The organism is Verrucomicrobiaceae bacterium (genome assembly GCA_016713035.1).
Taxonomy (GTDB): Bacteria; Verrucomicrobiota; Verrucomicrobiia; order Verrucomicrobiales; family Verrucomicrobiaceae; genus Prosthecobacter.
This window is the reverse complement of the sequence record JADJPW010000003.1, coordinates 574,974-632,644: the sequence shown is the minus strand read 5'-3', so window position 1 is coordinate 632,644 and position 57,671 is coordinate 574,974. Positions and strand designations below refer to the sequence as shown.

Annotated in this window: 27 protein-coding genes and 1 pseudogene (2 of these 28 cut by a window edge); 14 read left to right on the top strand and 14 right to left on the bottom strand. The window is 60.1% G+C overall.

Annotated features, from left to right (window positions below; all coding sequences use genetic code 11):
- The 3 genes and pseudogenes from IPK32_13485 to uvrB all read left to right on the top strand — a co-directional run.
- Positions 1-1,668 (top strand): annotated as a pseudogene (locus tag IPK32_13485) (DUF4011 domain-containing protein) (it extends 3,761 nt beyond the left edge of the window).
- Positions 1,669-1,715: 47 nt separating this feature from the next.
- Entirely contained in the window at positions 1,716-2,696 is a 981-nt protein-coding gene (locus IPK32_13480; protein MBK8092960.1) for a hypothetical protein, read from the top strand.
- Positions 2,697-2,721: 25 nt separating this feature from the next.
- Positions 2,722-4,893: an excinuclease ABC subunit UvrB gene (gene uvrB, locus IPK32_13475; protein MBK8092959.1), complete on the top strand. Its 2,172-nt coding sequence runs from the start codon at positions 2,722-2,724 to the stop codon at positions 4,891-4,893.
- 50 nt (positions 4,894-4,943) lie between these two features.
- On the opposite strand, the gene IPK32_13470 is transcribed toward uvrB, so the two are convergent.
- Positions 4,944-6,200 (bottom strand): DUF1343 domain-containing protein, encoded by a 1,257-nt coding sequence (locus tag IPK32_13470; protein MBK8092958.1) that lies wholly within the window; start codon positions 6,198-6,200, stop codon positions 4,944-4,946.
- A 115-nt stretch (positions 6,201-6,315) separates the two neighbouring features.
- On the opposite strand from IPK32_13470, the gene IPK32_13465 reads away from it, so the two are divergent.
- Positions 6,316-6,990 (top strand): spermine synthase, encoded by a 675-nt coding sequence (locus tag IPK32_13465; protein ID MBK8092957.1) that lies wholly within the window; start codon positions 6,316-6,318, stop codon positions 6,988-6,990.
- Between the two features lie 9 nt (positions 6,991-6,999).
- On the opposite strand, the gene IPK32_13460 is transcribed toward IPK32_13465, so the two are convergent.
- A complete protein-coding gene (locus IPK32_13460; protein MBK8092956.1) occupies positions 7,000-7,257 on the bottom strand; it encodes a DUF2132 domain-containing protein in 258 nt (85 codons plus the stop codon).
- 40 nt (positions 7,258-7,297) lie between these two features.
- Entirely contained in the window at positions 7,298-8,263 is a 966-nt protein-coding gene (locus IPK32_13455; protein ID MBK8092955.1) for a hypothetical protein, read from the bottom strand.
- Between the two features lie 178 nt (positions 8,264-8,441).
- On the opposite strand from IPK32_13455, the gene IPK32_13450 reads away from it, so the two are divergent.
- The 3 genes from IPK32_13450 (at position 8,442) to IPK32_13440 (ending at position 22,170) form a co-directional block, all read left to right on the top strand.
- The gene (locus IPK32_13450) at positions 8,442-12,158 is read left to right on the top strand and encodes a DUF1553 domain-containing protein (GenBank protein MBK8092954.1); all 3,717 of its coding nucleotides are present in this window, start codon (positions 8,442-8,444) and stop codon (positions 12,156-12,158) included.
- Positions 12,159-12,529: 371 nt separating this feature from the next.
- Positions 12,530-13,786 (top strand): tryptophan 7-halogenase, encoded by a 1,257-nt coding sequence (locus IPK32_13445; protein ID MBK8092953.1) that lies wholly within the window; start codon positions 12,530-12,532, stop codon positions 13,784-13,786.
- A 65-nt stretch (positions 13,787-13,851) separates the two neighbouring features.
- On the top strand, positions 13,852-22,170 hold the full coding sequence (locus IPK32_13440; GenBank protein MBK8092952.1) for a choice-of-anchor D domain-containing protein: 8,319 nt from the start codon (positions 13,852-13,854) through the stop codon (positions 22,168-22,170).
- Between the two features lie 3 nt (positions 22,171-22,173).
- On the opposite strand, the gene IPK32_13435 is transcribed toward IPK32_13440, so the two are convergent.
- The 5 genes from IPK32_13435 to IPK32_13415 form a co-directional block, all read right to left on the bottom strand.
- Positions 22,174-23,331 (bottom strand): exo-alpha-sialidase, encoded by a 1,158-nt coding sequence (locus IPK32_13435; protein ID MBK8092951.1) that lies wholly within the window; start codon positions 23,329-23,331, stop codon positions 22,174-22,176.
- 17 nt (positions 23,332-23,348) lie between these two features.
- The gene (locus IPK32_13430) at positions 23,349-24,761 is read right to left on the bottom strand and encodes a DUF1501 domain-containing protein (protein ID MBK8092950.1); all 1,413 of its coding nucleotides are present in this window, start codon (positions 24,759-24,761) and stop codon (positions 23,349-23,351) included.
- A gap of 110 nt (positions 24,762-24,871) precedes the next feature.
- Complete coding sequence (locus IPK32_13425) at positions 24,872-25,270, bottom strand: four helix bundle protein (protein ID MBK8092949.1); 399 nt, start codon at positions 25,268-25,270, stop codon at positions 24,872-24,874.
- 68 nt (positions 25,271-25,338) lie between these two features.
- Positions 25,339-26,382, bottom strand: a complete 1,044-nt coding sequence (locus tag IPK32_13420; GenBank protein ID MBK8092948.1) for a 6-bladed beta-propeller — start codon at positions 26,380-26,382, stop codon at positions 25,339-25,341.
- Positions 26,375-29,314, bottom strand: coding sequence for a PSD1 domain-containing protein (locus IPK32_13415; GenBank protein MBK8092947.1), 2,940 nt, complete (start codon positions 29,312-29,314; stop codon positions 26,375-26,377). The genes IPK32_13420 and IPK32_13415 overlap by 8 nt, the downstream gene beginning before the upstream one ends.
- Before the next feature lie 96 nt (positions 29,315-29,410).
- Between IPK32_13415 and IPK32_13410 the strand changes: the two genes are divergently transcribed.
- Genes IPK32_13410 through IPK32_13395 form a run of 4 tightly spaced genes read left to right on the top strand, consistent with a single transcriptional unit; the run spans position 29,411 to position 37,208 of the window.
- Positions 29,411-31,336, top strand: coding sequence for a hypothetical protein (locus IPK32_13410; GenBank protein MBK8092946.1), 1,926 nt, complete (start codon positions 29,411-29,413; stop codon positions 31,334-31,336).
- Positions 31,333-33,240 (top strand): sulfatase, encoded by a 1,908-nt coding sequence (locus IPK32_13405; protein MBK8092945.1) that lies wholly within the window; start codon positions 31,333-31,335, stop codon positions 33,238-33,240. Before IPK32_13410 ends, IPK32_13405 begins: the two co-directional genes overlap by 4 nt.
- A gap of 56 nt (positions 33,241-33,296) precedes the next feature.
- A complete protein-coding gene (locus IPK32_13400) occupies positions 33,297-34,745 on the top strand; it encodes a DUF1501 domain-containing protein (protein MBK8092944.1) in 1,449 nt (482 codons plus the stop codon).
- A gap of 42 nt (positions 34,746-34,787) precedes the next feature.
- Positions 34,788-37,208: a c-type cytochrome gene (locus tag IPK32_13395; protein MBK8092943.1), complete on the top strand. Its 2,421-nt coding sequence runs from the start codon at positions 34,788-34,790 to the stop codon at positions 37,206-37,208.
- 57 nt (positions 37,209-37,265) lie between these two features.
- Here IPK32_13395 and IPK32_13390 read toward each other — a convergent pair whose 3' ends face one another.
- Positions 37,266-37,787 (bottom strand): hypothetical protein, encoded by a 522-nt coding sequence (locus IPK32_13390; GenBank protein MBK8092942.1) that lies wholly within the window; start codon positions 37,785-37,787, stop codon positions 37,266-37,268.
- Between the two features lie 43 nt (positions 37,788-37,830).
- Here IPK32_13390 and IPK32_13385 point away from each other — a divergent pair, with 43 nt between their 5' ends.
- Positions 37,831-38,367, top strand: coding sequence for a hypothetical protein (locus IPK32_13385; protein MBK8092941.1), 537 nt, complete (start codon positions 37,831-37,833; stop codon positions 38,365-38,367).
- A gap of 238 nt (positions 38,368-38,605) precedes the next feature.
- Here IPK32_13385 and IPK32_13380 read toward each other — a convergent pair whose 3' ends face one another.
- Entirely contained in the window at positions 38,606-38,869 is a 264-nt protein-coding gene (locus IPK32_13380) for a hypothetical protein (GenBank protein ID MBK8092940.1), read from the bottom strand.
- A gap of 239 nt (positions 38,870-39,108) precedes the next feature.
- Between IPK32_13380 and IPK32_13375 the strand changes: the two genes are divergently transcribed.
- Positions 39,109-41,391: an aminotransferase class III-fold pyridoxal phosphate-dependent enzyme gene (locus tag IPK32_13375; GenBank protein ID MBK8092939.1), complete on the top strand. Its 2,283-nt coding sequence runs from the start codon at positions 39,109-39,111 to the stop codon at positions 41,389-41,391.
- 83 nt (positions 41,392-41,474) lie between these two features.
- Here IPK32_13375 and IPK32_13370 read toward each other — a convergent pair whose 3' ends face one another.
- The 4 genes from IPK32_13370 to IPK32_13355 all read right to left on the bottom strand — a co-directional run bounded on the left by IPK32_13370 (position 41,475) and on the right by IPK32_13355 (position 54,476).
- Positions 41,475-41,669, bottom strand: coding sequence for a hypothetical protein (locus tag IPK32_13370; protein ID MBK8092938.1), 195 nt, complete (start codon positions 41,667-41,669; stop codon positions 41,475-41,477).
- Between the two features lie 88 nt (positions 41,670-41,757).
- Positions 41,758-49,674, bottom strand: coding sequence for a hypothetical protein (locus IPK32_13365; protein MBK8092937.1), 7,917 nt, complete (start codon positions 49,672-49,674; stop codon positions 41,758-41,760).
- Positions 49,675-49,803: 129 nt separating this feature from the next.
- A complete protein-coding gene (locus IPK32_13360; protein MBK8092936.1) occupies positions 49,804-51,285 on the bottom strand; it encodes a sodium/solute symporter in 1,482 nt (493 codons plus the stop codon).
- Positions 51,286-51,347: 62 nt separating this feature from the next.
- Entirely contained in the window at positions 51,348-54,476 is a 3,129-nt protein-coding gene (locus tag IPK32_13355) for a c-type cytochrome (GenBank protein MBK8092935.1), read from the bottom strand.
- A gap of 120 nt (positions 54,477-54,596) precedes the next feature.
- Between IPK32_13355 and IPK32_13350 the strand changes: the two genes are divergently transcribed.
- Positions 54,597-57,671, top strand: the 5' portion of a protein-coding gene (locus IPK32_13350) for a c-type cytochrome (GenBank protein MBK8092934.1). It continues 2,523 nt past the right edge of the window; the window shows 3,075 of its 5,598 coding nt (coding positions 1-3,075); its start codon is at positions 54,597-54,599; its stop codon lies off the right edge, out of view.

The window sequence follows — 57,671 nt, the reverse complement described above, 5'->3', positions numbered from 1 at the left end:
TCGTTTGATGTCGTTATCTTTGACGAAGCCAGCCAGATCCCCGTCGAGGAAGCCGTGCCCGCCGCGTATCGCGCCCAGCAGGTCATCGTCGTGGGCGATGAAATGCAGCTCCCGCCCACCAGCTTCTTCAGCACCAGCAGCGATGACGAGGAGGAGATCACGCTTGAAGACGAAGGCGAAAAAATCAGCGTCCTCATGGATGCCGAAAGCTTCCTCGCTCAAAGCGCCCGCAATCTGCCCAGCACCTTGCTCGCCTGGCACTACCGCAGCCGCTACGAGGCCCTCATCAGCTTCAGCAACGCCGCCTTCTACGGCGGCGAGCTTTACACCATCCCGGACCGCCAGCTCGCTCTCCGAGACAGCGGCGAAACGATCATCAAATCGCCTGAAGAGGCCGCAGCGCTCGTTCCGCAGCTTTTGAGCCGACCGATCAGCTTCATCCGCTGCGAGGCCATGCCGTATGAAAACCGACGAAACGTTGGAGAAGCCGCCGCCATCGCTCAAATCGTGCGCCGCCTGCTTTCCAGCGAATCAAAGCTCAGCATCGGCATCGCCGCCTTCAGCGAGGCACAGCAGAGTGAAATCGAAAGTGCTCTCGATTCCCTCGCCGAGGCCGACTCCGCCTTTGCCTCGCTTTTGGAGGCCGAATACGTCCGCGAGGAAGACGACCAGTTCTGCGGCCTCTTCGTGAAGAATCTCGAAAACATCCAAGGCGACGAGCGCGACATCATCCTCATGTCCGTCTGCTACGGGCGCGATGCCAACGGCCGCATCTTGATGAACTTCGGCCCAATTAACCAACGCGGCGGCGAAAAGCGCCTCAACGTCATTTTCAGCCGCGCCCGCCAGCACATGGTCCTGCTCAGCAGCCTGCGCCACAGCGACATCACCAACGACTACAACGACGGTGCTAATGCGCTGAAAAATTTCCTCCACTACGCCGAAAGCCTCTCACGCGGCGATGCAGCACTCGCTCGGCAAGTGCTCGACGGCCTCAATCCGCTGAAACGGCAGGCTTTGAGCCTCGAGCAAACCTCCGCCGCCATCGCCAAGCAAATCGCCACAGCTTTGCGTGAGCGCGGTTGGGATGCTGACACCCAAATCGGCCAAAGCCGCTTCCGCTGCGATGTTGCCGTGCGTGCGAAAGGAGCCGTGCAGCATCAGGTGGGCCTGCTTTTGGATGTGACAGGCCGCACCGGCGTGCTGGAGCGGTTTCACACCCAGCCCAGCATCCTCAAAGCCTTCGGCTGGCAGGTGCTCGTCATCCTCGCCAAAGACTGGTGGCATGATCCAGCGTCCGTCATCGAGCGCATCGAGCGCCTGTTGAGAAATGAGAGCGAGGAAGCGGAGTCAGAGGAAGAAGTCATCGAATACCCCGCCTCCGAGCCCGAGATCAAACCTGCACCCGCCTACGAACCTCCTCCACAACCACCGGCATCAAAACCAGCCACACCTTCCGGCCTGAAGCGCTTCGAATTCATCGAAGGCGGCTCCAAAAAATTCTGGGAGATCGGCCAAACCGGCTGCGACATGACCGTCCGCTACGGCCGCCTCGGGACCAACGGCCAAACCCAAACCAAAACCTTCCCCGACGAGGCCCGCACCACCCGCGAAGTGCAAAAGCTGATCTTGGATAAAGTGAAGAAAGGTTATGTTGAAGTGAGTTGATGAAGCCACAAGCTTTGACATTCGTTTGACGCATCACAGATTCACCAATGCTTATCCCTTTCTTCTGGGCGGAATCCCGCTTGCAAAACAAGCTCCCAACAAAACAGATCACGGTGAAGCGCTGGGGCTGGTCAGACATCAGCCAGGAAGATGCACAGGCGCTTGCGGACCGCCGTGCAAATGAAGCGATGAAGCGAATCCTCAATGGCGAGGAAATACGTCGTCGCGAGTTCAAGGATGCATACGGCACCGAGGATGGTGTGCCGATCCGTGAAGAAGTCGTCTCGCGGCACGAGAACGTGGTCATCACGCGCAACAGCTACGGCTCGCTCTGCCTTAACACGCCAAATGTTTTGTTTGCGGATGTGGATGCAGCGTGGAGTGGCGGTTTCAAATTTTCTTATTCTGGCTGTCTGCTGGTTGTAGTGGCTGGTATTGCAGCAGGGGTTTTGCAAAGATCATTTCTGATTGGTGCCTGTATTGCGATTGGAATCCCTTGGCTATGTTCGGTCATTATCAATGGGATCAATCAGAAACGCCGCCCGTTGGCTGAAGCCCAGGTTAAACAGGAAAATCTGAGTGCCATTCGATCCGCTGTGGCCGCGCATCCAGATTGGCATGTGCGTGTCTATGAAACACCAGCCGGACACCGACTGTTGGCTATGCATGACGTGTTTGACCCGCAAGGTGATGCTGCCGAGTCCGCACTGAACGAGTGCAGCGCAGACATTCGATTCGTCACTCTCTGCAAGCTGCAAGCCTGCTTCCGTGCCCGAGTGAGTCCCAAATACTGGCGCATGGGATACAGGCCCAGGGAGGTGCTCCCCAAGTCAAAATGGCCCTTCCCAGCCGAGCACATTCCTCGCCGGCAAGAGTGGGTGGTAGGCTATGATGCCATAGCTTCAAATTTCGCCTCTTGTCGTTTCCTGGAGCGACTCGGTAGCAGCAATGTTCATCCTGAGGCTGAGGCAGTACGTGCGCTCCATGACCACCTTTGCCAATCTGATTCGAATCTACCGCTGGCTTAACTTTAAAACCACTCTGAATCCCCCCATGTCCGTCTTCCAGCTCAATCCCGAACTCACGCCGCAGGGCGATCAGGCGCAGGCGATTGCGAAGCTGGTGAAGTCGGTGCAGGCGGGGAATCGGCACCAGACGCTGCTCGGCGTCACGGGTTCGGGCAAGACCTTCACGATGGCCAACATCATCGCGGAGGTTGGCAGACCGGCGCTGGTGTTCTCGCACAACAAGACGCTCGCGGCGCAGCTCTACTCGGAGTTTAAAAACTTCTTCCCGGACAACTCGGTGGAGTACTTCGTGAGCTACTTCGACTACTACCAGCCGGAGGCCTACATCCCGCGCACGGACACCTACATTGAGAAAGACAGCGCGGTGAATGATGAGATCGAGCGGCTGCGGCTCTCTAGCATGGGGGCGCTGCTCACGCGGCAGGACACGATCATCGTGGCCAGTGTGTCATGCATCTATGGTCTCGGTTCGCCAGAGGACTATGAAGGCATGATGGTGCCGCTACAGACCGGGCAGCGCATTTCGCGGGAAGAACTGCTGACTCGTCTGGTGGATATGCTTTATGAGCGGAACGACTACCAGCTCCAGCGTGGCAAATTCCGCGCTCGGGGAGATGTGATCGAGATCGTGCCGGCCTATCTGGAAAATGAGGCCATTCGTATCGAGTTTTTTGGAGATGAAATCGAGCGTATCAGCGCGGTGGACGTGCTGACCGGTACGGTGACGCTAAAGCTGCCGAGTTATACGATTTTCCCAGCAAAGCAGTTCGTCACACCGGGGGATAAGCTGCGCAAAGCTATCGTGAAGATCCGTGAGGAGGCGGAGGAGCGAGTGGCATGCTTTGAGAGGGAGGGGAAGCTCCTGGAGGCGCAGCGCATCAAGATGCGCACGCAGTATGACATCGAGATGATGCAGGAGATGGGCTTTTGCCAAGGGATCGAAAACTACAGCCGCCATCTCACTGGGCGTGCACCGGGTGCCACTCCTGGGACGCTGCTGGATTTCTTCCGTGAACCGCCGCTCGTCTTTGTCGATGAAAGCCACGCTACCATTCCGCAGATCGGCGGTATGTATGAGGGCGATAAATCGCGCAAAACCACGCTCGTGGAGCATGGATTTCGCCTTCCCAGTGCTCTCGACAACCGCCCGCTGCGTTTTGAGGAGTTCATGGGCAAAGTGGGCCAGATGGTCTATGTCAGCGCCACGCCTGCGCGGTTCGAGATCGAGAACAGCGTGGTCGGAAACAGCGGCTACATCGCCAAAGACAAAGAAGCACCGCCGATGACGAAAAACGTCCGCATCAGCGGCAGTGCGGAGTCGCCGGAAAAATTCGATGTGACGACCAAAGGCCGAAATTTGGTCGTAGAGCAGATCATCCGCCCCACGGGCTTGCTGGACCCGATCATCACGATCAAGCCACTCAAAGGCCAGATCGACGAAACGATCGAGCTTTGCCGCCAACGCGTCGAAAAAGGCGAGCGTGTGCTCGTCACCACTCTCACAAAACGCACGGCGGAGGATCTCACGGACTATCTGCGCAATCTCGCCTTCAAAGTGCGATACCTTCACAGCGATATCGACGCCATCGAGCGTGTGGAAATCCTCCGCAGCCTACGAAACGGCGACTGCGATGTGCTGGTGGGCATCAATCTGCTCCGCGAGGGCCTCGATTTGCCGGAGGTGAGCCTCGTATGCATCCTGGATGCGGATAAGGAGGGCTTCCTGCGCAGCGAGACCTCGCTGGTGCAGACTGCGGGCCGCGCTGCACGTCATCTCGGTGGTGAAGTCGTGCTCTTTGCCGATGTGCAGACGCAGAGCATCAAGGCGCTGCTCAATATCAGTAAGTATCGACGTCAGGTGCAGTTGGAGCACAATGAGAAGCATGGCATCACTCCACAGACAGTACGCCGGGCGGTGCAGGAAAGCCTGCAAATCCTAGGCCGGGCACGTGAAGTCGAAGAAAGCGTCGTGCGTGAAGGTGGTGGCGACTTCGCTGTGACGGAGACCATCCGTGAGCTCGAACAAGAAATGGCCGAGGCAGCGATGAAGCTCGAATACGAGCGTGCCGCTCTTTTGCGTGATCAAATTCGCGAATTGAAGAAGCGGGTCGATGGAGGCACTGCCTCGACCGATCTGCCACCACGCCGGGATGTGAAATATGAGAAAGCCAAGCGCGGCGGAAAAAAGAAAAAGTAATCTAGAAGGATGGCTTTTGGCCGCCACCACCTCACACACTGAAGTCGCTATCACGCATAGAGCAAATACTGCTGCCGCTGAGAGCGGAAGCTCTGGACCCAACCCTGCCAGCGAGCGGCGATCGTGGCACCAGGTGTGCCGTGGAGGAGGTCGCGGTGGAGAGAGTCGCTGCCGTACACTTTGTTGAATAAATTGAGCTTTGATCCGCTCATGCGGCCCGCGACGCGGCCTCCGCTCAGGCGATTAAGCTCAGAGAGCAGCATGACATCGAGAGCAGTGAGGTCGGTGGTATTGCGCGGATGGATATGGAGCTTCACACCACCGAATCCTTTGTTTTGATAGGCTGAGTAGGTGACACCGGGCGTATTCCAGCGGCGACAGGTGGCCAGCATCGCCTGCGCGTTCACGCCATCACCGCCCGCGTAGCCGAAAGGATTGTCTGTGCCGATACCGACATCGACTGCAGCAGCCCCGCCGCAGATACCCGTGGCGACGTAGTAAAAGGGAGAGGTCTGATACGGGATATTCGGCGAGGTGGGGTGCCAGCGTAGGCCGGTATCCTGCCAGATCATGCCGCGATGATAGCCCTGCATCTTGACCACGGTCATGCGCGGCACCCGGCTGACCCAGCCGCGTGCGCAGGCCATCTGCGCGATCTCGCCCGCAGTCATGCCATGCACATAGGGCACGGGCACTTGGCCGACGAAGGATTTCCACTTTGCCTCCAGCGGTGGGCCTTCGACACGGTGGCCACCGATCGGATTCGGCCTATCCAGCACGACAAAGAACTTCCCATTCTCCGCAGCGGCCTCCATCGCGACGATCATGGTGCTGATGTAGGTGTAGCTGCGGCAACCGATGTCCTGGAGGTCAAAAACGAGGATGTCGATGCCCGCGAGCTGCGCCGGAGTGGGCTTGCGAGTGGGGCCGTAGAGTGAGTGAACGGTGAGGCCCGTCACGCTATCACGCCGCGTCGCGACATGCACTCCAGCGAGGATGTGGCCATCGATCCCGTGCTCCGGTGCATAGAGTGCCGTGAGCCCAGCTCCCAGGCCACGCTGGAGGAGCTGCCGCGTGCGCTCACCACGCCCGGTGAGGCTGGTATGATTCGTAATGAGCCCGACTCGCCGCCCACGCAGCAGATCAAAGCCCCGCGCGGCCAGCACATCCACCCCGAGCATGAATGGGCCGCCATATCCCGCAGCAGCCTGCGGCTGCTGATAGGTCTGCGGCCTTGGTCCGCTGCAAGCAGGGAAGAGAGAGGAGAGGGCAAGACCAGAGGCGAATTGGCGGCGAGTGAGATGCATACAAAGGTGCATTTATCGCCGAAAAGGCCAGTTGCCAATGTGAACTCCAAAGACTGAACGCCGGAGTCGATTTTATCGCGTGACTGTCACACTGCCCTGAGTCAAAGCTCCAGCCTTGAAGCCCTTCCTTTTGCTCGCTGAGGCTCGCACGCCTGATGGCGCGGCGCTCTCCCTCCATTCACACGATTCGCATTTTTATCTGCGGGTGAATCGCCAGCCGCTCATGGGCACGAATGCTGCAGAGTCTGAAAAAGTGCTGGCTCAGCTCGCATGTGAACAGCTCAGCATGAGAGCGGATGCACGCGTGCTCATTGGCGGACTCGGATTTGGCTTTTCACTACGCCAGGTGCTCGCCCTCGTCCCTGCGGATGCTCGGATCAGCGTCGCGGAGCTCCTGCCAGAAGTCGTCGCGTGGAATCGCCAGTACCTTCATGCCATCAATGGCCTTTCGCTCGATGACAAACGTGTCGAAGTGCTCATCGAAGACGTTTTTCATGTCATCTCCCGAGCTCCAGCAGCACATTATGATGCCATCTTGCTCGATGTGGACAATGGACCTGTCGCCATGGTGCAGAATGGCAACGAGCGGCTCTATCAGGCACGTGGATTCTCTGCCATTCAGCATGCACTGAAGCCTGGGGGGCGTGTCACCTTCTGGTCTGCTAGCAGCGATCCTGCGTTCGCCCGCCGGCTTGCCAAAGCGGGCTTCAAAGTAAGCGTCGTCCCTGCCAAGGCATGGCCCCAGGCCAAGCGATGCACCCATACCATCTTCGTCGCAGATCGTCGCTGACTCAGGGGTTCAGTCGTTCGGAGGCGCGGGGTCCTTCTCCCGCTGCATATCCGGCAGTGAATCAAGATATAGCGCCTCCACTTTATCGCGTGCCCATTGCGTGCGGCGCAGAAAAATCAGGCTGCTCTTGATGCTCGGGTGCCAGTTGAAGCAATTGATCGGAATCATCCGCCCCAGCATCTCCCAGCCATAGTGAGCGACCAGTTGCTCCAGCATCATCGCCAGTGTGATACCATGAAGAGGGTTTTTGGGGCCTGCGGCGTGCATGTGGTGAGGATTCGAGTCGTGCTTGTGCTTTGGAGCATACTTACTTGTTCCTGCGGGACCACACGAAACCAGCCACCAAGGCTAAAAAAAGCCCCAAAACCCATGGGAAGCCAAAAACTTCTCCAAAGGCTTTTCCGACCGCAATGGGCGTTTTTTGCTCATCTTTGATCGTCACCGTCTGCGGTAGTAAATCGGCCATTTCGCTCAGTTCCGGCAGTTTTTGGCCCGGTAGTGCCTGGTCCTTCACCATCTGCCGCCAATCCACTGCCATCGCAATATCCATGCCCGGATTCTGCTCCTTCACCTGGCATGAACAGGAACCGATCAAAAACTGTGCTGCCTCGTCAATCGTCTCAGCGCGGATACCCTTGCCCACCAGAGCATAAAGAGCCCGTCCCTGGCCGAAGATGGGAAAAACCATCGGCTCCTGGGTGAATCCCGCCAGATCCTCCTCGCTCGCCATCAGCATCGCCACAAAGGCCGCCTCTGCGGGATCATCCCGCTTCACCTTCACCATCGAAAAAGCCAATCGCAAGCCATCCCCAGGGACCGACACAAGGCCGTTCTTGATGTCTTGCTCATCCAGTTTTGGCAAATTCATCACACCTGCCAGATAGTCGAGCCGCTCCTCCAGTGCCTTGATCGCCGCTGCATCCTTCGCAGAATCGCCGCTTGCTAAAAACACCCACACAGCGCTTTCACCATTGCCCAGTCGTTCCGCGACAGCCCTCCTCGCTGGTGAATCGATCATCACGTTCACATTTTCCGGTGTAAATGGGGCGGACCAGATCACCGCGTCATTCCGTGCAGACTTCGGCTGCCGTAGTTCGATGTTTTGCGCCTCACCCGTAGTCACGACGTAGTTCTCAGGCAGCTTCGCCCCAGCGGGTGCCGTCACGCGATAAGCATCCGCTTCCCAGTGCTCCAGCGCATAACGAAACACCGGCACCGAACAAGCAAGGACATGGGTGGTCGCGAGGAGGAAGAATAAGAACAATCGTAACATGCCAGTCACTCAATCACGACCACAGGCCAACTTCTTACACGAATGCTGTCAGCTCTAGAATCTTGTTCAGCACACCCGCCCCACCGTTCGGACCGTGGGCTGGGACAACTCTTGGTGCCCCTCACGAAAGTGGGGGGATGGAATGCTTAAATCAGGTCTTGGAAGACGTTAGTGAGGAATGTTCCGACCGCTTTTTGTTTCCTACCTAGCCTTCACACTCACCTCTGTTGCGCAAAACGACAGTGGGGGCAATGATGCCTCTGACAAGCCAGCCTCCGCGCCGGTGATGCAGTGGCGTTTTGATGATGGCAAGGAGGCCGGGCCACGGGCTCCGACGTATCCGGGCTTTTCGGAGACGAACAAGGCGCGAAAGTTCGATGTAAAGTCGCCGATCAAAGTCGCTGATAGCCCGGAGCTGCGCTTTGGCCTGAATGAAACGATCACGCTGGAGGCCTGGGTGAAGGTGGCGGATGCCTCGGGCACGCCGTACATCATCGGGAAGGGCCGCCTCGGCACGAAGGAGTTCGGTGCGAACAATCAAAACTACGCCTTCCGCCTTCAGCATGGCAAGGCGGGCTCGCAGATCGGTTTTCTCTTCCACAGCGCCGATGTGCCGGGGAAAAAGGGCGACTGGCATCGCTGGTGGTCGAAGGACACGGTGCCCACGGCGGGCTGGCATCATGTGGCGGTGACTTACACATACGGGAAGCCCAAGAGCATCAAAGGCTACATCGACGGCCAAGAAACCGATGGCACCTGGGACATGGGCGGTGCGACGGATCGCGGCCCGGTGATGGATGGAGATGCCGTAGTGATCGGCAATGGCTCGACGATGGCCGAGTCGCACGCGTTTGAGGGCTGGCTCGATGATGTGGCAATCTATCGCGGTCCCATCGACACGGAGGCGCTGAAGGCGAAGTATCAGTTCATCCCGCCACCACCGCCCGTGGCGCAAAAAGACGTGCCCGCAGGTCGCGTGCTCGTGCAGCTCGCCGAGGATGGCATGCCTGAGTCCAATGCATGGCCCAGTGAGCCGCCGAAAGTCGCCGAAAGCTACACCGAGGATGTTTTCGGCTTCTTTGACGTGCCGCAAAAATACGTCGAGACGGGTGTGCGTGGCGACCGCCATGTGCCTTTCCTTTTGCGTGCGGCGGCCAGCGTGACTTTCCCAAAGGGCAAGCACCGCCTGCTGCTGCGTGCTCGTGGTGCCACCAATCTCCTCATCGACGGCAAAACGATGCTCAAGACGCCTTTCCCACCGAAGGACAGTGACGGACATCACCTCGTGGCCGATCAAAAAGACTACCTCGACCTCGGCCCCGACTTCCGCTTCGTGCCACCGGGCAATCGCGAATCGTGGTGCGAGTTTGAAGGCACCGGGAAGCCACAGTTCATCGTGCTGGAGACGCTGGTGGGCAGTTTCGTGGGGAAATCCATCCGTAGGCCCGAATTGGGCGAAACCGTCGTCGCTTGGTCGCCAGCAGGCACGCAGAGCTGGCAGCTCATCTCCGCTGGCAAACGCAGCGTGCCCTACAACGACGCCGGATGGACCCAGTATGAAAAAGAGCGCACCGCGCACTACGAGATCGTGAATGACAAGCGCCGCGCCGAGATGCGTGCAAAGTCCGATCCCTACTGGGCAAAGCGTCGCGAGGCCGCAAAACAATGGCTGGCGAGCACCGAGCCGGTGAAAGTGCCCGCGCTGCCTGAAGGCCTGCCGAAGCTCAATGACATCGACCACTTCATCGGAGCTACGATCGCCAAAGTGAAGTCGCAGACCGCTCACAAGGGCACGGTTGATTTCTTCAAGCAGGTGCAGCCCATCCTCGAAACGAAGTGCCTCGAATGCCATCGCGGCGGCAAAGCAAAAGGCGATCTCCAGCTCGATTCGCTCGTCTCTGCCATCAAAGGTGGCGAAAGCGACGGCGCGGCCATCACCCCCGGCAAGCCAGATGCCAGCGCCATCCTGAAACGTATCGTTTCGCATGACGAAGACGAAGTCATGCCGCCCAAAGGCGAAAAACTCAGTGCCGCCGATGTCGAAGCCCTCACCACCTGGATCAAAGAGGGAGCGACATGGCCAGAACTCCGCGCGGATCGCCTGGAAGTCACCGCTTTGACCGATGACCTCACTTTCCTCCGTCGTGCGTATTTGGACACGGTCGGCGTCACGCCTTCGCTGGCCGAGATTGAGAGCTTTTTGGCCGATGTGAAAAAAAGTGCTCAGACCTCCGTGCTTAGTACTCAGTCCGATCCTCAAAAAGTCAGCACTCAGCACTCAGCACTCAGCACTTCACCTCGCGAGCGTCTCATCGACCGCCTCCTCGCTGATCCCCGCTGGGCAGATCACTGGATGGGCTACTGGCAGGACGTGCTCGCGGAGAATCCGAACATCCTCAATCCCACGCTGAACAACACCGGCCCCTTCCGCTGGTGGCTCTATGAGTCGCTGCGGGACAACAAGCCCATGGACTTCTTCGTCACCGAGTTGCTGCAAATGAAGGGCAGCGAGCGCCTCGGCGGCCCCGCGGGCTTTGCCACCGCCTCGCAGAACGATGTGCCCATGGCGGCGAAAGGGACCATCATCGGCGCGGCCTTCCTCGGCGTGGAAATGAAGTGCGCCCGCTGCCACGACGCTCCCGCCGCGAAGAGCACGCAGGAGGACTTATTCAAGATAGCCGCCATGCTCAATACGAAGGAGCTCGTCGTGCCTCTCACCAGCAGTGTCAGCCCAGATCGTTTCAAAATGACTGGCCGCAAGCCGCTCATCAACATCACACTCAAAGTGGGTGCCAAAGTGCCGCCGCAGTGGTCGCTCACCGAGTTCTGCGACGAATCCGCCGCCAAGCTCGCCGAAGATCCCACCAACACCCGCGACCAACTCGCCGCGCTCATCACTGCGCCGCAAAACGAACGCTTCGCCCAGGTCATGGCCAATCGCGTGTGGGCACGCTTCATGGGCCGTGGCATCGTCGAGCCAGTCGCCGATTGGGAAAAGGGCAAACCTTCGCATCCCGAGCTGCTCAAGTATCTCGGACGCGAGTTCGTGCGTGGCGGCTACGATTTGAAGCACCTCGCCCGCCTCATCATGACCTCCCACGCCTACCAGCGTGCTACCGACAGCGAGCTCAAAGAAACCAGCCCCGTCTTTGCTGCCCCCGCGCCGCGTCGCCTCATGGCCGAGCAGATCGTGGACAGCCTCTTCGCTGCCACCGGCAAACCCTTCAAAACCGAAGAAGTCTGCCTCGACATCGACAACACCCGCGACCTCAAAAACGCCATTCACATGGGCAAACCTCGCCGTAGCTGGATGCTCACCAGCACCAGCAATGAGCGTGACCGCCCCAGCCTCAGTCTGCCGCGCATCCAGGCCGTGGGCGATGTTTTGAGCGCCTTCGGATGGCGCGGTGCCCGCCAGGACCCCACCAGCGTCCGCGACGCCGCCCCGAACGTCCTCCAGCCCGCCATTTTGAGCAATGGCACCGTCGGTGTTTGGCTCACACGTCTCAGTGACGACCATGGCATCACGCAGATGGCCTTGAAGAAGCAAAGCGTCGAGCAACTCATCGAAAACATCTACCTGCAACTCCTCACCCGACGCCCCAGCGCCGAGGAAAAAGAGCTCTATGTGAAGCACCTCACGCCCGGCTACGACACGCGGATCTCGAAACTCGAAACCGTAAACTCTAAACCTCAGAGTACCCGCTCCCGAGAAAAATACGTCTCCTGGTCCAATCACCTCGACGGCGAAGCCACCACCGTCCGCATGGCCCAAGAAGCCGCCGCTCGCAAAGGCGACCCCGCCACCGACAAACTCGATCCCGCTTGGCGCCAGCGCCTCGAAGACATCCTCTGGGCCATGCTGAACGCACCGGAGTGGGCTTTCAGTCCCTAGGCCGCGTTTGAAAACCATCTAGAGATACCGAATACGCGCCAGAATGGTAGCCATCTCGCTCCGTCGAACCGACCGAAGGGAGATAGCCAGCCATAGGCTGCCCGGAGGGTGGAGCGAAGCGACAGCAAATGAGCAAAAGACTTTCGCTAACATGAAGGATATTTGGAGGCCGTGAACCGGTGAATATGCCATGCGTCCAGCTCATCTCGCGGAGCGAGATGGCCACTTTGCTTCGCCTGATCGTCACTGGCAGGTTTTCAAACTCGGCGCAGGCCGTCCATATGAGAGCCCTTTAAAATGCATCTGCGGCATCAAAGCCATGCTGAGACAGTATTTGGGTTATCAGACGCCGGAGTAGCTTTCCGATCGTTATGAATACCCAGCACGACGTCCTCATCATCGGCGGTGGCCCAGCGGGCTGCAGCACCGCAGCCATCCTCGCAGAATTCGGTCACCGCGTGCTCGTCATCGAGCGGGAGAAATTCCCACGCTACCACATCGGCGAATCGCTCATTCCCTTCACCTTTGGTCCCCTGGAGCGTCTCGGCCTCATCCCCACGATGAAGCAGAGCCACTTCACCAAAAAGTACAGCGTCAGCTTTGTGCAGCCAGACGGCAAAAAGTCGCAGCCCTTTTACTTCTTCAACCGCTACGACCGCGAGACCATCGCCCAGACATGGCAGGTGCTGCGCTCCGAATTCGATCTCATGCTCATGAACCACGCCCGCTCCAAAGGGGTCGTCGTGCGTGAGGAGACCACCGTCACCCAGCTCCTCAAAGACGACAGCGGCAAAGTCATCGGCGTCGCCGTGCAGAACAAAGACGGCAGCAAGGAGCACCTCCTCGCCAAGCTCGTCATCGACGCCTCCGGCAAAGAAGCTTTCTCCACCCTGCGCGAAGGCTGGCGTGTCAAAGACCCCTACCTCAACAAAGTCGCCGTCTGGACCTACTACAAAGGCTCCAAACGCGAGCCCGGCATCGACGAAGGAGCCACCACCATCGCCTTTGTGCCGGACAAAGGCTGGTTTTGGCACATCCCCATGCACGACGACATGGTCAGCGTCGGCGTGGTCGCCGAAGGCAAGTACTTGAGCCGCGACGGTATCAAAGATCCGAAAAAAATGTTCGAGCGTGAAATCAGCGAGAACAAATGGATCGAAGACCACCTCTCCCAGGGCAGCTCCACCGGCCAATATTGGATCACCAGCGAGTACAGCTTCCATTCGAAATACGGAGCCTCCCCAGGACTTCTCCTCGTCGGTGATGCCTACGCCTTCCTCGACCCCGTCTTCAGCAGTGGCGTCATGCTGGCGCTGAAAAGCGGCGTCATCGCTGGCGAGGCCGTCCACGCGGCCCTCCAGGCCAACGACGTCTCCCCAGAGCGCTTCGCAGAGTACAGTCGCCTCATGCGTGAAGGCGTCGAAAACATGCGCAAGCTCGTCTATGCCTTCTACAACCCGAATTTCTCCTTCAAAGACGTCGTGATGAAGTATCCCGACGCTGGTGCCGAAATCACCGACTGCCTCAGCGGCGACGTGAATAAGGACTACTCCAGCCTTTGGGCCAAAATCCGCGAATTCGCCCCCATCCCCGACGAGCTGCCCTACGGCATGCCGATGGCTGCTTGAAAAAAACGTCCTCCCGCCACAGTCTTTTTGCTTGACCGAGGATAAGGAATTTGGTTACCTCGTAAATGATCGCGAGTCAGCTAGGTCGGCCCATCCTCTCTTATTTCCTCGCATGGGTCGTCTTGGTGGCGGCATCCCTGGGACGTGCGGCACCTTATGAGTGGACCTGGGTGGCTGGCAGCAGCACGGCTGGGCTGCCGGAGGTCTATGGAACGAAAGGCGTGGCCGCGCTCGGCAATAGGCCCGCTGATGGTGGAGTGAGCGGGCGGGACAGCACGGGAAAGGTCTGGCTCTATTCAAACAACAACGTCTGGCGGTATGATCCCGCCACGGGCTTCTGGACGTGGCTGAATGGCGAAGGAGCGGGTGTGCCTGCCGCAAACTGGGGAACAAAGGGGGTGGAAGCACCGACGAATCATCCCGGTTCTCGAATACTCGCCATCATGGCATGGGATCAAAGTGGCAGGCTCTGGCTGTATGGCGGAGCCAGGGCCGACATCAACGGTCAGACTGGCGATTTGAATGACCTGTGGCGCTACGATGGCAACACGAATCAATGGACGTGGATGACCGGAGGCAATGTGCGCTTCAGTTTCAGCGGCACCTACGGCACGCGGAATGTGGCCGCAGCTTCGAACCATCCTGGAGCGCGAAACAGTGCTGCTGCCACGGTGGACGCGCAGGGGCGCTTTCTTTTTTTCGGAGGCAATGGCCAAGCTCCCATGGCGGATCTCTGGCGTTACGACCCGACGACGAATTGGTGGACCTGGATCGGAGGTAGTTCGAGTACACTTGTGATCGGTGTTTATGGGACACAGGGAGTGCCCTCGACGTCGAACCGCATCGGCTCCCGGCGTCATGGGACGACGCTTTGGACACGCGAGGATGGCACGGTCTGGTTGTTCGGCGGTTTTGGGTTCGATAGCAATTCGAGCATGTTTGAGATGCCGCAGAATGACTTGTGGCGCTTTCAGCCGGCCACGAATGAATGGACGTGGATGGCGGGATCATCGCTGGGAAACTTCACCACCAACATGAATGGCTGGCGTGGCACCTACGGCACCAAGGGCGTCGAAGCCGCGGCGAACACGCCAGGCTCACGCGTGCATGCCGGAGGTGTTGTTGATGCTCAGGGACAGCTTTGGCTCATCGGTGGCAACGGTCTGGATGCGGTGGAGCCGCAATCAACGGGCAATTTGAACGATGTGTGGCGCTTCTCGCCGCAGACCGGCCAGTGGGCCTGGATGGCCGGCTCGGACCTGCGTGGTCAAGCGGCGGTGTTTGGCACCCTGGGCGTGCCAGCGCCTGCGAACACGCCGTTTGCCCGGACTTACAACAACCCAGCCCTGTGGCACGATCCCAGCGGCAGCTTGCGCTTCATCGGCGGTGGCGGCACAGCGGATATTTGGAGCTTTGAGCTGCCCGTGGCTCCGGAAATCCGTGTGACGCGGGGCGTGGCGGATGTCGTGGATGGATTAGCCCTTCAGGTGACAGACGCGCCCTCCGGCGGCTCCTCGCAGACGGTGCTCACGATCACGAATACCGGCACCTCCGCGCTCACAAGTATTGCTGCCTCTCTGTCGGGCACCCATGCGGCGGAATACAGCCTGACGGGGCCGGCGGTGACCACGCTGGCAGCGGGTGAGAGCACCACGATCACGATTGCCTTCACGCCAGCGGCGGCCGGGCAGCGCACGGCGGCGCTCAGCATCACTTCCAATGACACGGATGAGAACCCTTACGACATCGCTTTGAGCGGCATCTATGCCTCACCCGAAATCGCGGTGGAGCAGCCAGTCGGCACAAACCTGACCGATGGCAGCGGCAGCCTCTCTCTGCCGACGACGAATGTGGGCAGCAGCAGCGCGGCCACCACCTTCACCATCCGCAATACCGGCAGCGCCGATCTCAGCGGCATCAGCATCACCAAGGATGGCTCCCACCCGGGTGATTTCAGCGTTTCCACGCCACCGGCGACTATCGCTCCAGGCGGCAGCGCCACATTCACGGTCACGTTCAGTCCCGCTTTGGGCGGCACACGCACCTCGGCCATACACATCACCAGCAATGACGCGGATGAGAATCCCTTCGACATCAGCCTCACGGCCACTGGCAATGGTCCTGAGATCGGCGTCGAGTATCCGACGAGCACGCCGCTCGTGGACGGAGTCTCCAGCGTCACCCTGCCAGCCACCAACGTCGGCAGCAGCAGCACCGTACAGACCTTCACCGTGCGAAACACCGGTAATACCTCGCTCACCGGCATCAGCATCACCAAGGACGGCGCGAACAGCGCGGAGTTCACCGTGAGCACGCCGGTGACGAGCATCTCGGCGGGGTCGAGTGCCACTTTCACCGTCACGTTTTCACCAATAGGTGCGGGAGGAGCCCGAACGGCTGCCATCCACATCGCCAGCAATGATTTCGATGAGAACCCCTTCGACATCACTCTTAACGCCACAGCGAATGCGCCGGAGATCGTGGTGGAGCAGCCTGTGGGCAGCGGTTTGACGGATGGAGCGGCCACTTTGACCTTCCTGACCACCAACGTGAGTTCGACTAGCGCCGCCACCACGGTGACGATCCGCAATACCGGGACCGGACCGCTTACGGGCATCAGTCTTTCCAAAACGGGCACCAGCAGCGCGGAGTTCAATGTGAGCACACCTGTGACGAGTCTGGCTGCGGGAGCCAGCACCACCTTCACGATTACCTTCGCTCCGGCAGCGGGAGGCACCCGCACGGCTGCGCTGCTCATCGCAAGCAATGACTTGGACGAGAATCCCTTCGACATCACACTCACTGGCACCGGTAATGCGCCGGAGATCGAAATCGAGCAGCCGGTCGGCACCGTGTTGGTCGATGGCGTCTCCACCGTGACGCTGCCAGCGGCCGGCGTCGGCGCAACGAGCACGCAAAGCACCTTTACCGTGCGAAACCTGGGCATTGCGCCTCTGACGGGCTTCAGCATCACCAAGGACGGAACGAACAGCGCGGACTTCTCCGTGTCGTCTCCCGGAACGAGCATCGCCCGAGGCGAATCCGCCATTTTTAATGTCACCTTCGCTCCGTCAGCTGTCGGCACCCGGACAGCGGCGATTCATTTTTTCAGCAATGACAGCAACGAGAGCCCCTTCGACATCGCACTGACCGGCCAGGGGCTCACGCCACCTCCGGGCGCGGTGGATTTGAGCTCTCCAATCAACAGTCTATTCCCCCAAGTCGCCTGCATGCAGCCTGACGGCAAGATCCTGCTCGGTGGCGGATTTTCTTCCGTGCTTGGCACTCCGCGCAACAGGCTGGCCCGTTTAAATGCGAATGAGACACTGGACTTCGGTTTTGATCCCGGGGCCAACAATTCTGTGACCGCGCTAACGGTACAGATGGATGGCAAGATACTCGTGGGAGGTAGTTTCCCCCAGATCGCAGGAGCCAGCCGCAATTACTTGGCAAGACTGAACCCGGACGGAAGCCTGGATAGCGCCTTTGATCCTGGCGTGAATGGCGATGTATGGAGCCTCACCCTTCAGCGGGATGGGAAGGTAATCATCGCGGGCAGTTTCAATGCTGTGGCAGGTACGACGAGGAACTACATGGCGCGGCTAAACGCCGATGGCAGCCTGGACACCACGTTTAATCCAAGCCCGAGTGGCGATGTCTTCGTCACCCGTGTGCTGCCCGACGGCAAAATCTATGCTGGCGGGTATTTTGGCACCATTGGAGGACTCGGACGACTTTATCTTGCCCGCCTCAATCCTGACGGCACTGCCGACCCGGCTTTCAACGCCAATGTGAACTCATATGTGATTGATATCGCCCCGCTTCCACAGGGGAAGGTCATGATTGGCGGCTATTTTAGTTTAGCTGGTGGTGCTTCACGGGCAAGGATTGCGCGTCTTGAGGCAAACGGCAGTGCGGACCCAGCCTTCACTATCGGGACTGGAGGTGGCTACAACTATGTGTTGTCCCTGCTCCCGCAGGCGGATGGCAAGGTCATCGTGAGTGGCGAGTTTGCATCCATCGGAGTCCATGCCCGGAGCAACATCGGGCGGGTGAATCCGGACAACACGGTGGACCTCACTTTCAATCCCAACCCGCAGTACGGCACGAGCACCCCCTTGCTGCTCAAAAGCGGGCAGTTGTTCATCTCCGGCGACTTCCCCGCCAGGTCAGGACTGGTCAGGCTGATTAACGACCCGGCGACAGAGTCGCTGGTCATCGACAGCACGAGCAAGGTCCGATGGCTGCGCAGCGGTTCCTCGCCGGAGGCCAACTCAGCGAGCTTTGAGCTTTCCAGCAACGGGGGAGCGACCTGGCAGCCTCTCGGATACGGTGAACGCATCAATGGCGGATGGGAGATCAATGCGCTCTCGCTGCCAGCCAGCGGCCAGATCCGTGCCCGTGCTTACTATACGGTGAGCGGTTATCAGAAAACATCCGGCAGCATGGCGCAAACCCTACAGTCTTACTCCGGTGCTGTGGACAAACCAGAGATTGCTCTCGAACAGCCTGCTTCGGCTAATTTGCTCGATGGCGGCAGTCGTCACTTTGGAGATGTCCTGGTAGGGACCACAAGTGAGATGGTCTTCACGCTCAAGAACACGGGCAACACCCCGTTGACCGGCCTTTCGCTCACCAAGGACGGACCGGAAGCTGCTCAGTACACGGTCAGCGCCATCCCCACATCGCTAGCGGCGCAGAGCAGTACGACGTTCACGGTGACTTTTGCTCCGACAGGCACTGGAGCACCCAGCGCCGCCATCCACATCGCCAGCAATGATGAAGATGAGAATCCGTTTGATCTGACGCTCTCTGGCTTCGGACTCAGTCCTGAGATCAGCGTGGAGAATTCTTTTGGCGCATTGCTCAATGACGGCGTTTCCACGATCAACCTGCCAACGACCAGCGTCGGCAGCAACAGCGCCGCGCAGACCCTTACTATCGTCAACATGGGGACCGCGCCGCTCACGGGCATCAGTATCACCAAGGACGGTGCGAACGGTGCCGAATTCACTGTCAGCACGCCGGTGACGAGCCTCGCCGTGGGCGCGGCAGCGACCTTCACCGTCGCGTTCTCTCCCACAGGCAGCGGCGGAGCCAGATCAGCGGCCATCCACATCGCCAGCAGCGATTTGGACGAAAACCCGTTCACCATCGCACTCACGGGCACGGCCAATGCGCCGGAGATCGAGGTGGAGCAGCCTGCGGGCAGCGGACTCGTCGATGGCGCGAGCACCGTGGACTACGGCCCGGTGCTCGTCGGCAGCAATTTGGTCCGCACCTTCACGATTCGGAATTCGGGTGCCCTGACGCTCTCAGGGCTGAGTTTGAGCAAAGCGGGTACCGACAGTGCGAATTTCACCCTCGGCTCGCTTTCTGTATCCAGCTTGGCCGCTGGGGCTACCACGACCTTCACCGTGACTTTTGCGCCAGGGGCTACCGTAACACGAAATGCCATCGTGCGTGTCGCGAGCAATGATTTCGATGAAAACCCCTTCGACATCGCCGTGACCGGTGTCGGCGTGGTGCCTGAGATCGCCATCGAGCAGCCGGTGGGCACGAATCTGACCGATGGAGTCTCCACAGTCACTTATGGAGCCGTGAATGTGGGCGGGAACGTCACGCAGTCCTTCACCGTGCGGAACACCGGCGCTTCTGCGCTCACCGGCCTCGCTTTGAGCAAAGCGGGCACCAATACGGCTGACTTCACGCTCGGCACCCTCAGCGTCACCACGCTGAATCCTGGCGAGAGCACGGCGTTCGATGTCACCTTCGCCCCGCAGGCCTATGGCAGCCGCAGCGCCATCCTGCGAGTGGCCAGCAGTGATGCAGATGAAAACCCTTTCGACATCACACTCACCGGAACCGGACTCGCCACCGAGATCGTGGTGGAGCAGCCCGTAGGGACGAATGTCGGCGATGGTGGCAGTAGGAGCTTCGGCTCCGTGTTGCTCGGTGGCAGCGCCAGTTTGAGCTTTACCATCAAAAACATCGGCAACATCGACCTGACCGACCTCAGCATCACCAAGGATGGAGCAAATGCCGAGGAGTTCACGATCACTGCCTCACCCACCGCTCCGGTGTCCGGCCCCTCCGGCAGCACGACCTTCACAGTGCAATTCACGCCCACCGCGCTCGGTTTGCGGTCAGCGGCCATCCACATCGCCAGCAATGACATAGATGAGAGTCCCTTTGACATCCTGCTCACTGGCACCGGCACCTCGCCAGAGATCGTGGTCGAGTATCCGGCTGGCACCGGCTTGCAGGACGGCGTTTCGGTCATCAGCCTGCCTACCACGAATGTCGCCAGCCTCAGCAACATCACCGTTACCCTGCGCAATACCGGCACCGCCACGCTCACCGGCATCAGCATCAGTAAAGATGGCGATCACAGCAGTGACTTCGGCGTCTCCACCCCGGCCACGGTGCTGAATGCAGGCTCCAGCGCCACCTTCAGCGTGAGCTTTACGCCCACCGCCCTCGGCACACGCAGCGCCGCCATTCACATCTCCAGCAGTGACTTGGATGAAAATCCCTTCGACATCGTCCTCACCGGCACCGGCACCTCGCCCGAGGTCGAGATCGAGCATCCGGCAGGCGTGGGCCTCGTCGATGGCGTTTCCAGCATCGACTATGGTCCCCTGCTCGTCGGCTCCACACAGGTGAAAACCTTCACCGTGCGCAACACCGGCACCAGCAGCCTCACCAGCCTCGCCTTGAGCAAAACCGGCACGAACAGCAGCCTCTTCACGCTTTCCAGCCTGAGCACCACCACGCTTGCCATCGGAGCCAGCACCACCTTCACCGTCACCTACGCTCCGAACGCCGTCGCGGCTCACGGCGCCACCATCCGCCTCTCCAGCAATGATTTGGATGAAAGCCCCTTCGACATCGCTGTGACCGGCAGCGGCATCGCGCCAGAGATCGCCATCGAGGCGCCGGTGGGCACCAATCTCATCGACAACGGCTCCACCATCACCTTCCCAGCCACCGTGGCAGGCAGCAGCAGCGATCCCGTCATCTTCACCGTGAGGAACACCGGCAGCGCCCCGCTCGCCGGCCTAGCTTTGTCCAAAGTGGGCACGAACACTGCGGACTTCCTCCTCGGCACGCTAGGAGCCACTTCCCTGGCACCCACCGAGAGCACCACCTTCACCGTCATCTTCTCCCCCACCGCGGGCGGCACACGCAGCGCCACGCTCCGCGTCGCCAGCAATGACACCGATGAAAATCCCTTCGACATCGCCCTCAGCGGCACCGCCACCGCTCCGACAATCTCCATCGAGCAACCTGCGAACTTCGCCCTCACCAGCGGCAGCTCCGTGATCGACTTTGGCGAGCTACCACCCGGCTCCCCCATCGGTCGCTCCTTCCGCATTCGGAACACCGGCACCGCACCGCTCACCAATCTCGTTTTGACCAAAGCCGGAGCCAATCCAGGCGACTTCAGCATCGGCACACCTGCTACCACCACCATCGCCCCAGGAGCCTTCACCACCGTCTCCGTCATCTTCAATCCGGTCGATGGAGGCTATCGTAGCGCCATCCTCAACATCGCCAGCAATGCGACAAACGTGAGTAACTTTATCGTGAATCTGACCGGTGCTGGACTGGGGCCGGAAATAGTGGTCACAACCTCGGTGCCTTACACGACGCTCAATTTGGTGGATGGCGACTACCAACTGGACTTGCTCCACTGCGCTGTCGGGGATTCCAATTACCACACGGTCATCATCAGGAATGATGGCCTGCTCGACTTAACAAATCTGGCAATCACCTTTACAGGAACTGCCAGCACCGAGTTTTCCGTTCCCGCGCTGACCACGACTACGCTTGCTCCAGGACAAAGCACGGCCATCTACATCTACTTTAATCCTCTTATTGTCGGTGAGCGGTTGGCGACAATTCACATCGCCAGTAATGATTACAGCGAGTCATCTTTTGAAATCGGGCTTAAAGGCACTGGTTTGACCAGATACTATGCCTGGAGCCTCCAATACTTTGGATTCTGGTGGCCAGGTTATCCTCCGTTTTTATTAGGAGAATATGAAGACCACCAAGACCCCGATGGCGACGGCATCACCAACCTCATGGAATTCGCCACCGGCCAGCATCCGCTCAACAGCACCACACCAGTGCAGAGCTTCACCCGCGGCACCGGCGGCGAGTGCATCTTCACCTACCAGCGATCCAAAGCCGCTGTGGCTGACGGCCTCCTTTTCACCGTTCAGCACAATGCCACTCTCGATCCCGCCGGCTGGAGCAGCCTTGGCGTGACCGAAACCATCCTCAGCGACGACGGCACCCTGGAAACCGTGCAGGCCACCATCCCCGCTCCGACAGGCAGCGCCTGCTTCACACGGCTGCGGGTGCAGCGCCCGTGAGCTTCACTCCAGCTTCCAAATCGCCTGCCGTAGCACGGCGTGCGGGTGCTCCTTCATCTTTTCATACCACACCGTGAGCAGTCGGCCGTCGCCGAGCTCCACGGTGCTCGGGTAGCCGAGATCACCGCCCGCGCCGTCGCCGCTAAGGATCATGGCGTCGCTCCAAGTCTGGCCGTTGTCGGTGCTGAGGCGGGCTTGGTTGCCAAACGGTGGCCGCCGATGCCCGTAGGTCATGAGAAGGCGTCCATCGCGCAATTTCAGCAGGTGACTGGGCAATCCCCACACACCGATGCTGTGCGGCAGGCTCCAGGTCTTGCCGCCATCTTTGGATTCGCTTTGCAGCGTCTCGCCTTTGTTCGCGGTGTTGTGATTGCGGATCTGCGCAATGATCGTGCCATCCGCAGCCTCCACGGCATGCAGTTCGTGCAGACCCTTTGGCACTTCATCACCGGGGCGGGTGGGGATTTCGGAGAGCCATTGCCACGTCAGGCCATCGTCCTTGGATTCTGCCGCGCCGATCTTCTTTTCGCCGGTCCAAAGCTGCTTGCCGAGGTAGAGCAGGCGCCCGTCCTTGAGCTGGATGGGGCCATGCGGGCTGTTCACGACCGTCGGGATGCGCGGGGACCACGTTTTGCCTCCATCGGTGCTGCGGATGATCCATTCGCCGAGTTCCGCTTTTCGCTCCTCGTCATTCAGACGCTCATGCGCGGCCTTCCAGCGTGCGAAACGCTCCGGCGGCATCGCTTTCGAGACCCAGCCTTTGTCCGTTTGCTCCGCCATCATCGTCGCTTTTTTAAAACTGTCCTCATAGGCCAGTGAAGTGAACGTGGTGACCAAAAGGGTGCCCTTGGCCGTTTCCAGCACACCGGAGTCGCGGTCGTCCGTGGCGCTATCGAGCAGCACACGCGGGAAAGTCCACGTTTTGCCATCATCGCGTGAAGTCATCGCGCAAACCTGCCCAAACGGGCACACATGCGATTCGCGCCCACCGGACCACGACAGCCAAAGCTCGCCATTCGCCCTCCGCGCCACTGTCGGCCAGCCGTGATAGAGATCGAGCTGCGGTGAGATGACCTTCGTTTCGAGCACTTTGGCCTGCGGAGCAGCGGCCTGGGCAAACAATGGAAAAGCAAGAAAGGCGAGTAGGGATCGAGGAGTCATGACCTGACTACTACGCTTCAGGCTAGGATGTCCTTCACCACCTTCGTCGGCTCCACGCCAGTGAGTTTGAAGTCGAGACCCTGCGCACGAAAGGTGAAGCGCTCGTGATCAATGCCGAGCTGATGCATCACCGTCGCGTGCAGATCACGCACATGCACCGGATTCTCGGCCACGTTGTAGCTGAAGTCGTCCGTCGCGCCGTAGGTGGTGCCGGGTTTGATGCCGCCGCCGGCCATCCACATGGTGAAGCAGCGCGGATGATGATCGCGACCCGCCTCCGGGCTGTCCCACTTGCCTTGACCCGCGACACCGCGACCGAATTCGCCGCCCCAGAGCACCAGCGTCTCGTCGAGCAGGCCGCGTTGCTTCAAATCTTTGATGAGCGCCGCGCTCGGCTGATCCGTGTCACGACAACGCGCGGTGCACCAGCTAGGCAAGCGGCTGTGATGATCCCAATCGGGATGGAAAAGCTGGATGAAGCGCACACCGCGCTCCGCGAGCCTCCGCGCGAGGATGCAATTCGCCGCGTAACTGCCCGCACGCCGCGAATCGGGCCCATACATCTCGAAAACATGATCCGGCTCGTCGCTAAGGTCAGTCAGCTCCGGCACGCTCGCCTGCATGCGATAGGCCATTTCATACTGGCGGATGCGTGTCGTGATTTCCGGGTCCTGCGTTTGCTCAAATCGCATCTGATTCAGCTCCGCCAGCCCATCCAGCATCCCTCGGCGCAAATGACGCGGCAGGCCGTCGGGATCGGTCAGATACAAAACCGGGTCCTTTGAGTTCCGCAGCTTCACACCTTGATAACGGCTGGGCAGAAAGCCACTGCCCCAGTAGTGATCGTAGAGCGGCTGATCGCTCGGGCGCTGCATCTTCGAGATGAGCACGAGGTAGTCCGGCAGGTTGCGATTCACGCTGCCGAGGCCGTAGCTGATCCACGCGCCCATGCTCGGCCGTCCGGGAAGCTGATGACCGGTCAAAAACTGCGTCATCGCCGGTGCGTGATTGATTTGATCGGTCGTCATCGACTTGATGAAGCACAAGTCATCCGCCACGCCCTGCAAATGCGGCAACCACTCGCTAACCGTCGCGCCGCTCTGGCCGCACTTCGCAAATTTCGTGATGCCCGGCAGGATGAGTTGCTTCTGGTTCGCCGTCATCGTCGTGAGCCGCTGCCCCTGGCGCACGCTTTCCGGCAGTTCCTTGCCCGCCCATTGCATCAGGCCCGGCTTGTGATCAAACAGCTCGATCTGCGACGGGCCGCCCGATTGCGTGAGGAAGATGACCCGCTTCGCCTTCGGCGCAAAATGCGGCAGCGATGGCAAGCCGAGCGTTTCCTGCCCCATCGCCTGCAGCGCAATCGCGCCGACAGAAACGCCGGTGCATTGGCCGAGGAAATACCTTCGGGAACGTTCAACTTCCAACATCGAACGTTCAACGTTCAAAGCTGAGAAGGAGCTGGGCGTGGTTTGCATGCGGTTTGGCAGTTGAACGTTGGAAGTTCGATGTTGGAAGTTTCTTGGTTCGATGTTGGGCGTTACTTCTGTTTGCTCTGCGCCGTCCGAATGCTGGCGAAGAAAATCCGAACCAGCTCATCCGTCTCCTGAAGCAGACGTTTGTTTTCCTCAAGGTCACGCGTGAGCGGCACCCGCTGCGACACTTTGAGCCAGCGCACCGTTTCTCGCAGTTCTTTGTGAGCCACGCGCATCTTGTGAACGAAATCCTTGTTCGACTCCGCAGCCTGAGCCTCTCCGTGATGTGCCATGGGTGCTGTTCCTGAACGCAAAAGCTGGCCGCTTACGTGCCTCCCCGCCTCCGTCTTGAACATCTGATCCACAAAGCGGATCACATCGACCGCAAAATCCAGCAACCGTTCTTCCAGATCATACTTTTGCTGTTTGTTCTGAGTTGGAGTCGTTGTCCTCATCGTTGGCATGTGGTGTTAGTTTGGTTTGGGTTCTGAACTTGAACGTTGAGCGTTGGACGTTCGATGTTGAACGTTCCTCACGCTTCGCGATGCAGTTTGTAAGGATACACATTTCCGCTGTTCCACTGGCACACATACAGGTCGCCCTGCGTGTCCACGCAGACGTCGTGGCAGTTGTTGAAAACCGGTTGGTCTTGCAGCAGCACTTTGAGGCTGCCGTTTTCATACTCGGTTGCGTGACCGCCGGGGTTGGAGATCACTTTGTCGTTCGCGTCCAGGATGGTCACAAAGCCACGGCTCTGCCACATGCGGTAGTCGTTGGGTTTCGCGCCAAAGCAGACGCCGGAATACAGATTCGTGCCGTGGATGACCGGGCGGCTCACATAGGCACCGGGCAGATACACGCCGCGCACATGCGTGCCATCGAGCTTGAACCAGTTGAACTCGTTGCGGACGCGTTCGGTGACGACGAGCAGCGGCTCGCCGCCACGCGAGTCGATGGCGACACCATGCGCCTGCATGAACTTGCCCGGATTCGTCGGCTGCGTGCTCTTGCCGCCGAACTTGGAGATGAATTTGCCGTCCTTGTCGAAGCGCAGCACGTATTGCGAGCCGTAACCATCCGCAACGTAGATGTCGCCATTCGGTGCCACAGCGCTTTCGGTCGGCGCATAGGCCTCGCTCGGCTTGTAGATGCCTGCTTTGACCGCGTGAGGCAGTTCGAGCACGATCTGGCCATCGAGTGTGGCCTTCAATACGCGCCCGCTCGTATCGCAGATGTAGAGATGACCATCGTGGAAGGTCAATCCGTGCGCACCACTCATGCCGAGCGTCCACTGGCCGAGCAGAGCGCCCTTCACGTCGTAGATGAGCACATTGTTCTGCTTGTGATTCGTGAGCAGGAACAAGCGACCATCCGGCACCTGCACCATCTCATGGCAATCCTTCACCGGCGTCTTTGCCGCGTCCGCCTGGCTCCACAGCTTGTCCACGCGATAACGATGCGTGCCATGGCCGATGATCGCGCCGTGAAACTCGGGCGCGGTTTTGGCGAACGTTTTCACGAATGGAGCCGCGAGCACGGCGGTGGCGATAAAATGGCGGCGGGTGGGCTTATTCATGCGTGATGGCTTCGTCGAGGTTGAAGACCAGAGTGGCCACGAGGGTGTGCGCGGCCAGTTCGGGTGTGGTTTGGAGTTTGCGGGCGTCTTCGGGATGCTGGCGGTAATGATTCAAGGCGCGGTCGAGTTCGCGTTGCAGCACAGCGAGCTCATTCGTCTTCGGTTCGCGGTTCAAAATGGCTTCGTAGAGCTTGGTGAGCCGTTCTTCCGGCTTTGCGGCCAGCAGACGCTTCGCGAGCGCTTGCGAGGCTTCTTTTATCGTTTCGTCATTGAGCAGCGTCAGGGCCTGCAACGGCGTGTTCGTTCGATTCATGCCCACCTCGCACACGCGCCGCTGTGCGCTATCAAAGAGAAACGTCGGCGCGATGCTGCGACGCCAGAAGGCATACAACGTGCGGCGATACTGCGCCGCGCCCTGGCTCGGCTCGTAAGTGAAGCGACCCATGAAAATCTCCTCCCACACGCCCTCCGGCTGATGCGGCCGCACTGGTGGTCCGCCGGGGGCAGGATTCAGCAAACCGGAGGAAGCGAGCGCGGCATCGCGGATCATCCACGCAGGCAGGCGGAAGCGCGGGCCTCTCGACAAAAGAAGATTGGTCGGATCAGACGGGTCGGTCCGATCAGAGCTCTGCTGATACGTTTCACTCGTCACAATGGTCTTGATGAGGCGCTTCACATCCCAGCCGCATTCCATAAAATCGACGGCGAGCCAGTCGAGCAGTTCGGGATGCGTGGGGCGCTGGCCTTGGAGGCCGAAATCATCTGGTGTGCGGACCAAACCGGCACCGAAAAGCATCTGCCACACTTGATTGACGAAGACGCGGGCCGTGAGCGGGTTGTCCTTCGACGTGATCCACTTGGCGAGGCCAATGCGGTCCTTCGCGAGACCTTCCGGCCACGGCGCGATGGCCGCAGGCACGCCACGCGGCACCAGCTCGCCTTTTTTGTCCCAAACACCGCGCAGCAGCACGTGCGTGTCGCGTGGCTCCTTGCGCTCGGCGAGCACCATGACGTTCAGTTTGCCTGCGGCGGTCTGCACTTCCTTGAGCTGCGCATTCGCACGATCCAGCGAGGCCTTCGCGAGTTGATACGGCTCATGATCCTCCAAAAACTGCGCCATGAGCTTTACGCGGTCGATTTCGCCCTTCGCGAGCTTTTCGAGCGGCGTGGGGCCGATTTCGCGCACAGCGGGGCCAGCCTGATCCGTCGCGGAAAGCCGGAATTTCGCGATGTTGGCATCGCCATTCGTCGAACGATGTCGCAGCTCGCAAATCAGCTCCTCATCGCTTTCGAGCACCAGCGGCTCGGCGAGACCGTAAAGCGCGATGTGAGGCTGATCTTTGGGAAACCCCTTCGTGGTCCACCCGTTGCGCGGATCATCATCGAGCGTGCCTTTCACGTCGCCATACTCGCGGGCCTTGCCTTCGGTCTTCGTGTCGGACACAGCGCTTTTGACGGCAATGTCGCGGATCTGCGAGCTGCCTTTGCGGCGCACCTGCACCTTGATGTCGGTGAGGATGAACTCGCCTGACTTGCCACGCGAAAGCACGCCGCCTTGCGGCAGCACTTCGAGCTTCAAACCGGTGAGGCGTGGCAGTTTGGGGCTCGCGATGAGCCGGTAGTCATCCTGCTTCGGATTCGGGCCGCTGGCGGTGACGATGCCGTCCTTCGTTTGAGCGAGCTTCGTGCCCTCCTGCGACTCCACGGAGCCCAAGATGATCTTCCAGGCGCTGTGATCCGGCTTCACCTGTTTTTGCTGCTGCTCCAACCACTTCGCGAAGGGCTTTTCCGCGTCGGCCTTGGCCTTCGCTTCGATGGGTTTGCGTGCCTCGACGAGCTTTTGCGATTCCTCGACGGCTCGCTTGGAGTGGGGTGATTGGTAGGGCAGGTAGGGCTTCGCATTCGTGCCCGCCGCGCCGTCCTCGTCGATGCTGTTGAAGAAGGCATTGAGTGCGTAGTAATCATGATGCGAGATGGGATCAAACTTGTGCGAATGGCACTGCGTGCAGCCAAGCGTGAGCCCGAGCCAGGTGGTGCCCATCGTGTTCACGCGGTCGATGACGTAGTCGATGCGGCTTTCCTCCTTGTCGCGACCACCTTCGCCATTCGTCATGTGATTGCGATGGAAGCACGTGGCGATTTTTTGCTCCGGCGTGGCATTGGGAAGCAAATCCCCTGCGAATTGTTCCAGAGTGAACTGGTCTAAGGGCTTGTTCGCATTGAAGGACTCGACGACGTAGTCCCGCCAAGGCCAGTTCGTGCGTGTGGCATCGGATTGGAAGCCATCTGTATCGGAGTAGCGCCCGGCATCCAGCCAGAACATCGCCATGCGTTCGCCGTAGTGTGGGGAGGCGAGGAGCTTATCAATCCAAGTGCTCCGTGCTGAGTGCTCAGTGCTCAGTTTTTCTGAAGACTGAGCACTGGGCACTGAGAACTGAGCACTCGGTGGTAACCCCGTGATGTCGAACGCCAGCCTCCGCCTCAAAGTATGCTCCGGAGCCCGTGGCGAGAGCTTCAGGCCTTCCTTCGCGAGGCGTGCTTTCACGAAGAAATCCACGGGATGGCCTTCGGTCTTGGCTTTGACGGGTTTTTCGAAGGACCAGTGTTTGCCCCAGGCAGCGCCTTCTTTGATCCAGCGCTGCAAAAGGGCGGCATGCTCGGCTTTGAGCTTTGGTTTGTGAGACTTCGGCGGTGGCATCACCTCATCGGGATCGTCGGTGAGGATGCGGTTGATGAATTCGCCGGACTTCAGCACCTCGCGGGTACCTTCTTGAGTATCGAGACGGAGATCGGCTTTGCGATGGCCGGCATCTTGCCCGTGGCAGCTCAGGCAGTTGTCAGAAAGCAGCGGCAGCACTTCGCGACTGAAGCTCACCGGCTCCGCGAGAGCGGCGGTGGTCAGGGCGAATGGAAAAAGCAGGCGGAGTAGCATCGCAGCATCTTACGCGGGCGGAGATGCAGGGTGCAGGCATCCGCTATGGATAATCCTGATATTTTCGCGGAGTCGGGGGCGTTGCACCCACCGACCATGACCTTCACCCGCCGACTCCTTCTCAAGATCGCTCCGTTTCTCTTTGTGCGCGGCTCCGCGAGCGCCACTGACAATCCGCAGCCCTTTGGCGCGGAGTTTCCGAATCTCGAGTCGCTGACGACAGGTGAGTGGTGGACGAAAAATGCTGCCGCAGCGGTGAAGAATGAGAAAAAGAAGGCAAAGGGCAAAGGCGGTGGTGCCACGCCGCCGCCTTCCATGGATGTGCCGCGTGATGAGGTGGTGTGCTTTGCCTATTACACGCATCAAAACGGCGTGCTGAAGATGAGTGCGCAGCTTTTCCCGCTGAAGCCGGGCGAGGAGCGTGTGGCGAGGCTGGAGCTCAAACAGGATGATGGCACATGGAAAGAGGTCGCGAAGGGCGAGGTGCATTATCCGGGCTGGGATGCGCATTTCCGCGTCGAAGGCTGGGATGGCTCGAAGAACGTGGCCTACCGCGTGCGCCATGGCGAGAAGGCGATGTTTGAAGGCCTCATCCGCCGCGATCCGGTGGAGAAAAACGAAATCGTGATCGCGAACATGAGCTGCAACTCCAGCCGCACCATCGGCCCGCGCACGGAGATCATCGACAATCTGCGGGCGCAGGACCCGGACGTGCTGTTTTTCGGCGGTGATCAAACGTATCGACACACCGAGCACACGGCTGGATGGATCGAGTTCGGCCTGCAATTCCGCGACATCATCCGTGACAGGCCCACGGTGTGCATTCCCGATGATCACGACGTGGGCCACGGCAATCTGTGGGGCGAGGACGGCAAGCAATCGACCATCAGCGGCGATGCGGACGGCGGTTTTCGCTATCCGGTGGCTTATGTGAACCAGGTGCAGCGCCAGCAGTGCTGGCATCTACCGGATGGTTACGATCCGAAACCGGTGAACCGCGATGTCGGGGTCTATTTCACGCGCATGACGGTCGGCGGCATCGACTTCGCGATTCTCGAAGACCGGAAGTTCAAAAGCGGTCCTGCGGGCAAAATTCCGCAGATGGGGCCGCGTCCCGATCACATCAACGATCCGTCGTATGACCCGAAAACCATCGATTTGCCCGGTTTGGAGCTTTTGGGCAAACGACAGGAAAAATTCCTCCACGAGTGGGGCCAGGATTACAGCGGCGGCGCGGTGATGAAGTGCGTTTTGTCCGCCACGGCTTTCTGCGGGGCCGTTCACATGCATGGCGGTCGCGATCAGCGCCTGCTCGCCGACCTCGATTGCAATGGCTGGCCGCAAGCGGGTCGAAATCGAGCGTTGCGTGAGATTCGCCGAGCGTGGGCTCCGCATCTTTGCGGTGATCAGCATCTCGCGGTCGTCGTGAAGCATGGCATCGACGAGTTCGGCGATGGACCGTACGGTTTCACCAGCCCGGCGCTGGTGAACACGATCTACGGCCGCTGGTGGCATCCGCTCGACGAAAAGCCCGGCCCGAATCCCGTGCCCGCGAGCCCGCTGCCGTGGACGGGCGACTTCAAAGACGGCCTCGGCAACCGCATCGCCATGCTGGCCTACGCGAATCCGGAAGACATCCAGGATGAGAAAAAGCGTGCCGATGGCTACGGCCTCATCCGCTTCGACAAAACAACGCGGAAGATCACCTTTGAGTGCTGGCCACGCTTCTCCAAAGTCGCCGATGGCGACAAGGCGCAATTCCCCGGCTGGCCGATCACGATTGATCAAGACGCCAACGATGGTCGCAAGGTTCATGGGCACCTGCCTGCGCAGCTATTTGAAGGTGTGAGCAATCCCGTCGTACAAGTCATCGCGGAGGCCACGGGCGAGATTTTATACACCGTGCGAGTCCAAGGCGGCAGCTTCAAGCCGCGTGTGTATGCGCCGGGCAAATACACGATCAAAATGGGTCGCGACAAACCAGATACGGTGATCGCAAGCGGAGTGGAGGCCATGCCATGAAGAAGCTGAGCGCTGCTTTGATGTTTGGTTTATGCTGCATCCAAGTTTTCGCAGCTCGGCAGCCGAATGTGATCGTGATTCTCGCCGATGATCTCGGCTGGAGTGACACCTCGCTGTATGGAAAGACGGCGTTTTATCAGACGCCGAATGTGCAGCGGCTCGCGGCACGTGGGATGACGTTTTCACGGGCCTATTCGGCCAGTCCGCTGTGCTCACCCACACGGTCTGCGCTGCTGACGGGGCAGAGCCCAGCTCGCACGGGCATCACCATCCCAAACTGCCACATGCCGCAGGTCGTTTTGCAGGCGACGCCGGGTAAAAAGGCTCCGCCAGATCAAAAAGCCATCTCGCCCGATCCAGCGACGCGGCTGAAGACCGAATACCGCACGCTGGCCGAGACTCTGAAGGATGCGGGCTACGCGACGGCCCATTTTGGGAAATGGCACCTGGGGCCAGAGCCGTATTCGCCACTTCAGCAGGGATTTGATCTCGATCTGCCACATCATCCAGGGCCAGGGCCTGCGGGCAGCTTTGTCGCGCCGTGGAAGTTCGCCCACATGAAAGAAAAAAGCCCCGGTGAGCACATCGAGGACCGCATGGCCCAGGAGGCCACTGCATGGATGGAGCAGCATCGCGAGCGGCCTTTTTACATGAACTACTGGATGTTCAGCGTGCATGCGCCTTTTGATGCCAAGAAGGCGAACATCGAAAAGCATCGCACGCGTGTCGATGCGCAGGATGCACAGCGCAGCCCGACCTATGCCGCGATGATCCAGAGCATGGATGATGCCATCGGCACACTGCTGGATACGCTGGATCGGCTGAAGCTAACGGAGGACACGATCATCATCTTCACCTCGGACAATGGCGGGAACATGTATGACCGCGTCGATGACACCACTCCGACGAGCAATCGCCCGCTGCGCGGTGGCAAAGCGACGCTGTTTGAAGGCGGCACGCGGGTGCCCGGCGTGATCGTGTGGCCAGGCATCGCTGCGGCGGGCAGTCACAGCGATGCGATCATTCAGAGCGAGGATTATTACCCCACGCTCATGGATGGGCTAGGCCTGACTGCCGCTGTAGGGCAGCGCTTTGATGGCGCGAGTATCCTACCTGCTCTGAAAGGCGATGCGCTGGCCGGAAAGGCCGTGTTTCAATACTTCCCGCATGCTCCTGGTGTGCCGGACTGGCTGCCGCCTGCGGTGTCCGTGCATCGCGATGAGTGGAAGCTCATCCGCATCTTCCACGGCGGAGAGAAGGGTGCTCATCGGCATCTGCTGTTTCATGTGAAAGATGATCTGAGTGAGAAAACCGATCTCGCCGCACAAAAGCCCGCGCTGGTGGCTGAGCTGGATGCCTTGATCGAAAAATTCCTCACAGACACGCATGCCGTGGTGCCCGTGCCGAATCCGAGCTTTGAACCAGCAAAGTACCGACCCGAGCTAGAGGGCATCCAGCAGCCCAAGGCGAAATCTGGCAGCAAAGCCAAATCGAAAAGCAAAGCCAACGATGCAGCCGATCCCGCACTACAAGGATGGAAGGCACGCGACTGCACGGCACGCGTGCAGGATGGCATCCTGAAGATCAGCCGCATCGGGGACGCCTGCTTCCTCGGGCTCGCCGCAGGTCAGCACAGCGGTGTGAGTACGGTGAAATTCCGCATCCGAGCAGCGGCGGGCGCATCGCACTTCGATTGGTTATCCGGCGGCGTGGAGAGCAAGGCGCAGCGTGTGGACTTCAGCCTCGCAGGCGGTGACTGGGAGGAAATCAGCATCACTCTGCCCGCCACGGGGCCACTAGGCATCGTGCGGCTTTATTTGCCGATGCAGGAGAAAGGCATCGAGCTCGACTGGATCGAGCTAAAGTCGAAAAGCACCGGCAAGACCACTCGGATGGAGTTTTAGAGTGAGATCACAGGCAGCCTGCTGCGAGGACTGCACGACATGCAGCGTATCTTTAGATGCTTATGTCACGTCTCAGCTCACGCCGCCATTTCCTGCACTCGAATAGCTTCGGCCTCGGGTCGCTGGCGCTGGCATCTCTGCTTCAGAAAGATGGGCTACTCGCCGCACCGGTGAAACCAGAGAGCTTTGGAGAGCTGCGCTACGATCTCACCCCGAAGAAGCCGCACTTCCAGCCACGGGCAAAGGCGATGATCTCCCTCTTCATGATGGGTGGACCATCGCAGATGGACCTCTACGACCCGAAGCCGATGCTGACCAAGTATCACGGCCAAAAATTCCCCGGCGAAGTGAAGTATGACAATCTCGCTCAGGCCTCCTCAAAGTGCTTCGGCTCGCCGTGGAAGTTCGCCAAGCACGGCGAATGCGGCATGGAGATCAGTGAGCTGCTACCGAATCTGGCAAAGGTCGTCGATGAGATCACACTCATTCGCTCCATGACCAGTGGCGTCAGCAATCATGCCCAGGGCCTCTACGCGATGAATGCTGGGCGCGGCATCGCAGGGCGGCCCACACTGGGCTCCTGGATCACCTACGGACTCGGCAGCGAGACGGATGAGCTGCCCGCTTACATGTCGCTCATCGACCCCGCTGGGCTACCGATCTTTCCCATGGATCATTTTGGCAACGGCTGGCTGCCATCGCTTTTCCAAAGCACCGTCGTGCGTGCTGCCGAGCCACGCATTCTGAATCTCGATCCTCCACCATCTCTCGCTGGAGCCGCGCAGGAGCGGCAGATGCATCTCTTAAAGGCCTTTAATGAGGATCACCTCGCGCAGCACCCCGGCGAGCTCGATCTCCAGGCACGCATCTCCAGCTACGAACTCGCAGCGCACATGCAGACCGCTGCGAAGGAGGCGCTAGACATCTCCCTCGAGCCTGCGCACATCCAGCGGCTCTACGGCATCGACAATCCCATCACCAAAAACTACGGCACACGCTGCCTCATCGCACGGCGGCTCATCGAGCGCGGCGTGCGCTACGTGCAGGTGCTGAATCCGGGCCAGAGCTGGGATCAGCACAGTGCCCTCGTCACCTCATTACCCAAGCTCTGCGCCGGCATGGACCAGCCCAGCGCAGCACTCCTCACGGATCTGAAGCAGCGCGGCCTGCTGGATACCACCGTCGTGCACTGGGGCGGAGAGATGGGCCGCCTGCCTGTGCTGCAAAACGATGCCGGTTACGAAAAATGGGGCCGTGACCACAACACCTACGGCTTCAGCATGTGGCTAGCAGGTGGCGGCTTCAAAAAAGGCTTCACCTACGGCGAGACAGATGACTTCGGCCACAAAGCCGTCATCAATGAAGTCAAACACTACGACTACCACGCCACGCTGCTGCATGCCTTTGGCCTCGATCACACCAAGCTCACCTACAAGCGCAACGGCCTCGCCGCGAGCCTCACGGACAATCAGGGCGCAAAGGTGGTGGATGAGCTGCTGGCATAGAGAAGGCCGGAGCTCTTTCATCTTGAATCTCCCACATCTAACATGACCTCTGCACTCTGCCGCTGCATCATCGCATCGTCGTTACTCATCGCTCCGTCGTCTTTGCTCCCGCTGCTCGCTCAGTCGGGCCCAGCTCCAAAGGCACCGGATGTTCCCACCGACTTACCGCCGCAGATCGAGACCTTGCAGCCCGGTGTGAAGCTCACGCTACTCGCCGAGCACCCCGCACTGGTCACTCCCACCGGCATCGATGTCGATGAAAAGGGCCGCATCTGGCTCGCGGCCTGTCACACACACTTTCGCCCGCAGGGCTATACAGGCCCAGAGAATGATGAGATCCTGGTCTTCGACTCGGATGGCAAAAACAGGCGTGTGTTTTACTCCAAAACACAGGCGACCATGCATGTGGAGTGCGGCCCGGATGGATGGATCTACCTCGCCGAGCGAGATCGCCTGCTGCGTGTGAAGGACAGCGATGGAGATGGCACTGGTGATACGGAGGAAGTCCTCGCCTCACTCGATACCGTGGCGGATTACCCGCACAATGGACTCAGTGGCATGGCCTGGCACCCAGATGGCGACTTGGTTTGCTCACTGGGCGAGAATTTTGGCAAAGACTGGACCCTCACAGGCGCAGATGGCTCCCAGGTCAGCGGACGCGGCGAAGGCGGCGTCTTCCGCTGCACGGCAGACGGCAAAAAACTACGCCGCATCGCCCGCGGCTTCTGGAATCCCTTTGGACTCCTCGTGCGCAGCGATGGAGAAATCTTCGCAGCAGAAAACGATCCCGGCAGCCGTCCACCGTGCCGCTTGCTGCACATCGTCGAAGGCGCAGACTACGGATTCCAGTGGGTGTATGGCAGTGCGCCCGTGCATCCATTTGTCGCGTGGAATGGTGAGCTGCGCGGCACCCTGGGCATGGTGCATCCCTGTGGTGAAGGCCCATGCGCCGTCGTCGAGCTCGGTGGCGGCGTTCTCATCCCCAGTTGGAGTGATCACAGCATCGACTACTTCCCGCTTCACAGCAAAGGCGCAGGCTACACCTCCGAGCGTGTGCCGCTCGTGCGTGGTAGCGACTACTTCCGGCCTGTCTGCATGGCTCAGGGGCCCGATGGAGCCTTTTACATGACGGACTGGGTTTTTAGCTCCTACCCGATCCATGGCCGTGGCAGGCTCTGGAAGCTAGAAATCGAAAAACAGCCTTGGATCACCGAAAAGCAGCCTGAAACGCCGGAGGCGGCTTTGGCGAGAAAATTACGCGCAGGCCGCGAAGTGCCCGAAATAGCCGAGCTGCTCAAACTGGCCCGTGGAAGCGACAAATACCTCTCCGACGCAGCCCTCACTGCCCTCTCACGGGCCAAACTGAGCCCCCAGAGCATCCGCAGCATGACGCCAGCCGACCGCGTGTGGGCATTCGTCGCCATGCGCCGGGCCGATTTGCAGGATGAGCAGTGGGTGCGTGCCTTTTGGGACGATGCAGATGCAGAGATGCGTTTCGAGTGCCTCCGCTGGATCGCAGATGCGGTGCTGAAAAACTTTCAGCCTCAAGTCGAAGCCATGCTGAGTGACCCGAAGCTCGACTACCGCCTCTTTGAAGCCGCGCTAGCCACCTGGAACACCCTGCGTGGCGAACCCGCCGCTGGGGTCACCCATCCAGAGGTGCTCATCGAGCGCATCACCGATCCGAAAACACCCGCCCGCATCAAAGGCTACGCCCTGCGTCTCGCACCACCCACGCACAAAGCCCTCACGTTCGATCTGCTGCGCCAGTTTGCCAATAGCGACGACGACGTCCTCCAGCTCGAAGCCGTGCGCACCCTCGCCGCACGGCGAGCGAGTGCAGAAATCGCAGCGGATGAAAAATACCGACCCAACCTGCGAGCCGAAGCCATCCTCGGCACCGATGACACCGCGCTGCTGCAAAAACTCGCCCAAAGCGACAACTCCACCATCCGCGACGAAGCGCAGCGTGCCCTCCCGCGTGAACTCGCCACCGATAGGCCCGCGCTCGATGACACCACCGCCTGGCTCAAGCTCCTAGAAGGCCCCGGCGATGCCGAAACTGGCCGCCGCATCTTCTTCAATAGCAAAGTCGCACTTTGCTCATCCTGTCATCGTCACAGCGGACGTGGGAACGTCGTGGGACCAGATCTATCACTCATAGCCCAGCAGGGAGATCGCGCTGCGATCCTGCGCTCCATCCTAGAGCCCCACCGCGAAGTAGCGCCGCAGTTTTATCCATCCGTCGTCGAGCTCAAGGACGGCACCACCTTCACCGGCATCCTGCTGCGCTCCTCCAGCAGCGAAGTCTTCCGCGACCTCACCGGTAAAGAAAAATCCTTCCCCGAAACGGACATCGTGAAGCGCACCGAACTCCGCACCTCACTGATGCCGCCTGGCCTGGTGCTAACCCTGACCCCCAGCGAGCTCCGCGACCTGTTAGCCTTCTTGATGGCTGAGTAGCTCGTCCACATGGACTCGAGCTTCCATCTTGGCTATTTTTCGGTAAGGACCGCAGCGCTACGGCAGTGGGGGCGGGACGAGCTCGAAAATGACGCCAATCTCCGGCCCCCAGATGAGGCGGCCATCAAGTTCGAAACCCAACACGGTGCAGCCGACTGGGAAAGCCTCCGTAAGATTCTTTGACGTATGTTTGGCTGTGTGCTGAGCAGCGGGTGAGTCGGTCTGGATTTGGATCGTGTAGAGTCCGCGACTGGAAAAAGGATTGAAGGCACGGCTATGGCCGGTGACCCGTCCCACGATTGCTCGGCCAAGGGAGAGGCAGCTCTGGCGATGCTTTTTCTCCGAAGATGCCTTCTTCAAAAACAGACCACCAATGACAACCGCCGTCGCTAGTCCAAGGAAGGCAAAAGGCACCGTGCCCAAAGCCACGGCCAACCCGGTCAGGAGTAATCCGCCGAACGTGAATAAACCGCCGAAAAAGCGGTAACCTCGCAGCCCCATCCCTAGTCGTGAGAGGAGAAGGCGATTGTCATGTAGAGAACGTGGCGGAAGAGTGGAGACTTGAACACGGTCGAACATAAATGACATTGTCGTGCTCCCATTAAGTCATCTCCACTGTTTTATGCAAAACTCGCTCTATTTCCGTTTCGTAGGCATTCTCAGCGAGCCGCCGCGCAAGCTGGAAACGCTGACCATGACTCTGCATGAAGGATTGCAGCCCATAAAAGGCCTGGCGATTCTCATGCTCGCAGCAGCGGTGGTATTGATCATCGCGGCTGCCTTTCGTTCGCGTTTTCGCGTGTGGCTGGCGCTCGCGGGCTTGATTCTATTCCTGTGTGATGGACTCCTTTACCAGCAAATACAGGATACCGTTCGCCGCAGATCTGCATGTTATTTGAATGGCCGCGGAGTGACAGGCCAAGTCGTCCGCCAGGAGAAAGTTTTTGGCGGACACCGTTTGGTTTTGAATGTCGATGATGCGGAGATTCTGGTGACGCACCCATCACCGCAGCTCTGGCAGAATTATCCGGTCGGCAGCAAACTGCTCGGCCTAAGCCACGAAGGGGAGTTCTTTTTCGGGCAGGAAGCTGGAGTGCACTTTGTGCATTTTCGCCCGAAAAAAGAAGCCATGCCGACCATGAAGAGCACCTCTGGATAGGACTATCTCAATTAACAGCCAGGTTAGCGCTGTTGCGGCTGATGTGTTGTCGCCGGCATAGAGGTCTTGCTGCACCAGAAAAGTGTTGGCGGGGCATCACGCCTAGCTGCCAAAGACTCCAAATCCAAGCACCCTATCAAACTTATCCTGGATGCTCATTACTCGGCGTTGCACATGAAATCGGGAAATGTCCGGCTCTTCCACAGCCGGACCACGCTGCATTCTTTTATCAGAACGCTTATTGCCTCAGTGGGATGATTTTGGGCCGAGTTGCCTCCGCCAGCGCTTGGTTCAGGCGAAGCACCTCGCTTTTTAGCTTTTCCACATCATTGACCAGTGGATTGACCAGCGGGGTTTCTTGCTGGGCTGGCGTCGAGACGACTGGGGCAGGTCGTTCACTGACCCTTTTCTCCAACACCGCTAGATGCTGCTGCTGTTTCCACACCGCTGCGATTAACAAGATATTCAGGAGCGTGAGAAAGATCGTGTAGAGATGTTTCATGGCGCATCCATTTTGCCATGCACCTGCACAGGCGGGCAACTTTTTTATCTCCACCGCTCACGTTGATTCGTCCACGGAGTCAAATTCACTCGCGCCCATGTCCCATGAGCCATTCCTCTTGGCGGGTATTCGAACGGCCCATGAGGCAGGAGTGGAATGCTGGATTTCTCTTCTGATTTGCGTCAGATTTGGCGTTTTATCAGTGATTTGTTCCCTGCCAGCAAAAATCCCCTCGTGCTATGCCGCTCCATCTCGTCACTGAACTCAACGCCACCGACCAGAAGCTTCTCCACCGTGCGCTGGATGGCTTCGTGCCACAGAGGGTCTTTGATGTGCATGCACACCTTTTTCACTCACGGCATTTCGCTCCGGGGAAGAGGCCGGAGTTCCTCGATCCTGATCGCGGCTATGGCATCCGTGATTTTCATGCCGCGATGCAGCTCTGGATGCCGGGTCGCGAGGTGGATGGCCTTTTCTTTGGCTATCCCAGTGCTGACAATGATCGCGCTGGTGAAAATGCTTGGGTGCAGTCCCAGATCGATGCGCAGGGCCACTCGCGTGCGCTGGTGCTGGCAGCGCCTAGCGATGATCCGGCAGAGGTGCGCCGCCTCATTAGCAGTGGTGTCTTCGTCGGCATCAAGCCCTATCGCCTCTATGCCGATGTCCCTGACACACGAGAGGCGCCGATCGAATCCTTTGCCCCAGAGTGGATGTGGGAGCTGTGCCATGACCACGGCGGCATCATGGTGCTGCACATCATGCTCGCAGATGGCATCACGGACCCGCGCAATGTGCAGTCCATCCAGCGCCTCTGCCGCCGCTATCCGCGCTGCCAGCTCGTGCTGGCACATGTCGCACGCTCCTTCAACTACCGCCACGCACGGGAGGGCCTGCGCCACCTCATCGATCTGGAAAATGTGGTCGTGGATACCTCTGCCGTCACGCAAGCCGGTGCCTTCCGCGCGGCGCTGGAGATCCTGGGGCCGCGCCGCGTGCTCTGGGGCAGTGATTACATGGTCAGCGAGCTACGCGGCTCCTGCGTCACGCAGGGCGATGGCTTCACGTGGATACATCCAGACATCGCCGCAGAAAAACTCACCATCTTTGGCCAATACACGACCATCGGCATCGAGTCGCTGCTCTGCCTGCGTGAGGCCTGCGAGGACACCGGCATGACTGCGGGTGATTTGGACGATATCTTCCGCGAGAATGCCCTACGCCTCGTCCATGGCCAAAAAACCACCGCCAGCGGCCCTGCGCTCTGGGAGGAGGCCAAATCGAAAATCTCCTGCGGCACCGGTTTGCTCTCAAAGCGGGCGCATCTTTTCGATCCGCAGACCTGGCCCTCGTATTTCAGCCGGGCAAAAGGTGCCAGCATCTGGGATCTCGATGGGAGACGCTACACCGACTTCACCGGCGGTGTGGGAGCGATCCTCCTGGGCCACGCCGATGATGAAGTGAATGCCGCCGTGAAGCGCCGCGTGAATCTCGGCAGCTATGCCACGCTGGCCTCACCAGATGAGGTGTCCCTCGCCGAGGAGCTCCTGCATCTGCATCCCTGGGCGGGTAAGGTGCGCTATGCACGCGGCGGCGGTGAGGCACTCTCGCTGGCCGTGCGGATTGCCCGTGCGGCCACGGGGAAAAGCGGCATCGCTTTCTGCGGCTATCACGGCTGGAGTGACTGGTACCTCGCTGCAAATCTCAGCGATGATGCCGCACTCGATGGCCATCTGCTTCCTGGATTACAGCCGCTCGGTGTCCCGCGTGAGCTAGCAGGCACGGCCGTGCCCTTTCGCTACAACGATGCCGCATCCTTCCACACCGCCCTGGAAAAACTCAGTGGCAGGCTCGCCGCCGTCGTCATGGAGCCGATGCGCAGTGAAATGCCGCAGGGTGGCTTCCTGCAAAACGTAATCGCTGCCACGCACAGCGCCGGGGCCGTCTTTGTGCTCGATGAAGTGACCAGCGGATGGCGTTTCGGCTTCCCTGGGGCCGCGCCCGTGCTCGGGATCGAGCCCGACGTCGCCGTGTATGCCAAAGCCATGAGCAACGGCTACCCCGCAGGAGCCATCGTGGGAAAAAGCGCCATCATGGACGCCGCGAACAGCAGCTTCATCAGCAGTAGCTACTGGACAGATGGCGTCGGCACCGCCGCATCGCTCGCCTGCATCCGCAAAATGCAGCGTGAGGGCGTGCAGCAGCATGTCTGGGGCCTCGGAGAGCGCCTCCAGTCCGGCCTGCGTGAGCTCGCTGCCCGCCATCCTGACGTGCCTCTCAAAATCGGCGGCATGCCCAGTGCTCCATCCCTCAGCTTTGCTCACCCAGCGGCGAAAGTGCTCATGATCCGCCAGATGCTCCAGCGTGGCTTTTTGATGTCTAGCCAGCTCTACGTGACCTGGTCGCACAGGGACTCCCACATCGCCAGCATGCTCTCCGCGCTCGACGAATCGCTCACCGAGATCGCCACAGCAGACCTCACCAGCGTAGAGGCTCCCACGGTCGGCTTTGCACGACTCGTGTGATTTCGATCTCAGCAGACTTTCACTTAGCCACGAGATGATTTCGACTTCGACCCGGATGCGTGTTGTAGATAGATGCGACGGGGTTAGCGCATGACCTTCAGTCGCAGAAACTGCGCACCGCTGCTCAGCGGAATGCTGGCTGTGGTGGTGCCGTCTGGCAGCGGTGTGCCTTGAGTCACGCCTGCTGGACTCCAGTTGATGAGATCGGTGGAGGCTTCGACGAGGTAGAAGACATCGCTGCGGGCGCGGCGGTAGGTGTAGGTCAGATCGCCGCCCACGGGGACTCCAGGAGGCTCCGTGCTGGCCGCATTCGGAGAAAGATCGAGTGCGTATTCGAGCAGGTTTTCGAGTCCATCGCCGTCAGGATCATCGAGCGGGCCTTTGTTGGCCGCCGGGGACGCCTGCGTTGGCGAGGAAGGTGTTCAGCGCATCCGCTGGTGCGCCGGGATCGGTGGGCGTATTGCCAGCGGCATTGAGAATGACGTAGCGAGTGGCGGTAGCACCTTTGTAGGTGGTGAAGTATCCGCCGAGGTGCAGGCGGCCCTGTCCGTCGAGGGCGATGGCATTCACGGCGTTGTTAAAGCCGCTGCCGATGGCGTAGCTGGTGTCCACGGTGCCATCCGCATTCACAAAGGCAATGTGGCCAGCGATGGCGGAGTTGAAGGTGTTGAAGGTGCCGGAGATGCAGATGTCGCCATTGGTGAGTGGTTGGAGCAGGATGCTGGAGCTGTTGCCATAGTTGATGGTGGCCGTGGGCCAGCCTGCGACAGTGCCGCCTGCGCTGTTGAGTTTGTAGAGCGTGCTGGCCGTGGCGACGATGACGTCTCCATTCGCCAGTGGCAGGAAGGCGAGCGCACCCGTGGTGCTGCCGGTGAAGGTGAGATCGCGTGTGCCGTCGCTGTTGAGGAGCCACACGCCGCCGTTGTGACCGACGAGCAGTTTGCCATCGGTTCGCAGGTGCAGCGCACGCACGGTGGTGAGGCCGCTGGCGGTGGCAAAACTGGTGTCCACGGCGCCAGTGGTGGCGTCTAGCCGGGCGAGATACTGCCCCACGGTGGGCAGCGAAGAGCTGAACTGGCCGCCGATATAGACTCGACCATCGGATTCACTCGTCATGGCATAGATGAGGTTGTTGCTGTTGGTGAAGGGGCCGATGTAGGTGGTGTCGATGGCACCTGCGTAGTCGAGACGGGCGAAATTGACCCGTGCGTGGCTGGGCGAGGGGTTGTAGGTGATGTTCGTGATGGTCGTGCCAGTCAGCACGAGGCGGTTGGAGCTATCGCGGTGCATCATCGTGACGGCGGTGTTGGCTCCAGGGATGGTCGCGTTTGATTCGATCGTTCCATTGGCCAAAATCCGCGTGATACGGCCGCGTGAGGTGGCGAAGCCGCCGACGGGTGTGACGGAGTTGAAGGCTCCGCCGAAGTCCACGCTGCCATCCACATTCGGGATGATGGCGTTGACGGGGTTGTTGAAGGCGGCGGCGTTCTGATTCACTGCGGCACCGTAGGTTTCAAAGCGCACGAGCACTGGCGTGGTGGTGACCATGCCGAGGCTATTCGTGATGCGCACGCCGTAGTAGGCAGTATCGGCGAGGGTGGGCGTGGCGAGCGTGTAACTGGCACTGGTGGCACCCGAAATGTCGGCGATGGCGCTGCTGGCGGTGCCTTTGAACCACTGGTAGCTGAGCGGCGCAGCTCCGCGTGCTTTGACGGTGAGTGTGCGGCTGATTCCGACTTCGGAATTCCCGCCAGCAGGTGCGACGAGCAGCTCAGGAGCATCGAGGAAGATCAATTCGGCATCCAAGGATACGAGGGTGCCGGAGACAGCGCTGGTGGCTTCGACATGATACAGGCCTTCATCGCCTGGAATGACGTTGGCGATGCTCAAAGTGGCGCTCGTGGCCCCCGAGACGCGTCCGCCATTGCTCAGCGGCGTGCTGCCTTTGAACCACTGCCAGGTCACGGGTGAAGTGGCGGCCACACTGGCGGTGAAGGTGGCGGTTTGACCTCCCTCGACCTGCGCGGTGACCGGATGAGCCTCAAAGGCGAGCGCAGGCAGATCGCCATTCAATACAAGCAAGCGGCTAGCCGTGGCGGGGCCATAGGTTTGACTGAAAGTGCCCCCGAGCCAGATGCGGCCGGAGGGCTGGATCGTGATCGCCGTGACGGTGGCTCCCAGTGCGGCGGACTTTGTGAACGTGGGGTCCACCGTGCCATTCGGGAGCAAACGAAGCGGCGAAGTCGTGGGCAAGCTGAAGCCGCCATTGATGACGAGCTTCCCGTCGGCCTGCACCGCCACATTGCTGACCGAGTTGTTCAGCGTGTGGGTGAAGGTGGTGTCCTCTGCGCCAGTGGTGGTGGAGTAACGGCGTAGGTAGGGTGAACCCGACCACGCGACGTAAAACTGCGTACCATCAGGTGTGAATGCGAGGTCCAAACCCGAGCCAAATGGGCCGCTAAAGCCTCCCACGGCAGTGCCCGCGGAGGTGATGCGTTGCACGCTCATGCTCGTCCCGGTGAAGAGGAAATCGCCACCGGAAACCGGCAGGATGCGCGTAACCGTCTGGCTGACAGAGAGGGTGAAAGTGGTGTCGAGCGTGCCATCGCTATTCAGACGGACGAGGTAGTTTTTTCCAGCACCGTTGAGGCCATTCCAGCTCGCGAAGAGGCCACCTACATAGATTTTGCCGGTGGCATGATCGATGCCGAGTGCGTTGACGGCACTGTTTGGCCCAGTGCCGGTATCCAACGAGGGATCGAGCGTGAAGTCGGCATTCAGCCGGGCCACGCGGCTGCGAGCGGCACCGTTGATGGTGGTGAAGGCACCGCCGATGATCCATTTGCCGTCGTTTTGACGGGCGAGCGCATTGATGCTGCCATTGGCGAGCACGCTCGGGTTCGTGTCATAGGAGCCATCCGGTTTCACCAGAGCGAGAGAGGTCGTGGTGTTGCTCGTGCCACCGGCTCCACCGGTGAAGTTGTGCTGGAAGGTGCCCGCGACGAGCATGCGCCCGTCTGGCTGCGCATGAAATGCAGTGACCTGCCCGCTCGCAGCGAGATTCCCGAGCGCGGGCACCCGCTCATGCGGGATGGGTTTGACGAGCAGGAAGACCGGCGTGGTCGTCACGGTGCCTTGCCCATTCGTCACCGTGAGCGTGTAGCTGCCCGTATCGCCCATGAGAGCTCCGGTGAAGCTCAGTGTGGCTGTCGTGGCTCCGCTGATGCGGCCGCCATCGGTCACCGTGACGCCGTCGCGTTTCCAAACGTATGTCGCAGGTGTCAGCGCATAGACTTGAGCATTCAATGCCGCGTTTTGACCCGCATAAATCGTCGTTGCGGCAGGCGGCGCATGCACCACCGGTGCTCCGAGCACATAAACATGCGCCACAGCCGAAGTGAGCGTGGTGGAGCCTCCTGTGACCTCAACGGTGTAATTCGCGTCATCAGCCGTGGTGACTCCACTGAGCGTCAAAACGGCTGAAGTGGCTCCAGAGACGTTTCCACCGTTGTTGAGCGGCGAACCGTTTTTAAGCCACTGGAAGGTCAAACCGCTGCCAAAGGTGCCCACGCCGAGATAGGCCGTTTCACCGGGCGAAACGCCCGTGGTGGCCGGTTGCGTGACGATGCCGGGAGTGAGTGGATCGCCATTCAGTCGGGCGACGCCCGAGGTGGCGACGCTGTTGACGGATGAAAACAGGCCCGTGATCCACACGGAGCCATCCGGTGCCACGGTGAGTGCACGAGCGTCCGCATCCGGCCCGGTGCCGATGGAGAAGGTGCTGTCCATATCGTTTGATCCGGGGACTGGGAATGGATTCGTGCCGCTGAGGCGGAACACGCGGTCTGTGCCTGTCGTGCTGGTGCGGGTGGCGAGGATTTTTCCTCCAGGTGCTTGGGCGATTTGATACACCTGATTGGTGCTCGCGATGTTGGAGATCTGCGCCCCCGTGTTGGAAAGTTCGGCGAGGGTGGAAGAGCCGCCCATGGCGAGCAGCACACGACCATCCGCGAGCACGAGCAGATCGTTCGGCGTGGTGGTGCCGCCGAGTGTGCCGGTGTAGGCGGCGTCGCGGGTGCCGTCTGTGTTCAGGCGTCCGAGGCGTGAGGCGGCTGAACCAGCGAGTGACGTGTATAATCCGGCGACGATGAGTTTGTCGTCCTGCTGGATGGCCAAGGCGTTCACGGTGTTGTTCACGGCTGGCGTGTAACCGGAGTCGATCGCTCCAGCGGAGGAGAGCCGGGCAAGGTAGCTAGCGCCTCCGAGGTAAATGCGTCCGAGCGAGTCGAAGGCAAAGTCATTGATCTGCACGGCAGGAATCGAGCTGCCCAGGGCCGTCGTGAAGGCCGCATCGAGCGTGCCGTCTGCATTCAGGCGGCGGACACGGTCTGTGAAGGTGCCTGCGATGAGGATTTTGCCATCAGACTGAAGCGCCATCGCTGTGATGTTGCTCCCAGGCGTGTAGCTGTAGCTGGTGTCCGTGCTGCCATCCGGCTTCACGCGGATCAGGTAGGCTTGCGGGACATTGCCGACGGCATTTGCCGTGAATGAACCTCCGACATAAACGTAGCCATCATTGGCGGCGACGATGCCGATGGGTGCAGAAGGGAAGACCGGACGCCCGCTGGTCGCCTGACCTGCTGCTGGGCGCCCAGGCTGTGGACGCACCGCGACGAGAGATGGTGTGCTGCTGTAGCTGCCGGAGGCATTCGTGAGCTGCACATGATACACGCCGCCATTCGCTACCAGCGAGGCTGGCACATTGTAAGTCGCCGAAGTGGCTCCGCTGATCGCCACGCCATTGAGATACCATTGATAAGACAGCGCGGAGGGACTCGTGGCGGCCACGCTGAGATTCAGCGCCTGCGTTTCATACAGCGCGGTGGAGGCCACGGGCTGCGTGTTGATCGTCACGGGTGTGTCGTCGTCGATCAACGTGATCGTGGCCGGTGCTCCCGCGCCGACAGGGCCGCTCGGATTGCTCAGTGCGACGGTGAAGACGCGGTTCGCATGGATGGCAGCGTTGTTGAGCTTGGTGAGGGGGATCGTTTTGTCGGCGGAGTCACCTGCGGCCCAGGTGGCGGTGCCATTGGCCACCACGTAGTCCACGCCAGCAGTGGCGGTGCCGTCCGCGGTGGCCCAGTCGATGGACGCGGCCTGCGTGCTGTCGCCGTAGCGTTTCAGCGTCAGCGTGAGTGTCGCGGCCTCCTCCAGCGTATTCACACGCGGCGGCGCAAAGCCCAGCGTGCCGATTTGCGGATTCCCCACCAGCAGCGCGGTGTAATTCCGTGCCACGCCTTTATAAGAGGTGAATCCGCCCGCGATGAAGATTTCACCCGCCGCAGTGTATCGGGCGGCATTCACGGAGGCCGCACCTCCAGCCACTCCCACACCGGCGGAGAAGCTGCTGTCGATGGAGCCATCGAGATTCACGCGTGCCACGCCGCCCTGCGGGCTGCCATTCACAGTGGTGAAGGCGCCAAACACAAACAAACGGCCATCGCGGTAGATCACGCCGTTTGGATTTCCATTCAGCACGCCCGTGGCGAATTGGAACGTGGTGTCCAGCGTGCCGTTGGCATTCAAAAGGGCCAGGTATTGCTGCCCGGTGGTGAAGAAGTTTGGATTGAATCGTGCCGAGACCGCGAGGCGGCCATCGGGAAGCACATCGAGGCCATTGACCCAGTTGCTGGTGCCAAAGTCGATGCTGCCGTTCGTGCCAAAGGTGGTGTCGATCGCTCCCGTGGAGGTCACACGCGTCAGGCGGTAGGTGCCGCCGCTCGTTGGACCATGGCGGTGACTGATGAGCACTTTGCCATCCGCCAGCTCGCGGATGAGCACCACCGTCGCCCCGGTGCCTGCGGCGAGGGTATTGACCACCGGTGTCCACGAAGCGTCCGTGGTGCCATCGGCATTGAAACGCTGGATACCGTTGGTCGAGGTCGGTGCGGCTCCCGAGCCGACATAGAATTTTCCAGAGGCTCCCAGCGCCAGCGCCGTCACGATGCCGTTTGTGGAGACCGACCAAGTCGTGTCGATGGTGCTCGTCGCATCGTCGTTCAGGCGGAAAATGCGGGTGTTCACGGTCGAAGTGCCTCCGGATGGCACATGCGTGATCGTGCCGAGATTTCCAGCCACCAGCGTGCGGCCATCTGGCAAACTGAGCACCGCATTGATGGTGCTCACATTGATGCCAAAGGTCGTCGTGGACTCCAGCGTGCCGTCCGCATTCAGACGGCGCAGTTGCGAGTTGCTGGCGATCAAAAAGCGGCCCGTCGTGTCCATGCTGAGCGCATTCGCCGCCAACACGATGGGGGTGTCTGCTGGCGGCGCAAAAGCATTCACGATGGAGCCTGCGGGGATCGAGATCGACACCGCCGCGGTGCCGCTGTTCGTTACGCCGTTCGCATTCGTCACCACCGCGCGGTAGGTGCCCGCGTGGCTGGCCGCGCTGGCATTCGTGACGGTATAGACCGTGCTCGTGGCCCCAGGGATGTCATTGAAGCCGGAGCCGGTGTCGAGCTGCCACTTCACCGTGGCACTCAGCACGCTGTCAAAAGCCGTGCGCAGCGTGAAGCTGGCTCCCTGCTCCAGACTGACCGCCTGCGGATTGAGCGTGATGCTCGGCAGCGCATCATCATCGAGAATGGTGACCAGCGTGGAGGTGCCACCACCCGGCAAAAAGGCTCCGCCCGTCGGCGTGGAAAGCGTCACGGTGAAGGTCCGTGCGCCATCCTGCGCGGTGTCTTGCAAAATGGGCACCGTGATCGTTTTCAGCCCGCCTTCAGCATCCGCCCAGTTCAGCGTGCCGCTCACCGCCGTGTAGTCCGTGCCCTCCACCGCAGATCCAGCCGTGACCGAATAGGAAATGCCCACCGCACCCGTCAGCCCGGTGAAACGCGAGACCGACAAGTCCACCGAACCCGCATTCTCCGCCGTCGAACGCGTGGCAGAGACCATGCGCAGCGTGCCGGGCTGTCCCGGTGCGTATTCATTCGTGATGCGGGCCAGATTGTAGCTCAGCACCGCCGTGTCCGTGATGCGATCAAACCAGCCACCCACCACGATCTTTCCATCCGGCTGCACCGCGAAGGAATAGAAATGCGTGAGATACTGCCCCTGCACCTGCGTGTAGGGCGGCACCGCCAGTCCCGCGTCCAGCGTGCCGTCCGCATTCAGCCGTGCGATCGAGGCCCTCGGCTGCCCGTTCCATTGATAAAAGACGCCGCCGACCAAAATGGTGCCGTCGGGTTGCAGCGCCAGCTCACCACCCGCCCAGCCATTTGGCCCGCTGCCCACATTCGACATAAAGGCCGTGTTCACGCTGCCGCTGGCGTTCAGGCACGCGAACTGCATGTTCGCCGTCGTTCCGGCAAAGGTGAAGTCACCACCGATCAAGATGCGGCCGTCCGGCAGCACCAGCAGCTCGTCGATGTCGCCATACTCCAGCGCCCAATTGGCCGTGAAAGTCGGATCGAGCGTGCCGTCCGCATTCAGCCGCACCAGCAGTGGGATGCCGCCGCCACCCGGCTTGTTGGCCGCGCCTGCCACGAGGATTTTGCCATCTGGCAGCACCGCCAGATCATGCACTCCGATGCTGTTCCCCAGCGAGACATTCACGTTGTCGCAAAACGTGGTGTCGCGAGCGCCATTGCTGTCCACGCGGACCAGATTCGCCGCCACGAAGACACTGCCGGAGGTCAGCCGGTTGAAAGCACCACCCACCAGCACTTTCCCATCCGCCTGCTCCGCGATGGCCAGCACATAGCGCGTCCCAAAGCTCACCGTATTCGACACGCCGCCCAGATTGAAGCCCGCGTCGAGCGATCCGTCTGCATTCAGCCGCATGATGCCGCTGCGTGAGGTGCTCTGGTAGCTTTGGAACACCCCACCGACGTACATTTTGTCCCCCGCCGTCACGAGGATCTTGTTCACCTCCGTATCGCCCTGCGTATCCGCCAGCGTCGAGGCAAAGGCATTGAAGCCCGAATCAAAGGTGCCGTCCGCATTCAGCCGCTTCAGCGATGTCTCCGCTGAACCCGCTGGCGGAGCCTGATAACGCGAGATGTTCCCGCCCACGATGATTTTGCCATCCGACTGCAACGCCACCGCATTCACCGCCCCCGTGCCGTTGTTCCAAGTCGGGTAACCGTCCGGCGTGATCCCAGGGCTGATCGTCGCAGTGAATGCCGCATCCAATGTGGGGTCTGTTGCCAATGCCGTCATCGTGAGTGCGGCGGCGATGAAAAAGGAAAATAACTCTCGGGAGCGAAGTATTATCATAAAGCAGTCAAGCAGCAACTAACGCGGCATTATGTCTAGCAGACTTTTATCTAGCAATATTGATGCCAAATATATTTTTCCGATGATTTAGTCGTAATTGTCACACGGCGACCATCAGAAAAAAGCGGTTTAACCATCGACCTTACCTAGATGCGCGGCCCGCGAGCACACGAGCCCCACCACCATCGTCACGGTGGCCCCGAGGAAGCTGAACCAGACAAAGGACACCATCTGCTCTGGCTTCTGAGCCGTGAAGTAGCCGCTTTGATAGAGGAAGAGGCTCAGGATCGCCGCAAAGCCTGCGAAGGTGCCGATCAAGGCACCACGCGAGTCGGCTCGCTGCGTGAACATGCCCAGGAAGAACAGACCCAGCAGCGGCCCTCCGACGAGGCCGATGATCGTATTGACCGACTCCACTAGATTCCCCGGCATGATGGAGACCGCAAAGGCCAGCGCCATCACCAGCACGCCATAGGCCAGCGTGATCCAGCGTGCATTCACCACGGAGCGCCCCACATCTCCCCCTAGCCGCTGCTGGAAGTCCACCACCGTGGCAGAGGCCAGCGAGTTCAGCCCCGCGCTGATGGTGGACATGCTCGCCGCATAGATAGCCGCGATGAGCAGCCCCGGCAGACCCGCTGGGAGCTGCGTGACGACAAAGTAGGGCAGAATCTGGTCCTCCTTGGCGATCAGGCCCGCTGCCAGCGGATCGCCATGCGTTTTGTAGAAGGCATAGAGCACCAGCCCCGTGCCGTAAAAGAGCACCAGCACCGGCAGCACGCACCACAGCTTGATCCATAGGGACCGCTGAGATTCTTTTAAACTACCTGCCGTGAGATAGCGCTGCACAGAGACCTGATCGGTCGCCATCTGCACCAGATGCAGAAAGGCACCCGCGATGAGCACCGCGCCCAGATTGATCCGCTGCGATGGATCAAAGGACATGCTCAGATCCATGCGCCCATCTGCCACCACCGTATCCCACATGCCGCCCAGTCCGCCAGGTATCTTCCCCAGTGCCACGATGACGATCAGGAGCTGACCGCCAAAGAGCACGATGAGCTGCATCACATCCGTCCAGATCACGGCCCGCATGCCGCCCAGCGCGGTGTAGAGCGTGGTCAGTGTGCCCGTAGCCAGGATCGTGACCCACAGCGGCATGCCCGTGACTTTTTCCAGTGCCAAAGCGGGTGCATACGTCGCCGCCGCTAGCCACAGCGAGACACGGAAGATGAAGAGCCCCGATGCGAGCAGCCGCGCCGACAGCGAAAACCGCTCCTCTAAAAACTGGTAGGCCGTGAAGTAGCGTGACTGATAAAACTTCGGCAGCATCCAGATCGTGGTGAACGGCGTGGCGATGAAGAAAGCCAGCACCACATAGGCGAAGCCGAATCCGTTCTTATACACATCCGCCGGACCCGCGAGGTAGCTGATGCCGCTGAAAAGCGCCGCCAGAATCGACATGGCCACCAGGATGCTGCTCATGCCACGCCCGGCGAGGAAGTAGTCCCCCAGTGACTTCGAGCCCCGTGCTGAAACGAGCCCCACACCGACCGAAGCCGCCAGATAGATGCCAAAGATGAGGTAATCGAGCGTGGAGAAGTGGTGCATAAGCGAATGGCAGACTCATCAAACGCCCGCCACCGCCGTATTCTGGCGAATCCGCCTGCATCTCACTTCGGGAGCGCCACTTGCTCATTGCCCATGAGGTAGGCGATGAGGTGACGCACGTTTTCTTCGCCTAGCGCAGCGAGCAGGCCCTCTGGCATGAGGCTGGCGGTGAGTTGCTCTTGTTGGGTGATCTGTTTGCGCTCGATGGTGAGCCGCTCGGCGGGAGTCTGGATCGTCACCGTGCGCTCGGTCTGCTCTGGGATCACGCCTGTGAGGGTGCGGCCATCTGCCAGGTGAAAGACGCTCACGCGGTAGTCTGCGGGCACCACAGCATTGGGATCGAGGATGTTTTCGAGCAGGTATTTCAGATTGCGGCGATCACTGCCGGTGAGCTCGGGGCCGATGGCGCCGCCTTGGCCATACATTTTGTGACAGGCGCTGCATGCAGCGGTGAACATGGCGCGGCCTTTCGCCGGATCGGCCTTGGCGAGGGCTTCGGGCTTCAAGAGGCCTTCCCACTTGGCGAACTCGGTTTTTTTGGCTTCGGGCGTCTCGCGCAGCTCGCCCCAGGTTTCGGTCAAAAGGGCCGTCAAAGCCGCATCGCCGAGATTTCGCACTTGGCGGGCCTGAAACGGCGAAAGGGCCGCTGCGGGCACTTTTTTGGCCTTCACGGCTTCCAGCAGTTCTTTGGCAAAACTAGCGCGGGAGGTCAGTGTGGTGATCACGGCGGCATTCCAGTCCACATTCTTCGTCGGGTAGCCCGCGAGCAGCACTTTCGGCACCGTGGGGTCATCAAACGCTGCCAAACCGAGCCGAACGGGTGTGCCGAGCACTTTGTCATTGATGAGGCCGCGCAGCGCGACCAGCAGCTCGGGCTTCGGAGCACGCAGCAGGTTTTTCAGAGCGCTGAGTCGTGCTGCGGCATCGCCTTCGTCGTTCTTGATGAGGGCGATGAGATCGTCCGTGGCACGGCCACTGCCGAAGAGGGAGTCCAATGAGCGTGTGACTGTGTGGTCACCAGCGAGCTTTGCCAAGGCATCCCAGCCCATGGGCTTCTTGGCGCTGCTAAAGCCATCCAGGCCTGCGGCCATGCCCGCGAGCACATCGCTGCGCACATCGGCACGCTCGGTCATCAGTGCCACCAACGCATCGACGGCCTGCGGCTGCTCCTCGATCATTTCGGCGATGCGCCGCGCCACGAGGCGGCGCACGGTGGGGATTTTCGCCTCGCGAATGAGCTCCACTCCCTTCATCGGCTCCGCCGCCACCGCTGGCTCGATGCCATACCAGATCATGAGCGGCTGCTGCCGGTCGTTGGCGTCTTCGGCGTGCTTCGCTAGCGCGGTGGCGATGGGGAAGCGGGCGTCGAGTGGGAGACGCTGGAGCGCGGAGGCGAGATGGAGTCGGACGAGGCCGGTTTTTCCGTCCAACTTAAACTCGTTCATAGCCGCCAATAGATGCGCAGGAATGTCAGCCACCTCTTCGAGTTCCTTTTCCGAGATTTTGCTTTGCATATAATCAGGCGCTGTGTCGAAAAATGCTTTTTTGAAGTCCTTTTTCGAACGGCTCGTAAGGGCGTCGACAGTGCTCGCAACGTCTGATTCTAGCGAACTGGAAAAGCCAGCGTCAAATGGGAGGTCTGCCACTAGTCCTAGGCGGTTCATCATATGCGTTCGATCTTCCAACGAACCGGATATCCAGTAGGCTCCCGAGTCTTTTGAATCATTTGTGACCCTGCCCCAAACGAGACGATTCGGTCCGATCAAGAACTTGCCAATCTCGAAGCGATCTTTCGTTTCATTGATCCACTTTTGTTCAATTTGTGCTTCGATCTGGCGAGTCCACCAATTGTTAGAAGACTTGGTCAATAATGTTTTGAGTTCAGTCGTGGACATCCTCGCGAGATTGATCGGCTCCGCCTTCTTCGGCTCCCCATACACGATCTTGTAAATCCTTCCGCTGCTGCGGTGCACGCCGTCGTTGTCGTGGCATTCGCCGGAGTCGCTCCAGTCGGCGACGAAGACGTTGCCATCGGGGCCGGTGAGGAGGTCGATGCCGCGGAACCATTTGTCTTTGGCCTTCATGAAGTCGGGCGCGTGCTTGCCGACGTAGCCACAGCCTTCGCGGTGGAGGGTGTCCATGTTGATGCGGTTGCCGTGCAGGTTGCAGGTGAGGACAGCACCGTGGTATTTCTCTGGCCAGAGGCCGCCTTGATAGATGAGCATGCCGACGTGGGCATGGCCGCCGCCGAGTTGGTCGGTCTTGCTGCTCATGCCTTCTTTTTTGAGGTCGCTCCATTTTTCCGCTCCGGTGTCCCAGTGAAAGTGGTCGGCGGTCTGCTCGATGACTTCATAGACGTGCGGATTGAGGTGCGTGCCGAACATGCGGCGGTAGTAGGCACCGGGAATGCCGTGCCAGAGGTGGCCGATGACGGTGTTGATCCAGAAGAGCTCGCCCTCGGCATTCCAGTCGTGGCCCCAGGAGTTCGTGCCGCCGTGGCAGACGACTTCAAAGACCTTTCGCGTGGGATGAAAGCGCCAGATGCCGCAGTTGATCTTCGTGCGCTTTTCCAGCGGCGTGCCGGGTGCACCGACGGCGGAGGTATCAGTGATGCCGTGGCGGCCGTAAAGCCAGCCGTCCGGGCCCCAGCGCAGGCCATTGACGATGTTGTGGCCGATAGTCTTCACGTTGAAGCCATCGAGCAGCACCTCAGGCTCGCCATCGGGTGTGTCGTCGCCGTTTTTATCGGCGATGAAGCTGAGCGTGCCATTGTGCAGCACCCACGCGCCGCCGTAGCCGATCTCCACGCTGGTGAGGTAGCTGCCGCCTTCCCAGAAGACCTTCCGGCCGTCGTGTTTGCCATCGCCGTCCTTGTCTTCGAGGATGATGAGGCGGTCGCGCAGCTTCGTGTCCCAGCGCATGGGATTTTCGGCAAAGGTGTAGTTTTCTGCGACCCACAGGCGGCCCCGCGCATCCCACGCCATGCCGATGGGCTGGCGCACATCCGGCTCGGCGGCAAAGACCACGCATTTAAAGCCCGGCGGCAGCTCCATGGTGGCTGCGACTTCCTCCGCTGGCATGGGAGCGCCTTTTTCGGTGTCGTAGATGGCGGGGAAGTCCGCTGCAAAGAGCGAAGGGCAAAGGGCAAAGAGGCAGAGTGCGGCGCGGAGGTGCATGGAGGAGAAGGACATAAAACGAGGCGTGAGTGAGTCAGAAACGCTACAGGTGCGGGGCTCCATCATCGAATCACGCATTCGATCCATGGCGCAAAAGGGAAGGAATGCAGCCAGCGTGGCGTTTTTTTTGCATTCATGAAACCGCTGATCCTCTCCATTTCGCTCCTCTGCGCCCTCACGGCCTCCGCAGCCACCTTCCGCGCCGGAGTGGCCACGGTGGACATCTCGCCCACGGAGTTCCCACGCATCATCGCAGGCGGTTTTCTCGAAGGACGGGGCGAAAAGCTCGCGGACAAGCTCTTCGTGCGCAGTTTCGTGCTTGATGACGGGAAGATGAAGATCGCCTTCGCCATCGTGGACACCTGCATGATGGAGCAGTCGCTCATCGACGAGGCCAAAGGCATCGCAGCGAAGCAATGCGGCATTCCGGTGGATCGCATGATGGTCAGCGCCACGCACACGCACTCCGCGCCGGCGGCGATGGGCTGCCTCGGCACGCGGAAGGACACGGTGTATGCCAAATCCCTCACGCCCAAGATCGCCGAGGCCATTGTGGCGGCGAATGCAGCGCTACAACCGGCCCGCATCGGCTGGGGCTCGTTCGATGACTGGGAGCACACGCACAATCGCCGCTGGATTCGCCTGCCCGGCAAGGAGGTCGTCGATCCCTTCGGCCAGCCCACCGGCCGCGCGAACATGCACCCCGGCTACCTCAGCAAGGACGTCGTCGGCCCCAGTGGCCCCGTCGATCCCCAGCTCAGCGTCATCGCGCTGCAAACGCTCGATGGCAAACCGCTCGGCGTGCTCGCGAACTACTCGCAGCACTACTTCGGCACCTCGCCCGTATCGGCGGACTACTTCGGCCTTTTCAGCAAGCATCTCGCCGCGAAAATGGGTGCCACAGACGGCTTCGTCGCCGCCATGAGTGCAGGCACCAGCGGCGACCAGATGTGGATGGACTACGGCGCTGAGAAAAAGACCCTCACCATCGACCACTACGCCGACGCTGTCGCCGACAGCGCCATGAAGGCCCTGCAAACCGTGAAGTATGTCGATCACGCCCCGCTTGGCATGGTCGAGAAGACACTCGAGCTCAAGTATCGCGTCCCCGACGAAAAACGCCTCGCCTGGGCCCGCTCCATCGCCGCGAAAATCGAGAATGATGTGCCGAAGAACAAAGAGGAAGTCTATGCGAGAGAGGCGCTGATCCTGCACGAGCGGCAGAAGACGAGTGTGAAGCTGCAATACATCAGCATTGGAAATCTGAGCATCGCGACACTGCCGAATGAGGTTTATGCGATAACGGGATTGAGGCTAAAGAGCCTATTGAGACCGTTTCCAAGCATGGTGATTGAATTGGCGAATGGAGCAGAGGGTTATATTCCTCCTTCGGAACAGCATGTCCTCGGAGGTTATACAACTTGGCCAGCTCGAACTGCTGGCCTTGAAAAGTCGGCTGAATCCAAAATTCTCCAAGTGTTCAAGATTTGGCGGATAAAAGGACGATGGCCGGACATGCAGACGAGGAATGAGTATGTGATGCTGGCACTTCCTTCTGAACCTATCGCATACTGGCGTTTGGATGAAATTGATGATGCGAAAGGATTTCAGGACATCCGGGAACCAGGGCGTTACAAGTCTCACAATCTGATCGACCTGAAGCGCTTCCCTGGCGCGCCTCCTTTGAAAGCCGTTGGCGCACATGCGGTCTTTCTCCCCGGCCTAGGCTCTGGCCTTGGATATGGTGAGGAAGCTGTTCTCAATCTCTCTGCATTTGGGGAAGTGGACTTCAATCGTTCTGTTCACATGGCTGGAGGCCATCTCAAAGCCCCACAGCTTGATCTTGGGAAACAATCCTCCATCGCCCTCTGGTTTTGGCTCGGTCACGAAAGCGGCGCGAGTGATCGCACGGGCGAATTGATCAATGCGCTGGGTGTCAGCTTGAAGGCGCATCAGTTCGCGGATCACACGGTGAGGCTCGAATGGGGCGATAAAGTGGCTTCGGCTTCAGCCGAAGAGTCGGATTCGGCTAAAGCCGAAACCACTTTCTTTGCCGATGACTGGCACTTTGCCGTGCTCATCCGCGATGGCGAAGATGTGCGCGTGCATCTCGATGGCTCGGAGAAGCCCGTTTTAACCGGAAAGGCCGGGAAAGCGGCGAATGAGGTGCGTTTCGGCCAAGGGCTCGAAGGTCGGCTGGATGAGATCACGACCTGGGATCGCGCCATCGAGCCTTCGCTCATCGCGAAGCTTTGGAACATCTCGAAAGTAGGTGAGGAGAATGCACAGCGGGCGGTGAGACGAACGGAACGGACAAAACAGAAGCAGGTGCAAAACTCCGCGCTGCTCAAGGCGCATGAAAACTGGTCCGCGTCGATGCGCTTCAAGAACACGAAGGCGAACAACGCCAGCGCCGTGACCGCTTACCTCATCTCTCGTGGTCCGAAGGGTGATCATCAGGCTCCCGGCGATCATCTCGGCATCGGTGGCAGCTACAAGGATTCCGAACCCGGCAAGCTCTTCGTCTTCAACGGCAACGCGGCCTCTCAAATCGTGCGCGGCAAGACCGTCATCGAGCCCGGCTCGTGGAATGACGTGAAGCTTGAGCGCCTCGGTTCGCGGGTGAAGGTGACGCTCAACGGCAAGGTCGAGATCGACGCCGAACTGCCCGTCACCGCACCTGGCGCGAAGGACTTGTTCTTGGGCCGACGCTGCGATGACTTCGCGCCGCTGGAAGGTGACTTTTCAGATGTGGTTGTCGAGGGCGCGGCAGCGTCGTGGAGTGCGGTGGGAAGCGATAGCGCCACACCGCTGTCGAAGGCTGGCAAATCATCGAACACCAAAGACCGCTCGACAGCGGTGTCGCCGATGCCGGGTGGCCCCGGCATCTCTGCCCCCGCACTCCACGACGCTGCCGCGACTAAGAAGGTGCCAACAGCTTCGCAACCCCTCTCCCCCGAAGAATCCGCGAAGAAGTGGCATGTGCGCGAGGGTTACCGCATCGAGCTCGTCGCGGCGGAGCCGGTGGTGCTCGATCCGGTGGCGTTTGATTGGGATGAGCAGGGTCGCCTGTGGGTCATCGAGATGGCGGACTACCCTCTCGGCATGGACGGCAATGGCAAGGCCGGCGGACGCGTGGTGCGGCTGGAGGACACGGACAGTGATGGTCGCTACGACAAACGTAGCGACATCGTCAGCGACTTGAGCTAT

Excerpts from the sequence above, each read along its gene's own strand:
- IPK32_13445 (MBK8092953.1), top strand. The coding sequence starts at position 12,530 with ATGAATACCCAGCACGACGTCCTCATCATCGGCGGTGGCCCAGCGGGC.
- IPK32_13360 (MBK8092936.1), bottom strand. The coding sequence starts at position 51,285 with ATGCACCACTTCTCCACGCTCGATTACCTCATCTTTGGCATCTATCTG.
- IPK32_13480 (MBK8092960.1), top strand. The coding sequence starts at position 1,716 with ATGCTTATCCCTTTCTTCTGGGCGGAATCCCGCTTGCAAAACAAGCTC.
- IPK32_13385 (MBK8092941.1), top strand. The coding sequence starts at position 37,831 with ATGCAAAACTCGCTCTATTTCCGTTTCGTAGGCATTCTCAGCGAGCCG.
- IPK32_13435 (MBK8092951.1), bottom strand. The coding sequence starts at position 23,331 with ATGACTCCTCGATCCCTACTCGCCTTTCTTGCTTTTCCATTGTTTGCC.
- IPK32_13420 (MBK8092948.1), bottom strand. The coding sequence starts at position 26,382 with ATGAATAAGCCCACCCGCCGCCATTTTATCGCCACCGCCGTGCTCGCG.
- IPK32_13375 (MBK8092939.1), top strand. The coding sequence starts at position 39,109 with ATGCCGCTCCATCTCGTCACTGAACTCAACGCCACCGACCAGAAGCTT.
- IPK32_13355 (MBK8092935.1), bottom strand. The coding sequence starts at position 54,476 with ATGTCCTTCTCCTCCATGCACCTCCGCGCCGCACTCTGCCTCTTTGCC.
- IPK32_13380 (MBK8092940.1), bottom strand. The coding sequence starts at position 38,869 with ATGAAACATCTCTACACGATCTTTCTCACGCTCCTGAATATCTTGTTA.
- IPK32_13395 (MBK8092943.1), top strand. The coding sequence starts at position 34,788 with ATGACCTCTGCACTCTGCCGCTGCATCATCGCATCGTCGTTACTCATC.
- IPK32_13365 (MBK8092937.1), bottom strand. The coding sequence starts at position 49,674 with ATGATAATACTTCGCTCCCGAGAGTTATTTTCCTTTTTCATCGCCGCC.
- uvrB (MBK8092959.1), top strand. The coding sequence starts at position 2,722 with ATGTCCGTCTTCCAGCTCAATCCCGAACTCACGCCGCAGGGCGATCAG.
- IPK32_13450 (MBK8092954.1), top strand. The coding sequence starts at position 8,442 with ATGTTCCGACCGCTTTTTGTTTCCTACCTAGCCTTCACACTCACCTCT.
- IPK32_13415 (MBK8092947.1), bottom strand. The coding sequence starts at position 29,314 with ATGCTACTCCGCCTGCTTTTTCCATTCGCCCTGACCACCGCCGCTCTC.
- IPK32_13400 (MBK8092944.1), top strand. The coding sequence starts at position 33,297 with ATGCTTATGTCACGTCTCAGCTCACGCCGCCATTTCCTGCACTCGAAT.
- IPK32_13390 (MBK8092942.1), bottom strand. The coding sequence starts at position 37,787 with ATGTTCGACCGTGTTCAAGTCTCCACTCTTCCGCCACGTTCTCTACAT.
- IPK32_13440 (MBK8092952.1), top strand. The coding sequence starts at position 13,852 with ATGATCGCGAGTCAGCTAGGTCGGCCCATCCTCTCTTATTTCCTCGCA.
- IPK32_13460 (MBK8092956.1), bottom strand. The coding sequence starts at position 7,257 with ATGCACGCCGCAGGCCCCAAAAACCCTCTTCATGGTATCACACTGGCG.
- IPK32_13455 (MBK8092955.1), bottom strand. The coding sequence starts at position 8,263 with ATGTTACGATTGTTCTTATTCTTCCTCCTCGCGACCACCCATGTCCTT.
- IPK32_13410 (MBK8092946.1), top strand. The coding sequence starts at position 29,411 with ATGACCTTCACCCGCCGACTCCTTCTCAAGATCGCTCCGTTTCTCTTT.
- IPK32_13430 (MBK8092950.1), bottom strand. The coding sequence starts at position 24,761 with ATGTTGGAAGTTGAACGTTCCCGAAGGTATTTCCTCGGCCAATGCACC.
- IPK32_13470 (MBK8092958.1), bottom strand. The coding sequence starts at position 6,200 with ATGCATCTCACTCGCCGCCAATTCGCCTCTGGTCTTGCCCTCTCCTCT.
- IPK32_13405 (MBK8092945.1), top strand. The coding sequence starts at position 31,333 with ATGAAGAAGCTGAGCGCTGCTTTGATGTTTGGTTTATGCTGCATCCAA.
- IPK32_13425 (MBK8092949.1), bottom strand. The coding sequence starts at position 25,270 with ATGCCAACGATGAGGACAACGACTCCAACTCAGAACAAACAGCAAAAG.